This window comes from Streptomyces sp. NPDC038135, from assembly GCF_055601245.1.
Map to the genome: position 1 here is coordinate 574,123 of NZ_JBVJXS010000005.1, position 57,671 is coordinate 631,793.

The window sequence follows — 57,671 nt, forward strand, 5'->3', positions numbered from 1 at the left end:
CGGGCAGGGGAAGGGGGGCTCCGGCGAGCCGCTGGGTGAGCCGGTCAGCGGGGACAGTACGTCCGCGCTCCGTCCAGGCCGAGTCGGCCGCCAGTAGAGAGGGGGCCACGGCCCACCAGTACAGCGGGAACGAGCCGCGCGACTCCGGTGAGTACAGCGGGCCTTCTGCCTCGGTCAGCCCTTCCCGGCTCTTCGGGGCCGGGTGCAGGGGGTGTCCGAGGAGGAGGGACTGCTCGGCGCTGAGGAAGAGATCGGGGCCGTCGTCCGGGTGTGCGCGCCGGTCGCTGATGAACGTCGCGATGCGACGCAGCGAGTCGGCCACCCTGGCGACCAGGTCGCCGCCGTCACCGGCGGCCCCTGGCTGCTCCGGGCCACTGGGGGTGCCTTGGTTTCCTTGGACGTTCCGGATGCTGTGGATGCCGTCGGGTGTCTCCCTCGCCAGGAGTGCCGCGAGGGTGATCGCGTCGACGGGCGGAGCCGTCTCGGCGCCGGCGAGGTGGACCGGCCCGAAGCGGTGCCAGCCCGCCGGGGACCAGTACCGGACCTGGACGATCAACGCGGTCCCGCTGCGGAGGAGCGGGATGCGAAGAATGCCGGTGGCTGGGGCGGCGACGCCTGTCTCCCGTACCCAGCAGCGCAGGAGGTTCTCCACGGCGGCGGCCTGGGCGACATTGCCGGGATCGGGATCCTCCAGCGGGTCGGCTCCGGGTGCCACCGCGCTCGTGCTGTCCGGCGCTCGTCGCTTCTGCTGGGGGAACGACTCGGCGAGCGGCACATGGGAGGGCTGGGTCCCGGAGTCGCCCTGTTCGTCGGGGCTGCCGGAACGGCCGTCGGGTGCGGGAGTGGCGTTCAAGACGGCTCCTCGGAGGGTTGGGCTGGAGTAAGCAGGCGAGGGGGTGAAAGTGGTCGCGGCGTGTCTGAGCGGTGGTGCCGTTGTGCGGTCGTCGCGGGCCGGGGTGGCCGGGGGTGGCAGCCACCTCGGGCGCGTCGTACGCGGGCAACGGAGGTCCGGAGGGGAGGAAGGGGATGGGGTGTGGGTGGCTTCTCGGGCCCCCCTGGCGGAGCCGTCGTTCCCGCGGGCCGCTAGCCGTTGCCAGGGTCGGGGTCGGCGTGGTGGCGGTGTCTGCGGCCGTGGTTCTGATGCCGGCGGGCCGCCGCTGCCACCGCGTCGGCCAGGCGGTCCATGACGGCTGCCGCCTGCTCGTCGGAGATGGTCAGCGGTGGAAGGAGCCGTACGACGCCGGCGTGGCGTCCGCCGAGTTCCACGATGAGTCCCCGGTCGAGGCACTCCCGTTGGACGGCCGCCGCGAGTTCGGGGGCGGCGCGGTGCGGGGTGCGGGTGGGCCGGAGGCCTTCGACGCCGGTCCGGTGGTCGCCGGTGAAGGTGGCCTCGTCCGGTCCGGTCGCCTCGCTGTCCGGGTCCACCATCTCGATGCCGATCATCAGCCCGCGGCCCCGGACGTCACCCACGCACGGAAACGCGTCTTGAAGCCGGCTGAGTTGGGACAGCATCCGCGAGCCGAGGGCGGCGGCCCGCTCGGCGAGTGCGTTCTCCCGTACGTAGGCCAGGGTGGCGGTGCCCGCTGCCATGGCCAGTTGGTTGCCGCGGAAGGTGCCCGCGTGGGCGCCGGGCTGCCAGGCGTCGAGGTCGTCGCGGTAGACGACCACGGCCAGCGGGAGGCTGCCGCCGATGGCCTTGGACAGGACCATGACGTCGGGCGTGACACCGCTGTGCTCCACGGCCCAGAATGCGCCCGTGCGGCCTACGCCGGTCTGGATCTCGTCGGCGATCAGCGGGATGGACCGGTCGGCGGTGATCTGCCGCATGCGGCGCAGCCAGTCGTCCGGCGCCGGGATCACGCCGCCCTCGCCCTGGACGGGTTCGACGATCATCCCCGCGGGGAGGGGTACGCCGGACTTCGGGTCGTCGAGGAGGGACTCGGCCCAGCGGGCGGCGAGTTCTGCCCCGCGCGGGCCGCCGACGCCGAAGGGGCAGCGGTAGTCCTGCGGGTACGGCAGCCGTGCGACGCGTACGTCGGGGGCCCCGCCGGAGGCGGCCATGGCCCCGGCCGTCATGCCGTGGTAGGCGCCGGTGAAGGCGAGCATGCCGGTGCGTCCGGTCGCGGTGCGGACCAGTTTGAGGGCCGCTTCGACGGCGTCGGTACCGGCCGGGCCGCAGAACTGCACCCGGGCGCGATCGGCGAGCCCCGGCGGCAGGGTACGGAACAGCTCGGTGATGAAGGCGTCCTTCACCGGTGTGGCGAGGTCGAGGACGGAGAGCGGTGCGCCGGAGTCGAGGACCCGGCGGATGGCCTCCAGGACGACCGGGTGGTTGTGGCCGAGGGCCAGGGTTCCGGCTCCGGAGAGGCAGTCCAGGTAGCGGCGGCCGTCGGCGCCCTCGATGGTCAGCCCCCGCGCCCGCACGGGCACGATGGGCAGGGCTCGCGCGTAGGTGCGTGCCGCGGACTCACGCGCCGACTGGCGCCTGAGGATCCCCTCGTGCACCGCGCTCTTCTCCCCGTACGCACCTTCAGCCACCGACTCGGTCACGGCCACGACTCGCTGTCCTCCCCGCTGTCCAGAGGCGAGTTGATCCGCGGGGACCGGGCACAGGCAGCCGACCCCCCACCCCTACAACCGCGTACCGGCCCACGGGTTACGGGTTGCCCGGCGATCCCTGTGATCTCCGGACGGCCCCTGAGATCTCGGGACGGCGGCCGAACCGCCCGTGGCTCCAGCCCTCGCGACGCCGCGCCGGGGCGCTCCCGCGGTCCTGCCCGGCGCCTGATCGCCCCCAGCGCCCCACTCGCTCGCCGCTCACGGGGCCGCGGCTCGTGTGCGTCCAGGTCAGACCGCTTGTGGCCGAACCGTTGCCGGACCGTCGGAACTCCCCCACAGCGAGCGCATAGTGTGTGAGGCCGTTCCCGGCGGACCGGTGGACCGGCGTCAACTCCCCATGAGTGCGGTGCCGGTGCCGGGGCCGAAGCGCCGAGTACCTTCACATCAGGGGGAGTCAACAGCATGCGATCCATACGGCCGTCGTTCACCGTTCGCCGAGGGAGGGGCGCGCCGCGCAGGACCTCCCCCGTGCTGGCGACGGTCGCCCTCGTCTCGGCGCTGGCGCTGACCGCCACGGCCTGCAACGGCGACGGCAACGACAACGCCGATGACAGGCCGACCGCCGTCGCGACCCAGAGCGGCACCGGCGACGGCAAGATCAAGATCCCGGACGACATCCGTCAGAAGCTCAAGGAGCACGGGATCGACGTCGACAAGTGGAAGGGCGGCGCCTGGAAGAACTGGAACCGGGACGACTGGCTGCGCGAGGCCAACGACTTCATCAATCCCATCATCAAGGGCCTGTGGGACCCGGACCGGATGCGGGACGCCGACGACCCAGCCAAGCGCGTCGACGACAACGACCTCTCCGGTGACCAGGGCGTGACGGACCCGACCCCGGCGCCGGTGACGGCACAGGCGGTCCGGCCGCCCTACCACACCAGCGCGGCCGCTTCGGGCAAGGTCTTCTTCGACTCCCCCGAGGGCACGATGGTCTGCTCGGCGACGGTCGTGCAGGACCCGGCGCACCCGGGCAAGTCGAACCTCATCTGGACGGCCGGCCACTGTGTGCACGCCGGCAAGAGCGGCGGCTGGTACCGCAACATCGCCTTCGTGCCGTCGTACAACAACCAGGGCAGGTCGAACGCCCAGCTGCAGAACGCGAGCCGGGCCGAGGTCGCGCCGTACGGCGTCTGGTGGGCCGACGCGGCGAAGACCTCGCAGCAGTGGATCGACCAGGGCGGCCGCACCGGCGGCAACGGCGCCTCGTACGACTTCGCGGTCATTCATGTGACGCCGGAGCAGGGCAGCACGGGCAAGTCGCTGGAGGAGACGGTCGGCGGAGCGCTTCCGGTGAACTTCGGCGCCCCGGCCGTGCCGAAGGTGCAGAGCATCACGGCGACGGGCTACCCCGCCGCGGCTCCCTACGACGGCCAGCTCGCCTACCAGTGCCAGGACAAGCCGGGCCGGCTGTCCCTCGCCAAGTCGGACCCGACGATGTACCGCATCGGCTGCACGATGACCGGCGGCTCCTCCGGCGGCGGCTGGGTGGAGACCGGCTCGGACGGCAAGCCGGCCCTGGTGTCGAACACCTCGATCGGCCCGGTGCGCGCGGGCTGGCTGGCCGGTCCCCGTCTGGGTGACGTGGCCAAGGGCGTGTACGACTCGGTCAGCCGGAAGTTCGCCGGCCGGTGAGATCCACCGCTCCCCACCGGTCCGGACGGACCTGAGCCGCGCGTACGGCGGACGGTGACGAGTCCGGTGTGAGCCCATGACGAGAGGCCCGCCACCCGTAACGGGTGGTGGGCCTCTCGTCGATGCCGTGTCGTCCTGGCGTCAGGCCGCGGGCGCCGGCGTGTAGGGCGCCAGGTCCGCGGCCAGCTCCTCGTGCACCCGGACCTTGAGCAGGGTGCCCTCCGCGGTGTGCTCCTCGGAGAGCACCTCGCCCTCGGTGTGGGCGCGGGCGACGAGCTTGCCGTGGGTGTACGGGACGAGTGCCTCGACCTCGACCGAGGGGCGGGGCAGCTCGTTGTCGATCAGGGCGAGCAGTTCCTCGATGCCCTGGCCGGTGCGGGCCGAGACGGCGATGGAGCGCTTCTCCACCCGCAGCAGCCGCTGGAGCACCAGCGGGTCGGCCGCGTCCGCCTTGTTGATCACGACGATCTCGGGCACGTCGGTGGCGCCGACGTCCCGGATCACCTCGCGCACGGCGGCCAGCTGCTCCTCCGGGACCGGGTGCGAGCCGTCCACCACGTGCAGGATCAGGTCGGAGTCGCCGACCTCCTCCATGGTGGAGCGGAACGCCTCGACCAGGTGGTGCGGCAGGTGTCGCACGAAGCCGACGGTGTCGGCCAGCGTGTACAGCCGCCCGCTGGGGGTCTCGGCCCGGCGCACGGTCGGGTCGAGGGTCGCGAACAGCGCGTTCTCGACCAGGACGCCCGCGCCCGTCAGGCGGTTGAGCAGGGAGGACTTTCCGGCGTTGGTGTAGCCCGCGATGGCGACGGACGGCACCTTGTTGCGCCGGCGCTCCTGGCGCTTGATCTCGCGGCCGGTCTTCATGTCCGCGATCTCCCGGCGCATCTTCGCCATCTTCTCGCGGATCCGGCGCCGGTCCGTTTCGATCTTGGTCTCACCGGGACCACGGGTGGCCAGGCCGCCGCGACCGCCACCCATCTGGCGGGACAGCGACTGACCCCAGCCTCGCAGCCTGGGGAGCATGTACTGCATCTGCGCCAGGGCGACCTGCGCCTTGCCCTCTCGGGACTTGGCGTGCTGCGCGAAGATGTCGAGGATCAGGGCCGTACGGTCGATGACCTTGACCTTGACGACGTCCTCGAGCTGGATGAGCTGGCCGGGGCTCAGCTCACCGTCGCAGATGACGGTGTCCGCGCCCGTATCGATGACGATGTCACGCAGTTCCAGGGCCTTGCCGGAGCCGATGTAGGTGGCCGCGTCGGGCTTGTCCCGGCGCTGGATGACGCCGTCGAGCACGAGCGCGCCGGCGGTCTCCGCGAGGGCGGCCAGCTCCGCGAGGGAGTTGTCCGCGTCCTGGATGGTGCCGGTGGTCCACACCCCGACGAGCACGACCCGCTCCAGACGGAGCTGTCGGTACTCGACCTCGGTGACGTCCTCCAGCTCGGTGGAGAGGCCCGCGACGCGGCGCAGTGCCGCGCGCTCGGAGCGGTCGAACTGGTCGCCGTCCCGCTCGCCGTCGATCTCGTGGCTCCAGGCGACGTCCTCTTCCATCAGGGCATCGGCCCGAAGACCTTCGGGATAGTCGTGCGCGAGGCGCTTGGTGTCCTGGGAAGGGGAAGAAGAGGAGGTCATTGGATCCTTACGTCGGTGGAAATGCCGAGTCGGCGTTCATCAGGGACAACGCACGGGTACCCCGGGAGATTCCCGTGTCCCGTGCCGCGCCGACCCGAAGATGTTCGCACGGCGCGGCAGGGCTCGTCACCGTCTTATTCCCGGCCCCCGCCCTTCTTACCGCGCTTGTCCCGCTTGGGTTCCTTGGCGGACTTGCCGCTCTTCCAGTCCGGGTGTCCGGGCATCGGCGGGGTCTTCTCGCCGTACAACCAGGGCTGGAAGAAACCGGTCAGGTCGCGGCCGGCGATCGCCGAGGCCTGGCGGACGAAGTCGGCGGTGGTGGCGGTCGAGTCGCGGTGGTCCCGGACCCAGGCCCGCTCCAGGCGGTCGAAGGCCCGCGTGCCGATCTCCTGGCGCAGGGCGTAGAGCACCAGCGCCGCGCCGTCGTAGATGTTCGGCCGGAAGATGCTGATCTTCTGGCCGGGCGCGGGGGCCTTGGGCCGGGCCGGGGGGCCGCCGTCGGCCCGCCAGCGGTCGGATGCGCCGTAGGCGGCCTTCATGCGGTCCTCTATGGACCGCTTCGACTTCTCCTGCGCGTAGAGGGACTCGTACCAGGTGGCGTGCCCCTCGTTCAGCCACACGTCGGACCAGGTGCGGGGGCTGACGCTGTCGCCGAACCACTGGTGGCTCAGCTCGTGCACCATGATCGAGTCGACGTACCAGGCCGGGTAGGCGGGTTTCGTGAAGAGGTCCTTCTCGAAGAGCGAGAGGGTCTGCGTCTCGAGTTCGAAGCCGGTGGAGGCCTGCGCCATGAGCAGCCCGTACGTCTCGAACGGGTAGGAGCCGACCTTGCTCTCCAGCCATGCGATCTGGCCGGGCGTCTTCGCGAGCCAGGGTTCGAGGGCCTTGCGGTCGGCGCTGGGTACGACGTCGCGGACCGGCAGCCCGTGCGGTCCCTTGCGGCGCACCACTGCGGAGCGGCCGATCGACACCTGGGCGAGCTCGGTGGCCATGGGGTGCTGGGTGCGGTAGGTCCAGGTGGTGGCCCGGCCGACGCGCTCGGTGCCGGTGGGCAGGCCGTTCGCCACGACGGTGTAGTCGTTCGGGGCGGTGACCCGGACGGTGAACATCGCCTTGTCCGACGGGTGGTCGTTGCACGGGAAGACCAGGTGGGCGGCGTCGGCCTGGTTGGCCATCGCCAGGCCGTCGGTGGTGCGCACCCAGCCGCCGTCCTGGCCCTTGGCGCTGACGGGGTCGCTGGTGTGCTTCACGGTGATCCGGGTCCAGCTTCCCCGGGGCAGCCGGTGGTCGGGCGTGACCACCAGGTCCTCGCCCGCGCCGGCGAAGGCCGCGGGGCGGCCATCCACCTCGACGGACTCGACGGTGCCGTGCGCGAAGTCGAGGTTGAGCCGGTCGAGGCCGGTGGTCGTCCACGCGTCGATGGTCGTGACGGCCCGCAGCGGCTTGTCGTTCTTCCCGGAATAGGTGAAGGACAGGTCGTACGACGCCACGTCGTATCCCGGGTTGCCCAGGGTCGGGAAGAGCCGGTCGCCGACGCCCAGGGGCTCGGCCGGGGCGGCGGCGGCGAGCAGGCAGACGGAGACGGCGGAGGCGAGCAGGGCGGCCTTCCGGCGGCGGAAGGGGCGGGTGTTCCGGCCCCAGCGGAGGGTGAGCGGCATGGACCACCGCTACCAGCGCGCGCGTGCGGCACGACGGCGACGCGCGCCGGGCCCACCCGATCGGGTTCGTCCGCAGAGCCTTCTTCAGGAACCCGGTCGGCGGCGTCCCCTCAGGAGGCGGGCGCCTGGTGCTGGGCCCGGGCCACGTCGAACACCCCTGGTACGTCGCGCATCGCCCGCATGAGGGTCGGGAGGCGGGCCGCGTCCGGGAGCTGAAGTGTGTAGGTGTGCCGGACGCGCTGCTGGCTCGGGGGTTCCACGGTCGCGGAGACGATGTCGACGCCGGCCAGGGCGATCGCCTCGGTCAGGTCGGCCAGCAGATGCGGGCGGCCGAACGATTCGGCGACCAGGGTGACCCGGCACTCGGCGGTGTCCCCCCAGCGCACGTCGATCTCGGTGCGCCCCCGGTTCTTCATCTCCGCCACCGCGGCGCACTCCACGCGGTGCACGGTCACCACTCCCCCGCGCACCGCGAAGCCGGTGATCCCGTCGGGCGGCACGGGCGTACAGCAACCCGCGAGACGGACGGTGGCACCGGGCCGGTCCAGGAGCACGTCGGCGCCGCGTGGGCCGGTGGCGCCGGTGCTCCCGGCCTCGGCGGGCCGGGGGGCGGCCTCGCCGGCCGCGCTCCCGGCGGCACGTTCCTCCTCTGCCCGCGCTTCGGCCTGCGCCTCGCCGCTGCCGCCCGGGTGCGCGGCCAGCCACCGCTGGATGGCGATCCGCGCCGCGGCGGTGTGGGCGTGCTCCAGCCATTCGCGGGAGGGCTCGGAGGCCGGGTCCTGGCCCATGAGGAGCTGGACCGTGTCGCCGTCCCGCAGCACGGTGCTGAGAGTGGCCAGGCGGCCGTTGACGCGGGCGCCGATGCAGGCGTGGGCGTCCTCGCCGTACTGGGCGTAGGCGGCGTCCACGCAGCTTGCGCCCTCGGGCAGACCGAGGGCGCCGCCGTCGGGCCGGTACACGGTGATCTCGCGGTCCTGGGCGAGGTCCTCGCGCAGGGTGGACCAGAAGGTGTCGGGGTCGGGCGCGGCCTCCTGCCAGTCGAGGAGGCGGGAGAGCCAGCCGGGGCGGGTGGGGTCGGCGCGCTCGCCGTCGGCGGGGTCGTCGGCCCCGGGGGCGTAGGGGTTGCCGAGCGCGACGACGCCGGCCTCGGCGACCCGGTGCATCTGGTGGGTGCGGATGAGAACCTCGACGACCTGGCCGTCGGGGCGGGCGACGGCGGTGTGCAGCGACTGGTAGAGGTTGAACTTGGGTACGGCGATGAAGTCCTTGAACTCGGAGACGACCGGTGTCATGCACGTGTGCAGCTCGCCCAGGACGCCATAGCAGTCCGCGTCCTCCGCCACGAGCACCAGCAGCCGTCCGAAGTCGGCGCCGCGCAACTGCCCCCGTTTGCGGGCCACCCGGTGGACGGAGACGAAGTGCCGGGGGCGGATGAGGACTTCGGCGGCGATGTCGGCGTCGCGCAGCACCGCGCGTACCGACTCGGCTGTCTCCGCGAGGATGTCGTCGGGGTGGGCCGCGTTCCCGGCGATCAGCTCCCGGGTGTGCTCGTACTCCTCGGGGTGGAGGATGGCGAAGACCAGGTCCTCCAGTTCGGTCTTCAGCGCCTGCACGCCGAGGCGTTCGGCGAGCGGGATGAGGACGTCCCGGGTGACCTTGGCGATCCGCGCCTGTTTCTCGGGGCGCATCACGCCGAGGGTGCGCATGTTGTGCAGGCGGTCGGCGAGTTTGATCGACATCACCCGCACGTCGCTGCCCGTGGCGACGAGCATCTTGCGGAAGGTCTCGGGCTCGGCGGCGGCCCCGTAGTCGACCTTCTCCAGTTTGGTGACGCCGTCGACGAGATAGCGCACTTCCTCGCCGAACTCTTCCCGCACCTGGTCCAGCGTCACGTCGGTGTCCTCGACGGTGTCGTGGAGCAGGGAAGCCGTCAAGGTCGTCGTCTCGGCGCCGAGTTCGGCGAGGATCAGGGTCACGGCCAGGGGGTGCGTGATGTACGGCTCGCCGCTCTTGCGCATCTGGCCGCGGTGCGAGGACTCGGCCAGGACGTAGGCGCGGCGCAGTGGTTCGAGGTCCGCGTCGGGGTGGTGGGCGCGGTGCGCGTCGACGACGTGGCTGATGGCGTCGGGCAGCTTGTCGCGCGCGGCGGGGCCGAGCAGCGCGGCCCGGCCGAGCCGGCGCAGGTCGATCCGGGCCCGGGACTTCCGGCGGACCGCGGCGGGCGCCGCCGCGGGCGCGGCCGGGCCGGGGTTCGCAGGGTTCGTGGCCTCCGCACTCATGGGCACCTCCGGCTCGTGGACCGGCGGACGGAGCCCGGGGCGTGCGCGGCTCAGGGATGGCGACGTTCCCCCGTCCGTGCCGGTGCTTGATGCTACCGAGCCCATCACGTGCGGCTGACCGCCTCTCGCCGAGCGTGAAACGGATCACCCAATCGAGCGACGGCGTGGAGGTTTAGAGTATGCGCCACCTGCACTGGGCTCGGCCGGGGTTTCGAACGGCGCCCCGCCGCCGGAAGTCGCTGGTCCGGCGCGCGGGAGCCATCACGGCAGTGGTCTCACCAGGTCAGCGAAGCGCGCTTTCCAGCCACTCGGCGTCGATCTCGCCCTCGGCGACGATCACGGCGGGTCCGGTCATCTCGATCTCGCCGTCGGGCCGCTCGGTGATGACCAGACGGCCGCCGGGCACGTCCACGGTGTACGTCGCCGGGGCTCCGGTGCGGGCGGGGTCGGCGCCGTCACGGCGGGCGGCGGCGACGGCGACGGCACACGCGCCGGTGCCGCACGAGCGGGTCTCGCCGGAGCCGCGCTCGTGCACCCGCATCGCCACGTGCCGCGGGCCGCGGTCGACGACGAACTCGACGTTGACGCCCTCCGGGTAGGCGGTGGCGGGGGCGAACGGCGGCGGGGAGAGCAGGTCACCGGCGTGCCCGAGGTCGTCCACGAAGGCGACGGCGTGCGGGTTGCCCATGTTCACGTTGCGCGCGGGCCAGGTGCGCTCGCCCACGCTCACCGTGACCTCTCCGTCGGGCAGGCGTGCGCTGCCCATACCGACGGTGACGTCTCCGTCCTTAGCGATGTGGACGCTCTTCACGCCCGCGCGCGTGGCGATCGCGATGTCACCTTCGGCCACATGGCCGGCGTGCTGGAGGTAGCGGGCGAACACACGGGTGCCGTTGCCGCACATCTCCGCGATCGAGCCGTCGCCGTTGCGGTAGTCCATGAACCACTCCGCCTCGGCGGCCATGCCGCGGGCCTCCGGGTGCGCGGCGGACCGCACGACGTGCAGCACCCCGTCGCCGCCGATGCCGGCCCGGCGGTCGCACAGGGCGGCGACCTCGGCCGGGGTCAGGTCGAGGGTGTTCTCCGGGTCCGGGAGGATCACGAAGTCGTTCTCGGTGCCGTGGCCCTTGAGGAAGGCGATCCGCGTGCTCATTCCTCGATCGTACGGGGTCGGTACGACAACGGCGGCGCCGCCCGGGAGGCGGGCGGGGCTAGGTCGTGTCCGCAAAGTCGCGTCTGCGTCACGACACCCGGCACGCACTCTCGCCGCACCGGCCGAAAGCCCGAGTACACCCAGTACGAGGGCGTCCGGCCGGCACTCCCCCAGCCTTCGGCCGGGGGGACCCCCAGAGCACGCACCGGACGCCGCGACGCCCGCCCTGCGGGCGAACGACGCGACTTTGCGGACACGACCTAGCGCAGCCGGGCCACGCGCCACACGGCGAGGACGGCCACCAGGGCCACCAGGAGCACGTAGGCGAGGACGACCCGCCAGTCGGGGCGGCGCCCGGAGCCGCGCGCCGGCAGCCCCGGCCAGGTGTGGCCCACCCGGCGGGCGGCCATCATGCCCCAGCCCGCGGCGCAGGAGCAGATCAGCAGGCCCAGCATGGCGATGACCGCGCCGCTGTCGCCGAAGTCGAAGGCGAGCGGGAAGGCGAACATCAGGGAGCCGCCTGCGGCCAGGGCCACGATCGGCGCGAGCTGCCAGATGCGCAGCCGCCGCTGCGGACGCAGCTCGACCTCGACCTCCGGGCCGCTCGCGTACATCTCCTCGGGCGCGGGGCCGTCGGCGGTGACGCCGCCCTCGGTGTCGTCCGGGCCGTCGTCGGCGAGATGCCCCGCGTCGTCGGTCAGCCGGTCCTCGCCCTGTTCCGGTTCGGCGGGGTCGGTCGTGATCTGCTCGGCACTTCGTGCGGTGTCGCGAGGGCCGGCCTCCATCGCCACGCGCCCTCCCAACTAGGACTCCACTTGGTCGATCGAAGCTCGATGATGGCACGGCGCCGGAGGCCGCGTTGACCGGCGGCGCATCCCGATGCCATCACGTGATCAGGCTGTGACCGGTCGTTCGACCACGGCCAGAGCCAGTCGCGGGAGTTCCCCCCGGTCCGCCGCCGCACCGCTCAGCCAGTGCACCCGCGGATCGCGCCGGAACCAGGAGTCCTGACGGCGCGCGAAGCGTTTGGTGGCGCGCACGGTCTCGGCGCGCGCCTCCGCTTCGGTGCACTCCCCGGCGAGGGCGGCGAGCACCTGCTGGTAGCCCAGCGCGCGCGAGGCCGTCCGGCCCTCCCGCAGCCCCAGCGCCTCCAGCGCGCGCACCTCGTCCACCAGCCCCGCCTCCCACATCCGGTCGACGCGCAGCGCGATGCGCTCGTCGAGCTCGGGGCGGGCGACGTCCACACCGATCTGCACGGTGTCGTAGACGGAGTCGTGGCCGGGGAGGTTGGCGGTGAAGGGCTGCCCGGTGAGCTCGATCACCTCCAGGGCGCGGACGATGCGGCGGCCGTTGCCGGGCAGGATGGCGCGGGCGGCTTCGGGGTCGGCGGCGGCCAGGCGGGCGTGCAGCGCGCCGGAGCCGCGCAGCGCCAGCTCCTCCTCCAGACGGGCCCGGATCACGGGGTCGGTGCCGGGGAACTCGAGGTTGTCCACGGCTCCGCGTACGTACAGCCCGGAGCCGCCGACCAGGATCGGCCAGCGGCCCTCGGCGAGCAGCGCGTCGATCCGCGCGCGGGCGAGTTTCTGGTACTCGGCGACCGAGGCGGCGGCCGTCACCTCCCAGATGTCCAGCAGGTGGTGCGGGACACCCGCCCGCTCCTCGGGCGTCAGTTTGGCGGTACCGATGTCCATCCCTCGGTACAGCTGCATGGAGTCGGCGTTGACGACCTCCCCGCCGAGTCGCTGGGCCAGGAACACGCCGAGATCGGACTTTCCGGCCGCTGTGGGGCCGACGACGGCGATGACGCGGGGGGCGGGGGCTGCGCTGCTCACCGCACCAGTCTCGCAAACCTCCCAGCCGCGCCTCGAACGAGTTACGTGACGGCGCGCATCCCGGTTCGTTGCACCGGGGTACCGCCCGCTCGGTCTTTGGAGGCGGTGGCCCGGGTGGCGCGGACGGACGCACCGCTTGACGCGGGATTTCACCCGCACGAGTAACGTATGGAGTGGTTATGGGCGTTTTTGCACGGCTTCTCGGCAGGTCGAAGGCGAAGCAGGAGGCGTCGGCCGCCGAAGGGCCGGCCGGCGACGCGCCGGAGGAGACCGCGGCGCCCGAGACGGTCGAGAGCGCCGAGACGGCTGGGGCGACGGGCGTGTCCGAGGAGGCGCACGAGGAAGAGACGGCCGCCGCGGACGCCCCGGAGTCCCGCGCGGCCGACGACGCCGACGCTGCCGAGGGCCCGGAGATCCCCAAGCAGCAGTCCGCGGACGAGGCCGCCGACAGCGAGGCCGGTGAGGGCGCCCGCAGGTGACCGTCCCCGTCAGGGAAGGTGGAGCATGGGTCTCTTCGAGAACATGAAGGCCAGGCTGGGTCCGGCCAGGGACAAGGTGTCGGATCTGGCGAACAGGCACGGGGACAAGGTGCAGCACGGCATCGACAAGGCCGCGCGGGCCGTGGACGAGCGGACCAAGGGCAAGTACACCGACAAGATCCACGCCGGTACGGGCAAGGCGAAGGATGCGATGGACCGCCTCGCGCACAAGGACGAGCCGCACGTCGGCGGTGCGAATCCGCCGGCCCGGCCGGAAGGGCCGCCGCCCACCTCCTGAACGGCACACGGCACACGGCTCGTCGGACGGTCGCGGGGCACCACGCCTCCCGGCCGTCCGCCGTTTCGTGCCCGTGGCCCGCGGGCGCCCTCCGCGCGGCCTACGACCAGGTGGCGACGAGGTATCCGACGCCGTAGGGCGCGTCGTCGTACAGCAGCGCGCCTTCGAGGCCCGCGCCCTCCGCGGCGCCCGCCAGGACCTGCCAGGGAGCGCGTCCGGAGGCCTTCAGCTCGTACGCGAGGCCCGGATCCAGGGACTGGAGCGCCGCGACGTCCGCCGCGCCCAGGGCGCGTGCCACCGCGGCGTCGAACGGCGCCGCCCGCTCGTCGAGGTAGCCCGGCGCCTTCACGGTGCGGCAGGCGCTGGCGTCCCCCATCACCAGCAGCGCTACCCGCCCGGCCCGGGCACCCAGCTCCCTGCCGGTCTCCACGCACCGCTCGGGTTCGAGCGGTTCCCCGACCCCGAGCCCCTCGATCGGGGCGTCCGCCCACCCGGTGCGCTCCAGCAGCCACGCCGCGACGGCCAGCGACGGCGGCAGCTCGCGCTCGGCGGCGGCGCCCGTGGCGGGGCCGAGCCGCACGGCCATGTCGACACCGAATCCCCGGAAGGACCCGGGAGCGCCCTGCGGGTGCCGTCCGCGCCCGTCGCGCTCGGCCGGCCCGACCACCACGAGGATGTCGGGCCGGGCGGCGGCGAGCACGCCGAGCGCGTCGGCGCAGGCCGCGCGCGCGGGGTCCAGTTCCGGTGCGGCGCCCGCGGCCACCTCGGGCACGAGCAGCGGCGGGCAGGGGCAGACGGCGGCGGCGACAAGCATGACCGGCAGGGTAACGCCGTCCGGAGACGGAGCGTTACCCCAGGCCGAGCGCCACACCGAGCCCCGGACCGGTCACCGGACCGGGGCCCTGGGCGGTGCGCACGCCGGCCGGCTTCCGTGCCGCTCAGTCGCAGCCGCAGCCGCTCGCCACGGCGGGCAGCGGCGCGGGTACGCCGACCTTCGGCAGACCGAGCAGCACGCCCGCCGGCTTGGCGGCCTCGGCGGCGTTGCGCTTCTCCCAGGCGTCGCCCGCGCGCGTGCGGCGCACGTCGAGGACGGGGCCCTCGGCGAGGAGGTGGTGCGGGGCGGCGTAGGTGATCTCGACGGTGACGACGTCACCGGGGCGCACCTCCTGCTCCGGCTTGGTGAAGTGGACCAGACGGTTGTCCGGGGCCCGGCCGGACAGCCGGTGGGTGGCGCCGTCCTTGCGGCCCTCGCCCTCGGCCACCATCAGCTCCAGCGTGCGGCCGACCTGCTTCTTGTTCTCCTCCCAGGAGATCTCCTCCTGGAGGGCGACCAGACGCTCGTAGCGGGCCTGGACGACCTCCTTGGGGATCTGGTGCTCCATGGTCGCGGCCGGGGTGCCGGGCCGCTTGGAGTACTGGAAGGTGAACGCCTGCGCGAAGCGGGCCTCCCGCACGACGTGCAGGGTCTGCTCGAAGTCCTCCTCGGTCTCGCCGGGAAAACCCACGATGATGTCGGTGGTGATCGCCGCGTGCGGGATGGCGGCGCGCACCTTCTCGATGATCCCGAGGTAGCGCTCCTGCCGGTACGAGCGGCGCATCGCCTTCAGGACCGTGTCCGAGCCGGACTGCAGCGGCATGTGCAACTGCGGCATGACGTTCGGCGTCTCGGCCATGGCGGCGATGACGTCGTCGGTGAAGTCGCGCGGGTGCGGGGAGGTGAACCGCACGCGCTCCAGGCCCTCGATGTTCCCGCAGGCGCGCAGCAGCTTGCTGAAGGCCTCGCGGTCGCCGATGTCCGAGCCGTAGGCGTTGACGTTCTGGCCCAGCAGCGTGATCTCGGAGACGCCCTCGCCGACCAGGGCCTCGATCTCGGCGAGGATGTCGCCGGTGCGGCGGTCCTTCTCCTTGCCGCGCAGCGCCGGGACGATGCAGAAGGTGCAGGTGTTGTTGCAGCCGACGGAGATCGACACCCAGGCCGCGTACGCGCTCTCGCGCCGCGTGGGCAGCGTGGAGGGGAAGGCCTCGAGGGACTCGGCGATCTCGACCTGCGCCTCCTCCTGGACGCGGGCGCGCTCCAGCAGGACGGGCAGCTTGCCGATGTTGTGCGTACCGAAGACGACGTCCACCCAGGGCGCCTTCTTCACGATGGTGTCCTGGTCCTTCTGCGCCAGGCAGCCGCCGACCGCGATCTGCATGCCGGGCCGCGAGGCCTTCTTCGGCGCCAGCCGGCCGAGGTTGCCGTACAGCCGGTTGTCGGCGTTCTCCCGCACCGCGCACGTGTTGAACACGACGACGTCGGCGTCGCCGTCCGATCCCTCGGGGGCGCGCACGTAGCCGGCCTCCTCGAGCAGCCCGGACAACCGCTCGGAGTCGTGGACGTTCATCTGGCACCCGTAGGTGCGCACTTCGTAGGTCTTCGGTCCCTGGACGTCCACTGCGAGGCTCCGGTCGCTGCTGCTGGTCATGGGTCAAGGGTAGGTGCTCGCCGAAGGGCCCCTTCACTCGTCCGCCACACGCACGACGGCCAGCGTGATGTTGTCCGGGCCGCCCGCCGCGACGGCGGCCTTCCACAGTTCGAACGCCGCCCGGCCGTCGTCGTGCTCCCGCATCACCTCGTCGAGCACGTCGTCGGGCAGCGGATCGGTCAGGCCGTCGGTGCACAGCAGGCAGCGGTCTGCGGGCGTCAGGGACCGCTCGGTCACATGGGCGCGCACTGGGCGGTACGCGCGGCTGCCGCCCAGGCACTGGGTGACGAGGTGGCTGGCGCCCCACGCGGAATCCGGCGGGGGACGGTCGTCGACGCTGAGCAGCCGCAGTCCGTCCCGGCCGGCCGCGTAGACCCGGCTGTCGCCCACGTTGAACACCAGCAGCGAGCCGGGCCGCAGCACGACGCCGGCCACGGTCGTGCCCATGGTCGCGAACTCACCCCCCGAGTCGCCGCCGGCGGCTGCCTGGACGGCGCGGTTGCAGTCGTCCACGGCGTCACGGACCGCCTGCTCGCCATCCAGTCCGGGAGCGACGGCCGCGATCCGGCGGGCCACCAGGGCGCTGGCCACATGGCCGCCGGGATGTCCGCCGAGCCCGTCGGCCACGGCGACGACGAGAGGTGTGCCGAGCGGGAAAACCAGGGTCTGCGGGTTCTCGGTGACCGTCGCGCACAGGGTCCACGGCCCGGCGACGAGGCTGTCCTCGTTGCGTTCGCGGACCAGCCCGGGATGGCTCAGCGCACTCACCACCGCGTACGGCATGGCAGGTCACCGCCTTCGCACAGGGGACCGGTCCCCCGCCCGTACGCCGGCTCGCCGGCGGGACCGGGCGCGGCAGATCCTCGCTCCCAAGCCTAGGCGTTCCCCCCGGCCACCGACCGTCCCGGCGGGCTGGGGGGCGGTGGAGCGGCGAGCGGCGTGGCGGCCGGCTCAGGCGGCGGGTGTCAGGCCGCGCCGTCCGCTCTCCAGCCCTGGCGGCGCAGCACGGCGGACACGTCCGGCGCCCGGTAGTGCTCCCCCTTGAGGACCTTGCCGTCGGCGCGCCGGGCGACCTGGCCGTCGGGGCCCAGCTTGCTCATGTTGGCGCGGTGGATCTCGGCGATCACCTCGTCGAGGTCGATGCCGTGGACCAGCGCGGTGCCGTACGCCACGTACACCACGTCGGCCAGCTCGTGCGCGAGCCGGTCCAGCGGGCCCTCGACCGACACCTCGGCGACCTCCGCGGCCTCCTCGGCGAGCAGTTCCCCGCGATGCGCGGCCAGCGCGGGAGCCACTTCGGTGGGCGTGCTGTGCGCGTCGAGGCCGAAGGCGAGGTGGAATTCGCGGACGAGACGGGCGGGCGAAGTGCTCATGCGGCGACTGTAACGGCCGCCACCGACAGCCCGGCCGCGCCGCCGTCGCGGCCCGCGGTGACCCCGGCCCTGGTCAGCCCCGCGGGTGGCTGGCAGGATCGCCCGCATGTCCAAGGTGTTCCCCCGTGTCAGCAGGCGCCGGGCGCTGCAGAGCGCGGCCGTCGGTGCCGTGGCCCTCGGGCTGCTGCTGTGGTGGCTGCTGCCCCTGGGCGAGAAGCCGCCGAGCGGGACGATCGTCTTCAGTACGGGCACGTCCCGCGGGGTCTACGAGGAGTACGGCGAGCGGCTGCGCACCGAGATGGCGAAGGACATGCCCGGCCTGAAGGTGAAGCTGCTGAACAGCGCCGGTTCGCAGCAGAACGTCCAGCGGGTGGCGACCGGCCACGCCGACTTCACGATCGCGGCGGCCGACGCGGTGGCGACGTACGAGCAGCGGCACCCCGGCTCGGCGGGCCGGATGCGCGGAGTGGCCCGGCTGTACGACGACTACGTGCAGCTCATCGTGCCGCGTGACTCGGCGGTCGAGAGTGTCGAGGATCTGCGGCACAAGCGGGTGGCCACCGGTCTGCCCGACTCCGGGGTGCGGCTGATCGCCGACCGGGTGCTCAGGGCCGCCGGCATCGACCCGCACAAGGACGTCACTCCGGTGTCGGACGGCATAGACACCGGACCCGCCCGCCTCGCGCAGGGCAAGCTCGACGCGTTCTTCTGGTCGGGCGGGCTGCCCACGAAGGGGCTGGAGGGACTGGCGAGGAAGGGCGCCTTCAAGTTCGTGCCGATCGACGGCGATCTGGCCGCCAAGCTGCACGCGGGCGACGAGACCGGGCGGTACTACCGTGCCACCAACATCCCGGAGTCGGCGTACGCGCGCGTGCAGCACGGCTCGACGGTGGCGACGATCGCGGTCTCCAACGTGCTGATGACCCGCTCGGACATGGATCCCCGGCTGACCGAGTGGGTGACCCGCACGGTGATCAAGAGCCGGGACGACATCGGCGCCCATGTCCACTCCGCGCAACTGGTGGATCTGCGCACCGCCATCTACACCGACCCGCTGCCCCTGCACCAGGGGGCCCGGCGCTACTACCGGTCGGTCAAGCCGTAGCGGGCCGCTTCGCGCGGGGCCCGGCAGTCCGGGCGCGTGTCTAGCGTGGCTCGGCGTGCCGCGGCACCGTCACCGTGACCGTCAGTCCCCGTGGCTCGTGGTGCGCGCAGTCGAGTGAGCCGCCGCCCGCGGCGAGCAGGGCGCGGGTGATGGACAGGCCGAGTCCGGAGCCCTTGACGTTCTGGTGGCGGCCGCTGCGCCAGAAACGGTCGCCCACGCGCGTGAGTTCCTCGTCGGTGAGTCCGGGTCCGGTGTCGTCGACACGGACGGTCGTGCTGTCGCCGTTGGAGGCCACCGTGACCTCGACCGTGCCGTCCTCGGGGGTGAACTTCACGGCGTTGTCGATCACCGCGTCCAGCGCGCTGGACAGGGTGATCGGGTCGGCCCAGCCGGTCGTCGGCGGGCAGTCGCCCGTGAGCCGGACGCCCTTGGCGGCGGCGGCCGGCGCCCAGGCCGCCACCCGCTCCCCGGCCAGCGCGCCGATGTCGGTCAGCCGGAGGTCGGCCTCCGCGTGCTCGGCCAGCGCCAGGTCGAGCAGGTCGTCCAGGACCTGCGCGAGACGCTTGCCCTCGGTGCGGACCGAGGCGATCTCCGCGTTGTCCTCGGGGAGTTCCAGGGCGAGCAGCTCGATGCGCAGCAGCAGCGCCGACAGCGGGTTGCGCAACTGGTGCGAGGCGTCGGCGACGAAGGCGCGCTGCTGTTCCAGGACGTCCTCGACGTTGTCCGCCATCTCGTTGAACGACCGGGCCAGACGTCTGAGTTCCGGCGGCCCGCCGCCGACCGCGACCCGGGACTTCAGGCGCCCGGTGGCGATGTCGTGCGTGGTCGCGTCCAGGACGCGCACCGGTCTGAGCACCCAGCCGGTCAGCCGCAGCGCGGCGCCGACGGCGAGCAGCATCGCGGCGACCTCGCCGGCCGCGATGACCAGCCACCCGCGCAGGATGTTCGAGCGCAGCTGCCCGGTCGGCGAGTCGGTGACCACGACGGCCACCACGTCCCCGTCCCGGATCACCGGTGAGGCGACGACCAGCCGGCCGTGCTGCCAGGGCCACACCTGCCGCGGGTCGTGGCTGCGTCGGCTGAGCAGCGCCTCGTCGAAGGCCTCCCGCACCTCACCCGTCCGCGGCAGCAGCCAGTCGCCGGGGGCGTTGGCCATGGCGGCGTCGTTGCTGTAGAAGACACCCGCGCGGATGCCGTAGACGCCGTGGTAGCTGTCGAGTTCGCGGCGCAGGATCTGCCGGCGCTCGTCCGTGGTGGACGGCCGGGACGCGGTGGGGACGTCGGTGACGAACTGGGCGAGCGCGGCGAAACGCGCGGTGTCGTCGATCCGGTCGACCACGACCGTCTGCTGCTGGGAGGCGGCCAGGCTGACGGCGAGCGGCACGCCCAGGGCGAGGAGCACGGCCGCCATCAGAACGATGAGCAGCGGCAGCAGCCGGGTGCGCACCCGTCCCCGCTAGGCGGCCGGGGCGACGAGCCGGTAGCCGACGCCTCGTACGGTCTCGATCAGCGCGGGCATGCGCAGCTTGGCGCGCAGGGACGCGACGTGCACCTCCAGCGTGCGACCGGTCCCCTCCCAGCTGGTGCGCCACACCTCGCTGATGATCTGCTCCCGCCGGAAGACCACGCCGGGCCGTTGCGCGAGCAGCGCGAGCAGGTCGAACTCCTTGCGTGTGAGCTGGATCACCGAACCGTCCACGCTGACCTGACGGGTGGGCAGCTCGATGTGCACCGAGCCGAGCCGCAGCGCGCTCCCCGCGTCCGGCGCGGGGTCCTCGTGCACACTGCGCCGGCTGACGGCGTGGATCCGGGCGAGCAGTTCCCCGGTGTCGTACGGCTTCACCACGTAGTCGTCGGCGCCCAGGTTGAGCCCGTGGATGCGGGAGCGGACGTCGGAGCGGGCGGTGACCATGATCACCGGGGTGCTGGTGCGCTTGCGGATCTTGCCGCAGACCTCGTAGCCGTCCTGGTCGGGCAGGCCCAGGTCGAGCAGGACCACGCCGAATCCCGCGCCCTCGGGAACGAGCGCCTGGAGGGCCTCCTCGCCGCTGCGCGCGTGGGTGACGTCGAAGCCGTGCCGCGCGAGGACCGCGGACAGGGCCGCGGCGACGTGGTTGTCGTCCTCGACGAGCAGCAGTCTCATCGCCGCCCCCTCCGGTTCAGTGGTCATACGGTCGTCGTTCTCGTTCGGCTTGTATCTCACGTGCACACGCGCGTGCACGATGGAAGTCACGCCGATGGACAAGGACGGCGTCAAGAGGGTTCCGGTTGCCTGCCGCTTCCGTTATGCGCCCGATACGTGGCACATAACGCAAGTGCTACGACACGTGTCCGATTGCTATCGGATCGTGATGCTCAGATTCCCCTCAGATGTGATGACGCTGGTCACGGGGTCTCACTACTGTCCACGGAAACCGAGGAGGACGGAGCCCGAGAGCGATGACCGAAGTATCGGTGGCCAAGGAAGACGTGGCCGCGACCGACGAACTGGTCGTCCTGAAGAGCGTCAACAAGCACTTCGGCGCGTTGCATGTGCTCCAGGACATCGACCTGACGATCGCCCGCGGCGAGGTCGTCGTGGTCATCGGGCCCTCCGGGTCCGGGAAGTCGACGCTGTGCCGCACCATCAACCGGCTGGAGACCATCGACTCCGGCACCATCACGATCGACGGGAAGCCGCTGCCCCATGAGGGCAGGGAGCTGGCCCGGCTGCGCGCCGACGTCGGCATGGTCTTCCAGTCCTTCAACCTCTTCGCGCACAAGACCGTGCTCGAGAACGTGATGCTGGGCCAGATCAAGGTCCGCAAGGCGGACAAGAAGCAGGCCGAGGAGAAGGCCCGCGCGCTCCTCGACCGGGTCGGTGTGGGCACCCAGGCCGACAAGTACCCCGCACAGCTCTCCGGTGGCCAGCAGCAGCGCGTCGCGATCGCCCGGGCGCTGGCGATGGGCCCGAAGGTCATGCTCTTCGACGAGCCGACCTCGGCCCTCGACCCCGAGATGATCAACGAGGTCCTCGAGGTCATGCAGCAGCTCGCCCGCGAGGGCATGACGATGATCGTGGTCACCCACGAGATGGGCTTCGCACGGTCGGCCGCGAACCGGGTGGTCTTCATGGCGGACGGCCGCATCGTCGAGCAGGCCGCGCCCGACCAGTTCTTCAGCGCGCCGCGCAGCGACCGGGCCAAGGACTTCCTGTCGAAGATCCTGCACCACTGACCGCGCGGAGCCCGCGCGCCCTGACGTTCCGGGGTCGCCCCTCCCTCACCGGCCTCGTTCTTCCACCACGCAAAGGATGTTCACCATGAAGCTCCGCAAGGTCACCGCCGCCTCGGCCGCCGTACTCGCCCTCGCCGTGGGCGCCACCGCTTGTGGCGGCGGCAAGAAGGACGACAACGGCTCTTCCGGTGGTGGCAAGAAGATCGCGATCGGCATCAAGTTCGACCAGCCCGGCATCGGCCAGAAGACCCCTCAGGGCTACTCGGGCTTCGATGTGGACGTGGCCACCTATGTCGCCAAGAAGCTCGGCTACGGCGCGGACAAGATCGAGTGGAAGGAGTCGAAGAGCGCCGACCGCGAGACCATGCTGCAGCGCGGCGACGTCGACTTCATCGCCGCCTCCTACTCGATCACCCCTGAGCGCCAGCAGAAGGTCGACTTCGCCGGCCCGTACCTGCTGGCCCACCAGGACGTGCTGATTCGCGCGGACGACAACACCATCAAGTCGCCGGCGGACCTCAACAAGAAGAGGCTGTGTTCGGTGACCGGCTCGACGTCGGCGCAGAACGTCAAGGACAAGCTGGCGCCGAAGGCGCAGCTCCAGCAGTACCCGACGTACTCGGCCTGCCTGACCGGTCTGCAGAGCAAGGCGATCGACGCCCTGACCACGGACGACTCGATCCTCGCCGGTTATGCCTCCCAGTCCCAGTTCAAGGGCAAGTTCAAGCTGGGCGGTTTCAAGATGACCAACGAGAACTACGGCATCGGCGTCAAGAAGGGCAGCGACCTCAAGGCCAAGATCAACAAGGCCCTGGAGGAGATGGTCTCCGACGGTTCGTGGCAGAAGGCCGTGGACAAGAACTTCGGTCCGGCCGACTACAAGAACGAGCAGGCTCCGAAGATCGGCGAGATCAAGAGCTGAGGCAACGCCCGCAGGGTGCGCCGCTCCTGACTGCGGCGCACCCGGGCATCCCTACACGCGGAAGCGCGGGAGATCGTGTTCGACTTTCTTGACAAGTACGACGTGCTGGGCGCCTTCTGGACGACGGTGCAGCTCACACTGCTGTCCGCCGTGGGCTCCCTGATCTGGGGCACGGTGCTGGCCGGCATGCGGGTGGGGCCGGTGCCGCTGATGCGCGGCTTCGCCACCACCTACGTGAACATCGTGCGGAACATCCCGCTCACGGTGATCATCCTGTTCGCCTCCCTCGGCCTGAGGGACACGCTGAGCATCACGCTGGGCTCGGACGTGGTCGACACGAGCAACTTCCGGCTGGCTGTGCTCGGACTGATCGTCTACACGTCCTGCTTCGTCTGCGAGGCGATCCGCGCCGGCATCAACACGGTTCCCGTCGGCCAGGCGGAGGCGGCCCGGGCCATCGGCCTGAGCTTCACGCAGGTGCTCGGCCTGATCGTGCTGCCCCAGGCTTTCCGCGCGGCCGTCGGCCCGCTGGCCAACGTGCTGATCGCATTGACGAAGAACACGACGCTTGCAGCCGCGATCGGCGTGGCGGAGGCGGCGCTCTTGATGAAGGAGATGGTGGAGAACGAGGCACAGTTGCTGCTGATCTCCGCCGTCATCGCCTTCGGGTTCTGCTGCCTGACGCTGCCGACCGGTCTGATCCTCGGCTGGGTGGGCAAGAAGGTGGCGGTGAAGCGATGAGTTCGGTCCTGTACGACGCCCAGGGACCCCGCGCCAAGCGGCGCAACGTCCTGTACACGGCGGGTTTCCTGGTCGTCCTCGCGGCCGTCGTGTGGTGGGTGTACAAGGCTCTGGACGACAAGGGCCAGCTGAACTGGGTGCTGTGGAAGCCGTTCTTCACCGGCTCGGAAGCGTACTCGACGTACATCTGGCCGGGTCTGCAGAACACACTGGAGGCGGCGGCGCTCGCGATGGTCATCGCGCTGCCGCTGGGCGCCGTACTGGGCATCGCCCGCCTCTCGGACCACGCCTGGATACGCGTCCCGGTGGGGGCCGTCGTGGAGTTCTTCCGCGCGATCCCGGTGCTGGTCCTGATGATCTTCGGGCTGGCTCTGTTCGCCCAGTACACCAACATCAGTTCGGACGACCGGCCGCTCTACGCGGTCGTGACCGGTCTCGTGCTCTACAACGCGTCGGTGCTCGCGGAGATCGTGCGGGCCGGCATCCTCGCCCTGCCCAAGGGCCAGTCGGAGGCGGCCTTCGCGATCGGCCTGCGCAAGACCCAGACGATGCGGCTCATCCTGCTGCCCCAGTCGGTCACCGCGATGCTGCCCGCGATCGTCAGCCAGCTGGTCGTGATCGTGAAGGACACGGCGATCGGCGGCGCGGTCCTCACCTTCCCCGAACTGCTCTCCTCGGCCAACACGATGAGCGGTTACTACGGTGCCAACATCATCGCCTCTCTCACCGTCGTGGCCGTGATCTACGTTGTCATCAACTACTCGCTGACCTCCTTCGCGAGCTGGCTCGAGGGCCGACTGCGGCGAGGCAAGAAGTCCACCGGTGCGGTTCTCGGGGCCCAGGACGTCGCGGACACGCCGGGTACGACGGCGGGCGGGGACGGTGTCGGCGCAGGCGCCGGCCCCGGCGGCCTCGTCTGACGGAGCATCACGTCACCCGTACGGCCCCCGGAGGCAGTGGCATGATCGCCACTGCCTCCGGTCGCTTGACGCAAACTCTGCCAATGGGTTGCATACATTCTGTGATCGTGCACCCTGCTCCAACCTCCTGTTCACACTCATCCCCGAGGGCACCGCTGCGGGCAGGGGGCGCCGCGCCGTGGACCCGGTGATCATCGTCGGAGCGGGGCCCGTCGGGCTCACGCTCGCCCTGGCGCTGGCGCGTCAGGACGTTCCCTCGGTCGTCCTGGACGAGGGCCCGGGCAAGGACGAACCGCGCCCGGCACGCACCGTCGTCCTGCGCGAGGACACGGCCGCCCTGGTGGAACGGCTGACCGGGAGCGCGCTCGGTGACCAGGGGATGAGATGGACCGGATTCCGGTCGGTGCGGCGCAAGCAGGTGACGGGCGAGATCACCTTCGACGTGGCGGACCCCGCCCCACTGCACATCGCCCAGCATCTGCTCACCGGCGCCCTGCGCGCGGCCATCGCGGACGAGCCGCTGGTCGAGGTCGCCACGGACAGCAGGCTCGACTCGATGGAGCAGGAACGCTCCGGCGTCACCGCGCACACCCGCGGTCCCAGCGGCACCTGGTGGCGCGGCAGTTATCTGGTGGGCTGCGACGGTCCCCGCTCGACGGTGCGCAAACTGCAGGACATCCGCTTCCCGGGCCGTACCGCGGTGGAGCGGCACGCGGTCGCCGCGCTGCGTACGGAACTTCCGTGGGAGGGTCGGGCGTTGCTCCATCGGACGCCGCCGTGGCGGCAGTCCGGGCCCTCGGCCTCGGAGGTGACCGCCCGCCCCCTCCCGCACGGCGTGTGGCGCCTGGACTGGCTGCTGCCGCCGGGCAAGGACCTGGTCACGCCCGAGCTGCTGGTGGCCCGGATCCGCGAGACCCTCGCGGGCTGGACGGACGGCTCCACTCCTCCGTACGACCTGCTCGACACCGGGGTCCACACGGTCCATCACCGGCTGGCCCGGCGCTGGCGGGCCGGCCGGGTCTTCCTCGCCGGCGACGCGGCCCACCTGCTCGGCGCGCTCGGCACCCAGGGGCTCGACGAGGGACTCCGGGACGCCGACAACCTGGCCTGGAAGCTGGCCCCGGCCTGGCACCACGGGCACCACGAGGCCCTGCTCGACAGCTACCAGACCGAACGCCGCGCGGTGGTCGCCGCCCGGCTGCGCGCCGCCGACCAGGTGCTGCCGGTGCTGCGCGGGGGTGGCGGGCTGCGTCACATCGTCCCCGGCGCGGCCCGCGGCCACGATGCGCTGCTCACGGACGGTCATCTGGGGCGCGGCCCGCTGGGTGCGCCGGGGGCGTACACCGACTCACCGCTCGCGCCGGGGCCTCTGGAGGGCGAGATCCCGGTCGGCACCGCGTCGGGCGCACCGGTGACGGACGTCCGCGTCACGGCGGAGGATGGTTCCTTCGTACGGCTGCGCGACCGGCTGGGTCGCGGCGCCCTGCTCGTCGTCCTGATCGCACCCGGTACGGGGGTGTGGGACCGCAAGCACTGGGTGTCCGCCGGCGTCATGCCCCGGCTCGCCGCCGCGGTGACCGCGCTTCCGCATCCGGCGGAACTGCTGGTCGCCGAGGAGTACCCGGGCGCGCCGGCGCACAGCGTGCTGCTCGTGCGCCCCGACGGCCATCTGGTCACCACACTGAGCGGGGTACGCCCGGCCGACCTGTACGCGGCAGCACAGGCGGCCGTGGGCGGTGCGGTGAAACAGGAGTCGGGGGCGCGCTCCGGCGTGCGCTGACCAGGACTCCGTCACCGGCTGTCCGCATGGTGACGGTGAGTTGACCGGCGTCCGGCAGCGTGCTGTACTCCGGATCGTGACCGACACCTGTGTGCGCCTGTGGCGGAGGGTCCATATGGACCTCGTCCGCTATGCGGGCTGCGTGTGTCGCCCATCCTGCTGAATTTCGCTCCCCTTTTCTCGCGGGCGCCTCGGTGCGCCCGTTTCGGCGAACCTTCCTCAGGACGGTGTACGTGTCTGTCTCCCCTGCTGCCTCCGCATCCCTCTCCACGGCCGGTTCCGCCTCCGGCTCCCCCTTGCCCCCTGCCGGTGCCGCCGGCCATGCGCCGACTCAGGCGGACCTCCTCGACTTCGCACGGCGTACGGCCGCCGACGGCGAGCTGATCGCCTCGCTGCCGCTCGACCCGGAGGGCCGCACCTGGGTGCGCCTCGAAGGTCCCGGCGGCAGCGAGGCCTGGCTGATCGGCTGGCCGCCCGGCAGCGGCACCGGCTGGCACGACCACGCAGACTCGGTCGGCGCCTTCGTCACCGCTTCGGGGGAACTCAAGGAGTTCTCGCTGGCCGCCCGGCTGCCCACCGACGGCTGGAAGACCCTGGAACTCGCCGAGGACGTGGACCGCGAACGCCGGCTGCCCGCCGGGCAGGGCCGCGCCTTCGGCCACCACCACGTCCACGAGGTCATCAACGAGTCCCGGGACCGACATGCGATCTCGGTCCACGCCTACTTTCCGCCCCTGCCGCGGATCCGTCGCTACAGTCGCACGGGCCAGGTGCTGCGCCTGGAGCAGGTCGAGCGTCCGGAGGACTGGCAGTGAGCGAGGACACGACGGTGTGGCCGGCCGGCATCGACGAGCTGCTGGAGCGGGTCCGTGCGGGCTACCGGCGCATCGAGGCGCGAGCGGCGCACGAGGCGGCGCTCAGCGGTGACGCCCTGCTGGTCGACATCCGGTACGCGGCCCTGCGCGAGCGGGACGGTCTGATCCCCGGCGCCCTGGTCATCGAACGCAACGAACTGGAGTGGCGGCTCGACCCCCAAGGCAGCCACCGAGTGCCCGAGGCGACCGGCCATGATCTGCGGGTCGTCGTCATCTGCAACGAGGGCTACGCCTCCAGCCTGGCGGCTGCCTCCCTGCACCAACTGGGCCTGCACCGGGCGACGGACCTGGTGGGCGGCTTCCAGGCGTGGCGGGCTGAGGGACTACCCGTGGAGCCGACCGCAGCCTGACCCGGCCACCACAGCCGGCGAGGCGTCGGCGGGCGGCGGCTCGTGGCCGCCCGCCGACGCCTACTCCTTCGCGGTGGCCACCGTCACCGCCCTGACGCGGAGCGCCACCCGCCCGGGAAGGGAACTCGCGGTGAGCGCCAGGAGCGCGGCCACCGCGACGACGGCGACGTACAGCAGGGGCATGACCGTGGGGGCGGCCCGGCCCGTCATGCCGAGACTGAACGCGGTGAGCACGGCCAGGGCGATGCCGCTGCCGAGCGCGGTGGCGAGGAGCAGCACCGACAGCGCCTCGGTGCGGAGCATGCGCAGCACCTGGCGGCGGGTCGCCCCGGCGAGGCGGAGCAGGGCGAACTCCCTGACACGCTCCGCGACCGACATGGCGAGAGTGTTGACGACCGCAATGGCGGTGAACGCCAGGACCAGTCCCATGGCCAGGTAGTTGACCTCGGCGTTCGCCTGCTGCCGTTCGGCCTGGAGCGAGTCGGCGGCGGCCGGCGAAAGAATTTCCAGACCCGGGAACTTACGGAGAGTAGTCGCGAGTTCTGTCTTTGTACGGGTCGTACCGACGAGGACGGAGGAGGCGAGCGGATTGTCCATGTGGCGGGCCAGAAGGTCGTGGGCGAAGGTGAGGTCTCCGAAGCCGAGACCGCGGTCGTAGACGGCGACGACGGTGAGCGTGGCGGGGGTGCCGTCGCCGAGCGTCAGTTTCAAGCTGCTTCCCGGCCTCAAGTGATGCTGGTCCGCCGCCAGTCGGCTGACGGCGACGGTGCCGGGGGCGAGATCCGCGAGGGAGCCGGCGGTGACCCGCGGGTCCCAGGTACGGGTGAGACCGGCCGGGGTGACGCCCTGGGCGGAGTACTTGTCGAGGCCGACGCGGACGGTGGTGTGCACCACCTCGGTGACGGTGTCGTGCCGGGCCCGAAGCAGTCGCGCGGCCTCACCCGGAACGCCGGGGCCCTTCGCCGCGACGACCCAGTCGGCGGTGACGCCCTCGCGCGCCTGGGCCCGGGCCGCGCCGCCGAGGGTCGACTGGACGAACAGGACGGTGCAGGTCATGCCGATGAGCAGGGTGAGAGGAGTGACGACGGAGGCCATCCGGGTGGCGTTGCCTCGCAGGTTGGCGGTGGCGAGCCGCCCGCCGTGGCCGGTGAGCCGCAGCGGTACGGCGAGCAGCAGCACGGCCGCCTTGACCAGGAGGGGACCGAGCAGGGCGACGGAGGTGGACAGCACGACGACGGCGAGGAAGGTGACGGGAGTCGAGGCGGGCTCGGTGCGCAGCGCGGTGAGGACGGCGACGAGGACGATGCCACCGGCGAGGAACAGCAGACCGGCGGCGATACGCCCCCAGGCGGGCCGGTCGCGCTCGGCTTTCGCCTCGGCCAGTGCTTCCGCCGGACGGATCCGGGCGACCCTGCGGGAGGCGATCCGGGCCGCCGCCCAGGCGCCGAGCAGGGTCGCGGCGAGGCCGGCGAACGGCGGGAAGACGCTGGTGGTGTGCTGAAGCGTGTCGGGTACGGCGCCCAGGGCGACGAACCGGGAGTGCAGCAGCCCGCCCAGCGGCAGACCGAGGAGCGCCCCGGCGGTGCCCGCCGCCGCGCCGACGATCAGCGCCTCCCGGCCCAGCAGCCTGCGGACCTGTCCGGGCGTGGCGGCGATGGCTCGGAGCAGGGCGAGTTCGCGGTGGCGCTGCTGGACGGTGAGTGCGAAAGTGCCGACGACCGCGAGCACCGCGACCAGCAGCGAGGTGCCGCCCATCGCGCCGCCCATGCTGATGAGCCGGGTGCGGGCGGCGGCCGCGTCCAGGAACTCGACGGGCCCGCGGGCGTCTCCGGTGCTGACCTGGGCGGTGGTGCCGTGCAGTGCCCGTGCCACGGCCTGGCGCACCGCCTCGGGGTCGGCTCCCCTGGCCGGGAGGACGCCGAAGGCGCTGACCTGCCCGGGGTGTGCGGCCAGCCGGCGGGCCTCGGCGGTGGAGAAGAACAGCGAGGTCTGGTGGCGCACGGGCGTGGCCGGACTGGCGATACCGGTGATCCGGTAGGCGCGCGGCGAGCGTGTCGACTGCACGGTGAGGCGGTCCCCGGGGCGGAGATGAGCGCGCGCGGCGAGGTCGTGGTCGACGACGAGATCGCCCGTGGCCCTGGGCGCGGTGCCGGCGGTGAGCCGGTAGGGGGTCAGCGCGGCGGATTCCCAGGCGTGCCCGTAGGCGGTGCGTCCACCGGTGCCGGCGGGGGTCAACGGCTGGGCGACGAAGGTCAGTTCGGGCACGACACGGGCGACGCCGGGGGTGCGGGCGAGGGCCGTGCTCAAGTCAGCGGACAGCCAGGCGCGTTCGGCGACGGGTTTCGCCTTGTGCTTGACCTTGGTCTTGCCCTTCTTGTGCTTCACGGTGGTGCGGTGGACGTACTGGTCGGCGGAGACCACGACCGGAGCGGCGGCATAGCGCTCGGTGCGGATCGAGCCGCGCAGGCCGGTGTCGAGGAGGGTGCCGCAGGCGGTGATCAGAGCGGCCGCGCACATGAGGGCGAGGAAGGCGCCGAGGAAGCCCGCCTTGCGGGCGCGGACGGTCTTGAGGGCGTAACGCAGCATCATCGGGGCGGGCTCTTTTCTGTTGTGCGTCCCGGTTGTCCGTGTGCCGACGGGCCCAAGCGTGAGCCGGGGTCCGGGGCGTGCGTACACCCTCGCCCGCGCGGGGCATCCGGGGCACTGCGGTGACCCGGCGTCCTGGGCGGGGGTTAGCCCCACCCCGGCACGCGGCCGGCTGCGCTCGGCGGCCGGGCCCCCGCTGTCAGAAGCCCTCGCCCTCGAGGAACTCCGTTTCCTCGCCCTCTTCCTCCAGGGCCTGGCGGACGACGCGGAGGGCCATGCCCTCGGAGTAGCCCTTGCGGGCGAGCATGCCGGCCAGCCGCCGGAGCCGCTTGTCGCGGTCGAGGCCGCGGGTGGCCCGCAGCTTCCGGGCGACGAGTTCCCGTGCGGTCTCCTCCTCCTGCTCGGAGTCGAGTTGGGCGACGGCCTCGTCGATCAGCGTGGAGTCGACGCCCTTGGTGCGCAGTTCGCGGGCGAGCGCGCGGCGGGCGAGTCCCCGGCCGTGGTGCCGGGACTCCACCCAGGCTTCCGCGAACGCCCCGTCGTCGATGAGCCCGACCTCCTCGAACCGCGAGAGCACCTCTTCGGCCGCCTCCTCGGGGATGTCCCGCTTGCGCAGGGCGTCCGCGAGTTGCTTGCGGGTGCGCGGGGTCCCGGTGAGCAGGCGCAGACAGATCGCCCGCGCCCGCTCGACCGGGTCCCCCGAAGACTCCCCCCGCTCGGCCCTCGACGAGGTGGGGGCGCCTTGGTCCTCACCGGGAGACTCCCCGAAGCCTCCCCGCCGGCGGCCTCGGCCGCGCCCACGGCCGCCACGTGACCCGGTCGGCCTCCCCGGGCCGTCGGTCCCGCCCGTGCCGTCCCCGTAGGCCTCGCCGCCGGGGTGCCTGCCGCCGCTCCCGTACCCGCCGGGTCCCCCGTTGCCTTCTCGGCCGTCCCCGTACCCGTCGTCGCCGGCCGTGGCGGAGCCCGTGTCACCGCCGGTGCCCCTCCCCCGCGGGGCACCGGGGTCGGCGTACTCGTACTCGGCCCAGTCGGTTCGTCGCGTCACGGGTCAGCTCTTGGCTGCGGCGGCCTTGGGCTTGGTGGCCTTGGCGGCCGCAGGCGCCGTCTTGGCGGTGTCGTCGGCAGGGGCGGCGACCGCCGCGTCCGGACCCGGCTCGGCGGCGGGCTTCTCCGGCCGGACGCCGACGCCCAGCTTCTCCTTGATCTTCTTCTCGATCTCGTTGGCCAGGTCGGGGTTGTCCTTCAGGAAGTTGCGCGCGTTCTCCTTGCCCTGGCCGAGCTGGTCGCCCTCGTACGTGTACCAGGCGCCGGCCTTGCGGACGAAGCCGTGCTCCACGCCCATGTCGATCAGGCCGCCCTCACGGCTGATGCCCTGGCCGTAGAGGATGTCGAACTCGGCCTGCTTGAAGGGCGGCGCGACCTTGTTCTTGACGACCTTGCAGCGGGTGCGGTTGCCGACCGCCTCCGTGCCGTCCTTCAGGGTCTCGATGCGGCGGATGTCGATGCGCACCGAGGCGTAGAACTTCAGCGCCCGGCCACCGGTCGTGGTCTCCGGGGAGCCGAACATCACGCCGATCTTCTCGCGGAGCTGGTTGATGAAGATCGCGGTCGTCTTGGACTGGTTGAGCGCGCTGGTGATCTTCCGCAGCGCCTGGCTCATCAGACGGGCCTGCAGACCGACGTGGCTGTCGCCCATCTCGCCCTCGATCTCCGCGCGCGGCACCAGCGCCGCCACGGAGTCGATGACGATGAGGTCGAGCGCGCCGGAGCGGACCAGCATGTCCACGATCTCCAGGGCCTGCTCGCCGTTGTCGGGCTGGGAGAGGATCAGGTTGTCGATGTCGACGCCGAGCTTCTTCGCGTACTCGGGGTCGAGGGCGTGCTCCGCGTCCACGAACGCGACCTGGCCGCCGGCCTTCTGCGCGTTGGCCACGGCGTGCAGGGTCAGCGTGGTCTTACCGGACGACTCCGGTCCGTAGATCTCCACCACACGGCCGCGCGGCAGGCCACCGACGCCAAGAGCGACGTCGAGCGCGGTCGACCCGGTCGGGATGACCTCGATGGGCTCCATCGACCGCTCGCCCATGCGCATGACAGCGCCCTTGCCGAATTGCCGTTCAATCTGTGCGAGCGCGGCGTCGAGCGCCTTCTCGCGGTCGGTTCCTGCCATGGGTTCCACCCGGTTTGCTTGAGTCGATCGCTTCACGTCAAAGACGCTAACGCCTGCCACTGACAATGCGCCCCGACGCAGGCCCGGCCTGTGGATAACCCGGGAACATACCCTATTCAAAGGGGACAAAATCCCCGTCCGGGGCCTCGCCTGAGCTTCCATAAGAATGGATGTTCGATTTTGGTGTCAAGCGCACCACGCGGGGCCGCGGAGGGCGGTCGGCGATGCCCGTCGCTACGAGGACTCCTGCGAGTCGGGCCGCCGTTCCCACAGCAGCCTGAGGCGCGTGAACGCGCCCGGGCGGCCGGGATCCCGCCGGCGGTGGCCGTGCACCCGCGGGTCGTCCGTGACGGTGTACCGCTTCACGTACGCCCCCAGGAAGGCCTGCAGCGTGGCGACCGCGGGGATGGCGATCAGCGCGCCGACCGCGCCGAGCAGCGCGGTGCCCGCGATCACCGAGCCGAAGGCTACGGCCGGGTGGATGTCGACGGTCCTGGAGGTCAGCTTGGGCTGCAGCATGTAGTTCTCGAACTGCTGGTAGACCACGACGAAGATCAGCACCCAGACCGCGTACCAAGGGTCCACGGTGAACGCGATCAGCATCGGCAGCGCGCCCGCGAGGTAGGTGCCGATGGTGGGGATGAACTGCGAGACCAGCCCCACCCAGACGCCGAGCACCGGCGCGTACGGCACGCCCAGCGCCTCGAGCAGGATGTAGTGCGCGATCCCGGAGATGAGCGCCATGAGGCCGCGCGAGTAGAGGTAGCCGCCCGTCTTGTCGACGGCGATCTCCCAGGCGCGCAGCACCTCGGCCTGGCGCGCGGGCGGCAGGACGGAGCAGAGGGCCCGGCGCAGCCGGGGGCCGTCGGCCGCGAAGTAGAACGAGAACAGCCCGACCGTCAGCATCTGGAAGAGGCCGCCGAGCACCTGGGCGGACACGTCGAGCACGCCGGCCGCGCTGTTCTGGGCGTACTTGCGCAGCCAGTCGGAGTGCAGCAGGCCCTCCTGGACGTCCACGCGTCTGAGCTCCATGTGGAACTTCTGGTTGATCCAGTTGATCACCGAGTCCAGATAGTCGGGGAAACCCTCGACCATCTTGATGATCTGCCCCGCCAGCATGGATCCGAGCAGCGTGACGAAGCCCGCGGCCACGATCGTCAGGCCGAGGAAGACCAGGAACGTCGCGAGCCCCCGGCGCAGGCCGTGTGCGGCCATCCAGCTCACCGCGGGCTCTATCGCGAGCGCGAGGAAGAACGCGATCAGGATGTTGATCAGCAGTCCGGTCAGCTGGTGGAAAGCCCAGCTGCCGAGCTGGAACGAGGCGATGAGCGCGAGCGCGAGCACCATGGCGCGCGGGAGCCAGCGCGGCATGCGACGGCCGGGCGGCTCGGCGACGCCGTCGTCGGCCGGACGCCTCGCGTGCGGCGGCGAAGCGGTCGGGGAGGCTGCGTGCCGGGCGGCCGGCTCATTGTCGTCAGTGGGTGCCACGCACCCAGTCTCGCCCACGCCGGCGGCAGCTCACGGCCCGCCCGGAGTCCTCGTGTCGCTCAGTGCCGCTCCCCGGGCACGTTCATGACCGAGCAGACCACGCGCCATACGTCCTTGGCGTCCCAGCCGGCGTCCAGTGCCTCGTGCACCGTGCGCCCGCCCAGCTCCGTCATCACGTGATCGCGCGCGAAGGTGTCGGCGTACCCCGGACCGAAGTGTTCCGCCATCCGCTGCCAGAAGACCGTCAACCGCATGCCTCCAGTATCCCGCCCCTGGGGGTGGGGCCCGCCGGGAGCCGCCTGCCGAGACCGCTTTCCGTCCTACGGTCTGTCGCATGGCCGAATCAGGAGCTTCCCCCCTCCCCTCAGAGCCCCCGGCGCGCTCCCCGCTCTTCCGCGCCGAACAGTTCGTCTGGCTCACCGCGCGCGTGCTGGAGCAGCGGCTCTTCGCCTACCACTTCCTGAACGGCGCCGCCGAGCCGGTGGAGGCCGCGCTGAACGCCTACCGCAACGAGGACGGCGGTTACGGTCACGCGCTGGAGCCGGATCTGCGCGGACCCGTGAGCCAGCCCCTGCACGCCGCCCGCGCCCTGGGCGTCCTGGACGCCATCGGGCGCTGCGGCGGGCAGCGGGCGGAGCGGGTGTGCCGTCATCTGACCGCGGTCTCGACCGCGGACGGCGCGCTGCCCGCGGTCGATCCCGGCCAGCGCGGCTATCCGGCGGCGCCGTTCGTCCCGGTCGTGGACGACCCGCCCAGCGAGCTGCTCGCCACCGGCCCCGTGGTGGGACTGCTGCACCGCAACGAGGTGTGGCACGCCTGGCTGTTCCGGGCCACCGACTTCTGCTGGCACGCGGTGGACTCCCTGCGGACGTCCCACCCCTACGAGGTGCACGCCGCGGTGGCCTTCCTGGACTCGGTCCCGGACCGCTCGCGCGCGGAGGCGGCTGCCGACCGGCTCGGCCGCCTGGTGCGCGAACAGCGGCTCGCGGCGCTGGACCCCGACCGGCTCGACGCGTACCCGGTCGCGCCCGGGTACGCCCCCGGCGAGCACCACTTCCCGCACGACTTCGCGAGGAGTCCGCGGTCGCTCGCGCGCGCGTGGTTCACGGACGAGGAGATGAAGCGCTCCCTCGACCACCTCGCCGGATCCCAGCAGGAGGACGGCGGCTGGCCCGTCCGCTGGCGACAGTGGGCGCCGGCCCCGACGCTCGAGGCGCGGCCCGTGGTGACGATCGACGCGCTGCGCACGCTCAGGGCGTACGGCCGCTTCGTGGGCTGAGCCGCGCTCAGCCGCCGATCGCCCGCACCCCAGCGGTCACCACCACCGCGGCGGCGACGACCAGCAGGAAGGGCGCGCGCAGCACCAGTGCCAGTGCGGCCGCGCCGAGTCCCGCCGCCCTGGCGTCCAGGACCAGGGCGTGCCCGTCGGCGAACGTCTGCTGGGCCGTGAGCGCGGCCAGCAGGGCGACGGGCAGCAGGGCGGCGAGCCGCCGGACGAGCGGCCGCTCCATGGCGCCCGCGGGCACGAGCAGTCCGGCGAGCTTGACCGCGTAGCAGCCGAGGACGGTCAGTCCGATCGCGATCCAGGTGTTCACCGGTCCTCCTCCGCCGCGTCCGGTGCGGTCCGCCGGGTGCGGCCGATGCGCCGGCCCTCGGCGAAGAGCGCGACCGGCGCCGCCAGCGCGGCCACGAGGACCGGCACGCCGGCCGGCAGGACCGGGAGCAGGCCGAGGCCCAGCAGCACCGCGAGGCCGGCGACGGCACGCTCGGTGCGCGTCTTCAGCATGGGGGCGAGCAGGGCCAGGAAGACGGCGGGCCCGGCCGCGTCCAGCCCCCAGGCGTCGGTGTCCCCGATGGCCTTCGCGCCCAGTGCGCCGAGCAGCGTGGTGAGGTTCCACAGCAGGTAGAGGCTGAGCCCGGTCACGGTGAAGCCGATCCGCGCGGCGCGCCGGGTCGGCTGGGCCAGGGTCACGGCCGTGGTCTCGTCGATCACCCACTGGGCGGCGAACGGCCGCACCGCGCGCGGGACGGCCAGCACCTGCGACAGGCGCAGCCCGTAGAAGGCGTTGCGCACGCCCAGGAAGAAGGCGCCTGCGGCGGCCGTGAACGGGCTGCCGCCCGCGGCGAGCGCGCCCACCAGGGCGAACTGCGAGGCGCCGGTGAAGACCAGGAGGCTGAGCGCGCAGGTCTGGAGGAGTCCGAGGCCGCTGCCGGCCGAGGTCACGCCGAAGGCGAACCCGGAGAGCCCGACCGCGACGCCGACGCCCAGGGCGTCCCGTACGACGGCGGAATCGGGCTTGGCGGCGTCTTCGGCGGACGTGTCCGCGAGTGCTGTCTGTTGTGCCACGCCTCGGACGGTACGTCCGGACCTCAGTGCGGGTCTTGTACGTTCTTGCGCTCGCGCTGGTAGGCGCCCGGAGGCACCCCGACGATGCGAGCGAAGTGCCGGTTCAGGTGGGGCTGGTCGGTGAAGCCGACGGCGACGGCCACCTCGGCGGGCGCGGTTCCCGCGTCGAGCAGCAGCCGCGCGCGGCGTACGCGCGCGTCGGTCAGCCAGGTGTGCGGCGGCATCCCATAGGCGTCACGGAACGCCCGCAGCAGGGCGAACGGGCTGGTCCCGAGGTCGGCGGCCAGGCGTTCCAGGGTCGGCGGCGCGGCCATCTCGTCCTCCAGCACGCCGCGCGCGCGTGCCGCGATCCGGGCGCCGGCCGTCCGGCGCGGCCGCTGCGGCAGCGAGCCGCCGTTCAGCCGCAGCAGCCTGGTCACGGCGACCCGCAGCAGGGTGTCGGCGGCCAGCGCGTTGCCCTCGTCGGCGGCGCGCAGCACCTGGTGGACCAGGCGGACGGTGTAGGGATCATCGAGGACGGGGCTGACGAAGCCCGGGGTACCGCGGATCGTGGTGGTCTCGGCCGCGATCGCGGCCACCACCTCGGGCGAGGGGTAGACCGCGCCGTAGCGCCAGCCCTCGGGCACCCCGGCCCGGCCCGTGTGCGGGGTGTCCGGGTTGACCAGCGCGAGGGCGCCCGCGCCCACTGACACGTCGGAGCCGCGGTGCTGGAAGACCTCGACGCCGTCGGCGATGGCCGCGATCACGAAGTTCTCGTGGGTGTGCCGGACGAAGGTCTTGTGGACGTACCGGGCACGCAGCAGGTCGACACCGGGCAGCCGCTCGTACCGCCAGTGCCGTGCCCGCTCCGCCGAACCCGCCATGCCTCCATTCTCCGCCAGTCCGGCGGGCCCCGGTCCGCGGGCGGTCCACACCGGGGCCCGCCCCTGTCGCCCGCGTCAGCCCGATTGTCAGTGGCCGGGTGCAGGATGGAGGGCATGGTCAGCTCCGCACACCGAGCCCTCGACGGCTTCTCGCCCGCGACCCGCGGCTGGTTCACGGGGGCGTTCTCCGCGCCCACCGCGGCCCAGGCGGGCGCCTGGCAGGCCATCGGCGCGGGTTCGGACGTGCTGGTGGTGGCCCCCACCGGCTCGGGCAAGACGCTGGCCGCGTTCCTCGCCGCGCTGGACCAGCTGGCCTCGACACCTCCTCCGGCCGACCCGAAGAAGCGTTGCCGGGTGCTGTACGTGTCCCCGCTGAAGGCCCTCGCGGTCGACGTCGAGCGGAACCTGCGCAGCCCGCTGACCGGCATCCGCCAGGAGTCCGTGCGCCTCGGCCTGCCCGAGCCCGAGGTGAAGGTCGGCATCCGTTCCGGCGACACCCCGCCCGCCGAGCGCCGCGCCCTGTCCACGCGCCCTCCGGACATCCTGATCACGACCCCCGAGTCGCTGTTCCTGATGCTGACCTCGGCCACCCGCGACGCGCTGACGGGCATCGAGACGGTGATCCTGGACGAGGTGCACGCGGTCGCCGGCACCAAGCGCGGCGCGCACCTCGCGCTCTCCCTGGAGCGGCTGGACGAGCTGCTGCCGAAGCCCGCCCGCCGCATCGGGCTGTCGGCGACGGTGCGTCCGGTGGACGAGGTGGCCCGCTATCTCTCCCCCCGCCGCAAGGTGGAGATCGTCCAGCCGGAGTCCGGCAAGGAATTCGACCTGTCCGTGGTCGTGCCGGTGGAGGACATGGGCGAGCTGGGCGGCTCCCCGGCGGCGGACAGCGGTGAGGGGGCCGAGCGGCCCTCGATCTGGCCGCACGTCGAGGAGCGGATCACCGATCTGGTGCAGGCGCACCGGTCCACGATCGTGTTCGCGAACTCGCGGCGCCTGGCCGAGCGGCTGTGCAACCGGCTCAACGAGATCGCCTACGAGCGCGCGACCGGCGAGTCCCTGGACGAGCACCACTCGCCGGCCGAGCTGATGGGCGGCTCGGGGGCGGCCCACGGCGCGCCCGCGGTGATCGCCCGCGCGCACCACGGCTCGGTCTCCAAGGAGCAGCGCGCCCTGGTCGAGGAGGACCTGAAGGCGGGCCGGCTGCCCGCCGTGGTCGCCACCTCCAGTCTGGAGCTGGGCATCGACATGGGCGCGGTCGACCTCGTCGTCCAGGTGGAGTCCCCGCCCTCGGTGGCCTCGGGGCTCCAGCGTGTCGGCCGCGCCGGCCACCAGGTGGGCGCCGTCTCCACCGGCGTGGTCTTCCCCAAGTACCGGGGCGACCTGGTCCAGTCCGCGGTGGTCACCGAGCGGATGCGCACCGGCGCCATCGAGTCCCTGCGCGTCCCCGCCAACCCGCTGGACGTGCTCGCCCAGCAGCTCGTCGCCATGACGGCGCTGGACACCTGGCAGTTCGACGACCTGCTGACCGTGATCCGCCGCGCGGCCCCCTTCGCCTCGCTCCCCGAGTCGGCGTTCACCGCGACGCTGGACATGCTCGCGGGCCGCTACCCGTCCGACGCGTTCGCGGAGCTGCGCCCGCGCGTGGTGTGGGACCGCGTGGCCGGCACGATCACCGGCCGCCCCGGCGCCCAGCGGCTCGCGGTCACCTCCGGCGGCACCATCCCCGACCGGGGGCTCTTCGGGGTCTTCCTCGCCGGTTCCGACCCCAAGAAGGGCGGCGGCCGGGTCGGCGAGCTCGACGAGGAGATGGTGTACGAGTCCCGGGTCGGGGACGTCTTCACCCTGGGCACCAGTTCGTGGCGCATCGAGGACATCACGCGCGACCGCGTCCTGGTCTCCCCCGCGCCGGGCGTGCCGGGCCGGCTGCCCTTCTGGAAGGGCGACCAGCTGGGCCGTCCGCTCGAACTGGGCCGCGCGGTGGGCGCGTTCCTGCGCGAGGTGGGCTCGCTGCCGAAGGAGGACGCCCGGCGGCGCCTGTTCGACGCGGGCCTCGACGCCTGGGCGGTGGACAACGTCCTGTCCTACCTGAACGAACAGCGCGAGGCCTGCGGACACGTCCCGGACGACCGCACGATCGTGGTGGAGCGCTTCCGCGACGAGCTGGGCGACTGGCGGGTCGTCGTCCACTCCCCCTTCGGCGCCCAGGTGCACGCCCCGTGGGCCCTCGCCCTGGGCGCCCGCCTGTCCGAGCGGTACGGCATGGACGCGCAGGTCATGCACGCCGACGACGGCATCGTGCTGCGCCTGCCGGACGCCGACCTGATGGGCCTGGACCTGCTCGACCAGGAGCCGGTGAAGGCCGGCGCCGAGTACGACAGCGAGCAGGCCCCGATCGGCGCCGCGGACGTCGCCTTCGACAAGGGCGAGGTCGACCAGGTCGTCACCGACCAGGTCGGCAGCTCCGCGCTGTTCGCCTCCCGGTTCCGCGAATGCGCCGCCCGCGCGCTGCTCCTGCCGCGGCGCAACCCGGGCAAGCGCACCCCGTTGTGGCAACAGCGCCAGCGGGCCGCCCAGCTGCTTCAGGTGGCGAGCGAGTTCGGCTCGTTCCCGATCGTCCTCGAGGCGATCCGCGAGTGCCTCCAGGACGTCTTCGACGTCCCCGGGCTCGTCGAGCTGATGGGCGACATCGAGTCCCGCAAGGTCCGCCTGGTCGAGGTCACCACCCCCGAGCCGTCCCCGTTCGCCCGCTCCCTCCTCTTCGGCTACGTCGCCCAGTTCCTCTACGAGGGCGACTCGCCGCTCGCCGAGCGCCGTGCGGCCGCGCTCTCCCTGGACTCCCGGCTGCTGGCCGAGCTGCTGGGGCAGGCCGAGCTGCGCGAACTGCTCGACGCCGACGTGCTGACCGAGCTGGAGCGCGAGTTGCAGTGGCTGACGGAGGACCGACGGGTCAAGGACCTCGAGGGGGTCGCCGACCTCCTGCGGCTGCTCGGCCCGCTGACCGACGCCGAACTGGCCGAGCGGGGCGCCGAGGCCCAGTGGGCGCGGGACCTGGCCGCCGCCCGCCGGGCCATCCGGGTGCGCATCGCGGGCACCGACCACTGGGCGGCCGTGGAGGACGCGGGCCGGCTGCGCGACGCCCTCGGCACGGCACTGCCCGTGGGCGTCCCCGAGGCCTTCACCGAACCGGTCAAGGACCCGCTCGGCGACCTCCTCGCGCGGTACGCGCGCACCCACGGCCCGTTCACGTCGGCCACGGCGGCGGCCCGCTTCGGTCTGGGCGTCGCGGTCACCGAGGGCGCCCTGCAGCGGCTGGCCGCGGCCGGCCGCGTCGTCCAGGGCGAGTTCCACCCGGCGGGCATCGGCCAGGAGTGGTGCGACGCGGCCGTACTGCGCCGGCTGCGCCGCCGTTCCCTGGCGGCCCTGCGTCATGAGCTGGAGCCCGTGCCGCCCGCCGCGCTCGCCCAGTTCCTGCCCCAGTGGCAGCACATCGGCAAGGGGCACGAGCTGCGCGGCATCGACGGACTGGTGCGTGCCATCGAGCAGTTGCAGGGCGCCTCCGTGCCCGCCTCCGCACTGGAGAAACTGGTCCTGCCCTCACGCGTCGCCGGTTACACGCCCTCGATGCTCGACGAACTCACCGCGGCCGGCGAGGTCGTGTGGGCCGGGGCGGGCGCCCTGCCCGGCAAGGACGGCTGGGTCTCCCTGTACATGGCGGACGCGGCACCACTGCTGCTGCCGCAGCCGCACCCCCTCGAGCTGACGGCGCTGCACCAGTCGGTGCTCGACACCCTGTCCGGGGGCTACGGCCTGTTCTTCCGTCAGATCGCCGACCAGGTGCGCGCCACCACGCACCCTGAGGCCGGCGACCCCCAACTGGCCGACGCCCTGTGGGACCTGGCCTGGTCGGGACGGCTCACCAACGACACGCTCACCCCGATGCGCGCCCTGCTGGGCTCCGGCCGTACCGCCGGCTCCACGGCCCACCGCGCCAAGCGCACCGTCCCGCGCGGCCGTTACGGCTCCCTGACCGCCGCGGCGCGCGCCACCTCGCGCACCGGCCCGCCGACGGTGGCCGGCCGCTGGTCCCTCCTGCCCGCGGCCGAGCCGGACGCCACGGTGCGCGCGCACGCGCTGGCCCGCACCCTGCTCGACCGGCACGGCGTGGTCACCCGCGGAGCGGTGGCCGCCGAGGGCGTCGAGGGCGGCTTCTCCGCGGTGTACCGCGTGCTGTCCGCCTTCGAGGACAGCGGACAGGCCAGACGGGGTTACGTGGTCGAGGGGCTGGGCGCGGCCCAGTTCGCGATGGACGGCGCGGTCGACCGTCTCCGCGCGGTCTCCAACGCCCGCGACCGGGGCCAGGGCCTGCCCAACGGCTTCGGCGGCGGCCACGGGACCGGGCCCTTCGCCGCGGACGGCCAGACCCTCCCGGACCGGAACGCCTCCGGTCACACCACTCCCGGCGGCTTCGAGCAGGCCGACGGCGGACTGGCCCATCCCGGCCTCGACGGCGACTTCACCTGGCCGCCGGACGAAGCGGTACGGCCGGGCGACGGCGGCTTCACCTGGCCGCCGGAGAACACCGTCCCGGCCCGGGACGAGTACGTCTCCCCGCGCGACCGCTCACCGGCGGACCCCTTCGCCGCCCCCGGCTACGGCGGCCCGAGAGGCGGTGGTTCCGCTCACGGCCCGTACGGGAACCGCGACTTCGGCGACCGCCGAGGCCGGGCGTCCTCCTCGCCCGACCCGCGTGCCGCGGTCCTCGCCGCGGCCGACCCCGCCAGTGCCTACGGCGCCGCCCTCCCCTGGCCCGAGCCGCCGGCCGGGGCGGGACACAAGCCGGGCCGCAAGGCCGGTTCGCTCGTGGTGCTGGTGGAGGGCGAGCTGACGCTGTACATGGAACGCGGCGGCAAGACCCTGCTGGCCTGGCCCGCCGACCCGGAGGCGGACGCGGACGCCGGCGACGATCCGCGCCTGCGCACCGCCGCCGAGGCCCTGGCCTCGGCCGCCCGGGCGGGCTCCCTCGGCACGGTCACGGTCGAGCGGATCAACGGCGCCCAGGCGCTGACCTCGCCGCTGGGCGCCCTGCTGGAAGGAGCCGGCTTCATAGCGACCCCGCGTGGCCTGCGCCTGCGCGCCTGACACACCGCGGCCGCCACGCGCCGCGCGCACCCCACATCACCCGTCCGTGGCACCCTTGACGCATGCCCGAAGGTGACACGGTGTGGCAGGCCGCGAAACGGCTGCACGAGGCCCTCGCGGGCAAAGTGCTGACCCGCAGTGACTTCCGGGTGCCGCAGTACGCGACGGTCGATCTCACCGGCCGTGCGGTGCTGAGCACGATCGCCCGCGGCAAGCACCTGCTCACCCGCTTCGAGGGCGGCCTGACCCTGCACACGCACCTGCGCATGGAGGGCGCCTGGAAGGTGTTCGGCACCGGCGAGCGCTGGCGCGGCGGCCCCGCCCACCAGATCCGGGTGATCCTCGGCACCCCGGACCGCTCGGCCGTGGGGTACCGCCTTCCGGTGCTGGAGCTCCTGCACACCGGCGAGGAGGAGCAGGCCGTCGGCCACCTCGGCCCCGACCTGCTCGGACCGGACTGGGATCCCGCGCTCGCCCTCACCAACCTGCTCGCCGACCCCGGCCGTCCGCTCGGTGAGGCCCTGCTCGACCAGCGCAATCTGGCCGGCATCGGCAACGTCTACAAGTGCGAGCTCTGCTTCCTGGTGGGCGCGACCCCCTGGCTGCCGGTCGGCGCCCTGCCGGCGGACCGTGCCACAAGGCTGATCGCGCTCGCCAAGAAGCTGCTGGAGAGCAACCGCGACCGCCCTGTCCGGCAGACCACCGGCCTGCACCGGCAGGACCTCTTCGTGTACGGCCGCGCCCCACGACCGTGCCTGCGCTGCCGCACCTCGATCCGGGTCGCCGACCAGGCCGACGGCTACCAGGAACGCCCCACCTACTGGTGCCCGAACTGCCAGACGGGCCCGGCGCCGGCACGGGGCACGGCACAGGCCTGGCGTGAGCGCTATCCCCGCCGGTCCCCGTCCGCCTGACGTCTCCGTTCGGCCGGCGTCTCCGTTCGGCCGGCGTCTTCGCCCGGCCGGCGTCTTTGCCCGGCCGGCGTCTTCGCCCGACCTGGCCGACGCCGCGTCAGGGCCGCCCGTCACCGAGGCCGGCCGGCGCGGTCTCCGGTTCGGCGTCGTCGCGCCGGTCAGGATCCGCACCGGCGGCACCGGGGTCCGGCACCGCCGTGACGACCTGCCCGGCCCGCCAGGCGCTCCTCCACCGTCCCGCCGCCACGGCGCCCGCCGCCCGCGTCCTCGGCACGCAGTGCACCGGCAGCACGCTGAGCCCCCAGCCACCGATCGCGACGGCTCCTTCGAGCACACCCGCGCCCTGTCCGAGGGCGATCCGGAGTACGGCCCACCACCACACGGCGCCCAGCCCGAGAGCGGTTCCCCAGCGCAGCACCCGTCTCACCATGGCCGTCACCTCCAGCCGGACGCCGGAACACCGCCCGACCCTCGCGGGAGGCGCACCGAGGGCTCACCGACGCAAGGACACCGGGCACTCGATCCGGCGGCGCGAGGTGACCGTCCCGGGGCGGATCCTCACGCGTTCTCCGCCTGGAACATCCAGTGGTGCTTCTCCAGGTCGGCGGTGATCCCGATGAAGATGTCCTGGGACACCGGATCGGGCTCGCCGGTCGACGCCACCCGCCCCCGCATCCGTGTGATCACCGCGCCGAGCGCGTCGACCATCGCCCGGATCGCGTCGGCGTCCTTGATCCAGCCGGCCGGCGTGGTCCCGATGCCGCTACCGGACGCCACCGTGGACGCGCGGCCGTCCGGTGGTACGCCGAGGGCGGAGGCCCGCTCGGCCACCGTGTCGGAGTGGGTGCGCGCCGAGGCGACGACCTCGTCCAGCTGGAGATGGATGGACCGGAAGCGGGGTCCGACGACGTTCCAGTGGATCTGTTTGGCGACCAGCGAGAGGTCGACCAGGTCCACCAGGGCGCCCTGCAAGGCCTCGGACACGGTCTTCAGTGCCTCGTCGGGCAGCGGGCTCTTCACGACGTACATCCGCTTCCTCCGGTGGGTTCGGCGCCGGTCAGGTCACCTCCACGATGACCGGCGCGCCGGGTACCGGCAAACGGACCAGCCGCGGGCGCGGATCTCACGCGCATGACGAAAGCCCCGGCCGGGCTCCCCAGGGTCTGCCTGGGAGCCCGGCCGGGGCTTCACGCGTATCGGGTGGTCAGGCCGCGCACGCGGAGGTCACGCGGCAACCACGTCCACCGCTTCGGCGGGCGCCTTGATGGTCACCCGTTCCGGTGGCACACCGGTCACCGACACGGAACCCAGCATCGGACGGACCGGCGTGGGCACGGGCTCGGTGGCCGCGGCGGACTGGGCCAGCTCGGCGAGCGCCAGCTCGTCGCTCACTTCCCGCATGAGTTCCGACATCCGTACGTCCAGCGCGTCGCAGATGGCGGAGAGCAGCTCGGAGGAAGCCTCCTTCTGCCCCCGCTCCACCTCGGAGAGATAGCCGAGTGAGACTCGGGCGGACGAGGAGACTTCGCGCAGAGTACGGCCCTGGCGTTGGCGCTGCCGACGCAGCACGTCACCCAGCAGGCGACGGAGCAGAATCATCGGTGGCTCCCTCCTCGGACCGCGTAGCCGCATCCTTCTCGCCCCACCGTACCGCCTTGCGCCGCGGCCGTGCGGGGAGCGATGTCGTGTTCACTCAGGGCTGCAAACATCAAAACCCCCCGTTCCGTTCCGTATCCTGTGCCCGCTCATTCCCGGTCTGTTCGCCTGCAAGCTCGTTCAGAAGCAGTGCGAGTACGCTCCGTACACTCTCCATACGAATTTCCGCACGGTCGCCGTTCAACCGCAGCGCCTCCACTTTTCCGCCACCGGCAGAACCCCGGTGGGCGGTCAGCGGCCCGTCGACGGCGACGAACACCGTCCCGACGGGTTGGCCGTCCTGCGGGTCGGGTCCGGCCACTCCGGTCGTCGCGAGACCCCAGTCCGCGCCGAGGGCCCGGCGCACACCGGCCGCCATCTCCGCCGCCACCTGCGGATCCACCGCGCCGCGCTCCGCCAGCAGGGTGGCGTCGACGCCCAGCAGCCGCCGCTTCAGTTCGGTGGCGTAGGCGGTGACCGAGCCGCGGAAGACGTTGGACGCGCCGGGGACGGCCGTGATCTCCGCCGCCACCAGTCCACCGGTGAGCGACTCCGCGACGGCGAGGCTCTCGCCCCTCACGGTCAGTAGTCGCACCAGTTCGGTGGCAGGTGAATTCACGCTTCCTTCTCCTCCAACGCCGCCGCGCGTTCGGCGATTCCCCGCCGGCGCAGCACAATGGCCTGTCTCACGTAGTCGAGCCCGGTCACCACGGTGAGCACGACCGCCGCGGCCATCACCCAGAACCTCATGCTGGCCAGCCAACCCGTCAGGGCCAGGACGTACATCCCGACGGCGACGCCCTGCGTGAGCGTCTTGAGCTTGCCGCCCCGGCTCGCGGGGATCACCCCGTACCGGATGACGAGGAAACGCAGCAGCGTGATCCCTAGTTCCCGGCCCAGGATCACGATGGTGACCCACCACGGCAGATCGCCGAGGGACGACAGACAGATGAGCGCCGCACCCATGATCGCCTTGTCGGCGATGGGGTCGGCGATCTTCCCGAAGTCGGTGACCAGGTTGTAGGTGCGCGCCAGATGCCCGTCGAACAGGTCGGTGATCATGGCGACGGCGAAGGCGGCCCAGGCGAGGGAGCGCCACGCCGGGTCGTAGCCGCCGTCCGCCAGCATCAGCGCCACGAAGCCGGGCACGAGGAGCAGCCGGAGCATCGTCAGCAGATTGGCGACGTTCCACACGCTCGCCTGGTTGACGGCCGCCGCCGTCAGTTTCCCGCCGCGCGCGGGACGCGCACCGCCGTCCGGGCCGGGGGCCGGGGTGGAAGAACGGGCGACGGAGCCGGAGACCTCGGAAGCAGCGCCGTCGGCGGCGGTCGCACCCCGGGCGCCCTGCGCACCGGTGGAACCGCCCGCGGCGGAAGCCGGGACTCCGGTCATCTGCCCGCCTCCTCACTGCCCGACGGCGAGCCAGCCAGCGGCTCGGCGACCAGGTCGACGCCTTCCGTGCCGACCACCTTCGCCTCGACCATACGTCCCGCGCTCAGACCCTCGCCGCTCGTGAGCAGCACCTGGCCGTCCGTCTCCGGCGCCTGGTGCGCGGCCCGGCCGTACACGCCGTCCTCGCCGTCGACCGACTCCACGAGGACGTGCACGGTCTCCCCGAGGCGCTCCTCGGCGCGCTGGGAGACGAGTTCCTCGGCGAGCCGAGAGACCCGGGCCAGGCGCTCGGCGACGACGTCCTCGTCGAGCTTGCCGTCGTACGTGGCGGCCTCCGTGCCCTCCTCGTCGGAGTAGCCGAAGACGCCGATGGCGTCCAGCCGGGCGCCGTTCAGGAAGCGCTCCAGCTCGGCGAGGTCGGCCTCGGTCTCGCCGGGGAAGCCGACGATGAAGTTGGAGCGCACGCCGGCCTGCGGGGCCTTGCCGCGGATGGTGTCCAGCAGCTCCAGGAAGCGGTCGGTGTCGCCGAAGCGGCGCATGGCACGCAGCACGCCGGGCGCGGAGTGCTGGAAGGAGAGGTCGAAGTAGGGGGCGACCTTCGGGGTGGAGGTGAGGACGTCGATGAGGCCCGGGCGCATCTCGGCCGGCTGCAGGTAGCTGACGCGCACCCGCTCGAGGCCGTCGACCTCCGCCAGCTCGGGCAGCAGGGACTCCAGCAGGCGGATGTCGCCCAGGTCCTTGCCGTAGGAGGTGTTGTTCTCGGAGACCAGCATGATCTCCTTCACCCCCTGCTCGGCCAGCCAGCGGGTCTCGTTCAGCACGTCGCTCGGGCGGCGGGAGATGAAGGAGCCGCGGAAGGAGGGGATGGCGCAGAAGGAGCAGCGCCGGTCGCAGCCGGAGGCGAGCTTGACCGAGGCGACCGGAGAGCCGTCCAGACGGCGGCGCAGGGGCGCGCGCGGACCGGAGGCGGGCGCGACGCCCTCCGGGAGGTCGGTCGGGCCGTGACCGGGCAGCGCCACGGCAGCGGCGGAGTCCTGCCGCTCGGCGGGGCTGATCGGCAGCAGCTTGCGGCGGTCGCGCGGGGTGTGCGCCGCGTGGATGCCGCCGGAGAGGATGGTCTGCAGGCGGTCGGAGATGTCGGCGTAGTCGTCGAAGCCGAGCACGCCGTCGGCCTCGGGCAGCGCCGCGGCCAGCTCGTTGCCGTACCGCTCGGCCATGCAGCCCACCGCCACCACGGCCTGGGTTCTGCCATGGTCCTTGAGGTCGTTGGCCTCCAGAAGGGCGTCGACGGAGTCCTTCTTGGCGGCCTCGACGAAACCACAGGTGTTGACCACGGCGACATCGGCGTCCGCGGCGTCCTCGACGAGCTGCCAGCCGTCCGCCTCCAAACGGCCTGCGAGCTCCTCCGAGTCCACCTCGTTACGGGCGCAGCCAAGAGTGACGAGTGCGACGGTACGGCGTTCAGGCATGGGCTCAAGACTACTTTGTCTGGCTGACACCCCACGTCGACGGGGTTGGCCGATCTTGGCCAACCCCGTCACATCCGTGTCCCGCCCCCGCTCATCCGGCCTCGGGGTCGCCCTTCGTGTACGTCAGACGCTCCACGGCGCCCGGCCGGAAGTCGTCCTGGATCTTCTTGCCGTTCACGTACAGCTCGATCGCGCCGGCGTCGCCGAGGATCAGATTGATCTTGGCGCTGTCCTGGAAGGTCTTGGACTCGCCCTTGTTGAGCAGCCCGTCGAAGAGCATGTGGCCGTTGTGGTCCTTGGCCGAGATCCAGCTGCGCCCGTTCGGCGCGCTGACCCGGACGGTGACCTTGTCCTGGGGCGCGGCGGCGATCGCGCTGTCGGACGGCTCGGACGACGGCGCGGCGGGCTTGTCCTTCTTGGTCGTGGGCGCGGACGACTTGCTGGGCTTGGCCGAGGCCCCCTCGGCGACCTGCGACTTGGCGTCGTTGCCGCTGTCGCCGCCCTTGAAGGCGGTGAACCCGACGAATCCGACGACGGCGACGATCGCGGCGACCATGGCCGCGGTCCAGTTGGGCCCCCGGCGCTCGGGACGGATGCGTTCCGCCTCGAACATCGGCGCGGCCGGGGTGGGCGCGGGCCGTCCGCCGTGCTCGGCGTCGTACTGGGCGATCAGCGGGGCGGGGTCGAGACGCACGGCCCTGGCCAGCGTGCGGATGTGCCCGCGCGCGTAGACGTCACCGCCGCAGGGGGCGTAGTCGTCCGCCTCGATGGCGTGCACGATGGCGATACGGACACGGGTGGCGCTGCTGACGTCGTCGACCGTGAGGCCGGCCGCGATGCGCGCCTGCCGCAGGGCACGGCCGACGGAGGGACGGGCTTCCTCGGACACGTCGTGGAACGGACGCTCGTCTTCAGGGGAGTTGCCGATGGACACGGGGGCGCCTTTCGAGCGTGTGAGCCACCTGTGCTGGAGGTTCAGTCTAGGCGGGTACGAAAGGGTGGGGCGACCGGGCGGGAGGTGTTTGTACGCCATCGGTATGGCCCGACAACCCGATGGTGGGACAGACACATACCCCAGGACGGGATCCGTACCGGTCCTTTCGCTCAACTTGACGTACGACGAGGGGAAACGGTTGCCCGCCGCTCCCTAACGGGTGGATCACGGCGCTGCCGCCACCCGGCGTAACACCGACACGCCGGGCGGCCCGCCGTCCTAACCGTCCGACTCCCCACGGATCAGCGCGAGTACGCCGTCCAGCTCGTCGGGTTTCACGAGAACGTCACGCGCCTTCGAACCCTCGCTCGGTCCCACGATGTTGCGGGACTCCATCAGGTCCATGAGCCGTCCCGCCTTGGCGAAGCCGACCCGGAGCTTGCGCTGCAGCATGGACGTCGACCCGAACTGGGTGGAGACGACCAGCTCGGCGGCCTGGCACAGCAGGTCGAGGTCGTCGCCGATGTCCTCGTCGATCTCCTTCTTCTGCTTGGTGCCCACGGTGACGTCGTCGCGGAAGACGGGCGCCATCTGGTCCTTGCAGTGCTGCACGACGAGCGCGACCTCGGCCTCGGTCACGAACGCGCCCTGCATACGCGTCGGCTTGTTCGCGCCCATCGGCAGGAAGAGGCCGTCGCCCTTGCCGATCAGCTTCTCGGCGCCGGGCTGGTCGAGGATGACCCGGGAGTCGGCGAGCGAGGAGGTGGCGAACGCCAGCCGGGAGGGCACGTTCGCCTTGATGAGGCCGGTGACCACGTCGACCGACGGGCGCTGGGTGGCGAGCACCAGGTGGATGCCGGCCGCGCGCGCGAGCTGGGTGATGCGCACGATGGCGTCCTCGACGTCCCGCGGGGCGACCATCATCAGGTCGGCCAGCTCGTCCACGATCACCAGCAGGTACGGGTACGGCTGGAGCTCGCGCTCGCTGCCCTCCGGCGGCTTGACCTTGCCCTCGCGGACGGCGCGGTTGAAGTCGTCGATGTGCCGGTAGCCGTAGGCGGCGAGGTCGTCGTAGCGCAGGTCCATCTCGCGCACCACCCACTGCAGGGCCTCGGCGGCCCGCTTGGGGTTGGTGATGATCGGCGTGATCAGGTGCGGGATGCCCTCGTAGGCCGTCAGTTCCACGCGCTTGGGGTCGACGAGGATCATCCGGACGTCCTCCGGGGTCGCCCGCATCATGATCGAGGTGATCAGGCAGTTGATGCAGGACGACTTGCCGGAGCCGGTGGCGCCCGCCACCAGCATGTGCGGCATCTTCGCCAGCGAGTGCATCACGTACCCGCCCTCGACGTCCTTGCCGAAGGCGACCAGCATCGGGTCGTCGTCCTCGGCGGACTCCGCCAGGCGCAGCACGTCGCCGAGGTTGACCATCTCCCGGTCGGTGTTCGGGATCTCGATGCCGACCGCCGACTTGCCGGGGATGGGGCTGATGATCCGCACGTCGGGGCTGGCGACGGCGTACGCGATGTTCTTCGTCAGCGCGGTGATCCGCTCGACCTTCACGGCGGGACCGAGCTCGACCTCGTAGCGGGTGACCGTCGGACCGCGGGTGAAGCCGGTGACGGCCGCGTCGACCTTGAACTCGGTGAAGACCTGGGTGAGCGAGGCGACGACCGCGTCGTTGGCCGCGCTGCGCGCCTTGCCGGGGCCGCCCCGGGTGAGCAGGTCCAGCGACGGGAGCGCGTAGGTGATGTCGCCGGAGAGCTGGAGCTGCTCAGCGCGCGCGGGCAGGTCGCGGGGCTCCTCGGGGGCCTTCTTGGTCAGGTCGGGGACGCCGCCGGAGGACAGCCTCTCCTGCTTCGGTCGGGCGGACGGGACCGGCGTCGGGGCGGGCGCCGGATCCGGCGTGGGCACCGGGGTGGTGTCCTCGCGCTCGCCCACGCTGACGCCCTGGGTGAGGTCGGCGACGACCGGGGACGGCGGCATGCCGTGCATGACGGCGCCGTCGAGCGCGGCCGCGGCGGCCGACGCGACGTCCACGGCGTCCATCCGGCGGCGCGGATCGGGCTGCGGCACCGCGGAGCGCCGCGGGCGGCCGCGGCGCTGCGAGAGCGCGTCCTCCTCGGCTCCCTCGGGGTCGTACGCCCGCGGGGCGCTCCGGCGTCCGCGGGGGCGCGCGGGCAGCGCCTCACGCCACTGTTCGTCGTAGCGCTCGTCGTCCCCGGCGACCTCGAACTCCTGCGGGTCGGACAGCAGGCCCAGGCGCACGCCCAGCGCGCGCAGGCGCTGCGGAATGGCGTTGACCGGTGTCGCGGTCACCACGAGCAGCCCGAAGACCGTCAGCAGCACCAGCAGCGGTACGGCGAGCACCGCGGTCATGGTGTACGTCAGCGGGGTCGCCGCCGCCCAGCCGATGAGGCCGCCGGCGTCCCTTATGGCCTCCATGCCGGAGCTGCGGGCGGGCGCGCCGCACGCGATGTGCACCTGCCCGAGGATGCCGATGACCAGGGCGGACAGGCCGATCACGATCCGGCCGTTGGCCTCCGGCTGCTCCGGGTGCCGCATGAAGCGGACGGCGATCACCGCGAGCAGTATCGGCACCAGCAGATCGAGCCGCCCGAAGGCGCCGGTGACCAGGATCTCCACCAGGTCCCCGACGGGGCCGCGCAGGTCGGCCCAGGTACCGGCGGCGACGATCAGCGCGAGAGCGAAGAGCAGCAGCGCGACCCCGTCCTTGCGGTGGGCCGGGTCGAGGTTCTTCGCGCCCTGTCCTATGCCGCGGAAGACGGCGCCGACGGCGTGCGCGAGGCCGAGCCAGAGGGCGCGCACGAGTCGGTACACGCCCCCCGTGGGGCTCGGAGCCGGCCTGGGCGGCGCGGCCTTCTTGACCGGAGGCCTTCTGGCGGGCGCCTTCTTGGCCGGGGCCTTCTTGGCGGCGGCCTTACGTGCCGCAGCCTTCGCTGGAGCGGCCGCCTTCTTGGCGGGCGGCTTCTTGGCTGCGGAGGGACGTGAGGCCATGGGTGTGAGATTACCGGGGGAGACGACAGCGGACACGTGTGCCCACTGCTTCACCCGTTCGTGTCGCCCTTTCCGAGGCGCGGAACTGACGCACGCTCATGGGCAACTGCCTTCCCGGCGGTGGTCAGTTCTGCGTCGGCACCGACTGGCTGCCGCTGCCCGCGCCCGGCTCCAGGGCGTCCAGCGCCCGCCGCAGCCCCGTCAGTTTCCGCTCCAGATGGGCGGCCGTGGCCACCGCGGCGGCGTCCGCCGACTCGTCGTCAAGCTGCTTCGACAGCGCCTCGGCCTGCTCCTCGACGGCCGCCAGACGCGCCGAGAGTTCGGCGAGCAGCCCCGCGGACTCCTTGCCGCCGACCGCGCTCTTGCCGCCGCCCTCCAACTGCAGCCGCAGCAGCGCCGCCTGCTCGCGCAGCTGGCAGTTCTTCATGTACAGCTCGACGAACACCGAGACCTTCGCCCGCAGCACCCATGGATCGAACGGCTTGGAGATGTAGTCCACCGCGCCGGCCGCGTAGCCGCGGAAGGTGTGGTGCGGGCCGTGGTTGATCGCGGTGAGGAAGATGATCGGGATGTCCCGGGTCCGCTCGCGCCGCTTGATGTGCGCGGCGGTCTCGAATCCGTCCATGCCCGGCATCTGGACATCCAGCAGGATGACCGCGAAATCGTCCGTGAGCAGTGCCTTGAGCGCTTCCTCCCCGGACGATGCCCGCACCAGCGTCTGATCGAGCGCAGAGAGGATGGCCTCCAGCGCCAGCAGATTCTCCGGCCGGTCATCGACCAGGAGGATCTTGGCCTTCTGCACCATGGCCCGCCCTCCTCGCCCCGGCGGTACACCGGGCGCCGCCCCAGGGGACGACTCCCTTTCGCCGCCCGTCCTTGTGCCGGTCATCGTAGCCGCACCCTGCCCGTCGCCACACCCTGTCACCGCGATGTCACTGTGCACACAACGGAAACGCCGTGAGCGACCTGAAGGTTCCCGGAATCCGGGATTCCCACACGGCCCGGCGCCCCGCACTCCGACAACTCCCCGTGCACACCCAAGGTTCCCGCTCCGTTCACATGCACTCCCGAGGATCCGTCACCGACGCCCCATGTACTGCCGCATGACCTCCAGCAGATGGTCCGGATCGACCGGCTTCGTCACGTAGTCGGAGGCGCCCGACTCGATCGCCTTCTCCCGGTCGCCCTTCATCGCCTTCGCGGTCAGCGCGATGATCGGCAGCCCGGCGAACTGCGGCATCCTGCGGATCGCCGTGGTCGTCGCGTACCCGTCCATCTCCGGCATCATGATGTCCATCAGCACCACCGCCACGTCGTCGTGCTGCTCCAGCACCTCGATGCCCTCACGGCCGTTCTCCGCGTACAGCACCGACAGCCCGTGCTGCTCCAGCACGCTGGTGAGCGCGAACACGTTGCGGATGTCGTCGTCGACGATCAGCACCTTCTCGCCACCGAACCGTACCGCGCGGGCCGGCAGCGGCGTGGTCTCCTGCTCGGCGACCGTGGTCCACTGCTCCGGCCGGTTCTCCGGCGGCGGCAGGCTCCGGCGGCGGCGCCTGAAGAGCGCGGCCGCCCCGTTCTGCGTCTCCCGGTACGACTTCACCTCCGCCGGCGTCTCGATCTCCGCCGCCGACAGGTCACCGTCCGGCCGGCCCTCGGAGGCGAGCAGTTCTCCGGCCTCCAGCGCCTGCACGGACTGCTGGTAGCCCTGCGGCGGCAACTCGCTCGGGTGCACCGGCAGGTACAGCGTGAACGTCGAACCGCGGCCCGGCTCGCTCTGTGCGTAGATCTCACCGCCGAGCAGCTGCGCGATCTCCCGCGAGATCGACAGACCGAGACCCGTGCCGCCGTACTTGCGGCTGGTCGTGCCGTCCGCCTGCTTGAACGCCTCGAAGATCACCCGCATCTTGCTGGCCGCGATGCCGATCCCGGTGTCGGTCACCGAGAACGCGATCAGGCCGGCGTCCGGGTCGGTCAGCGAACCGGCCTCCAGCATCTGCTCCCGGATGATCTGCGGGACGTCGGCGCCGGCCGGCCGGATCACCAGTTCCACCGAACCGGAGTCGGTGAACTTCACCGCGTTGGACAGCAGGTTGCGCAGCACCTGCAGCAGCCGCTGCTCGTCGGTGTGCAGGGTGGCCGGCAGCTCCGGGGAGACCCGCACGGACAGGTCCAGGCCCTTCTCCGCGGTCAGCGGCCGGAAGGTCGCCTCCACGTAGTCCACGAGCTGGACGAGCGCGATGCGCGTCGGGGAGACGTCCATCTTGCCCGCCTCGACCTTCGACAGGTCCAGGATGTCGTTGATCAGCTGCAGCAGGTCGGAACCGGCGCCGTGGATCGTCTCCGCGAACTCGACCTGCTTCGGGGAGAGGTTGCCCTCGGCGTTGTCGGCGAGCAGCTTGGCCAGAATCAGCAGGGAGTTGAGCGGCGTACGCAGCTCGTGCGACATGTTGGCGAGGAACTCGCTCTTGTAGCGCATCGACACCGCGAGCTGCTCGGCACGCTCCTCCAGGACCTGCCGCGCCTCCTCGATCTCGGTGTTCTTCACCTCGATGTCCCGGTTCTGCCGGGCGAGCAGCTCGGCCTTCTCCTCCAGTTCGGCGTTGGACGCCTGCAGCGCCTTCTGCCGGTTCTCCAGCTCGGCCGACCGCTCCCGCAGCTGCTCGGTCAGCTCCTGCGACTGCTTCAGCAGCAGCTCGGTCTTGGTGTTCACCGAGATGGTGTTGACGCTGGTCGCGATCATCTCGGCGATCTGGTTGAGGAAGTCCTTCTGGATCTGCGTGAACGGCGTGAACGACGCCAGCTCGATCACGCCGAGCACCTTGCCCTCGAACAGCACCGGCAGCACGATCACCTGCGCCGGCGGGGCCTCGCCGAGCCCCGAGGAGATCTTCAGATAGCCGCTGGGCGCGTTCTCCACCAGGATCGTGCGCTTCTCCTGGGCGGCCGTGCCGATCAGCCCCTCACCCGGCCGGAACGACGCCGGCATGGAGCCCATCGAGTAGCCGTACGAGCCGAGCATCCGCAGCTCGTAGTTGTCCTCGGCGTCGGCGCCGAGGTCCTGGCCCTCCATGAGCGGCATCGTCAGGAAGAACACGCCGTGCTGCGCGGACACCACCGGCGTCAGCTCGCTCATGATCAGCGAGGCCACGTCCGCCAGGTCCCGGCGGCCCTGCATCAGCGCGGAGATACGGGCCAGATTGCCCTTCAGCCAGTCCTGCTCCTTGTTGGCGATCGTGGTGTCGCGCAGGTTGGCGATCATCTTGTTGATGTAGTCCTGCAGCTCCTGGATCTCGCCGGAGGCGTCGACGTCGATCTTCAGGTTCAGGTCGCCGCGGGTCACCGCGGTCGCCACGCGCGCGATGGCGCGCACCTGCCGGGTCAGGTTCCCGGCCATCTCGTTCACCGACTCCGTCAGGTCCCGCCAGGTGCCGTCGACGTCACGCACGCGTGCCTGACCGCCGAGCTGCCCCTCCGTACCCACCTCGCGGGCCACCCGGGTGACCTCCTCGGCGAAGCTGGAGAGCTGGTCCACCATCGTGTTGATCGTCGTCTTCAGCTCGAGGATCTCGCCGCGGGCGTCGATGTCGATCTTCTTGGTCAGGTCGCCCTTGGCGATGGCCGTGGTGACCATGGCGATGTTCCGCACCTGGCCGGTCAGGTTCGACGCCATCTGGTTCACGGACTCGGTGAGGTCCTTCCAGGTGCCGGCCACACCGGGCACGTGCGCCTGGCCGCCCAGGATGCCGTCCGTGCCCACCTCACGGGCCACCTTGGTGACCTGGTCGGCGAACGAACTCAGCGTCCGCACCATGGTGTTGAAGGTGTCGGCGAGCTGCGCGACCTCACCGCTCGCCTCGATGGTCACCTGCCGCGTCAGGTCACCGTTGGCGACCGCGGCCGCCACCTGGGAGATGTTCCGCACCTGCATGGTCAGGTTGTTGGCCATCAGGTTGACGTTGTTGCTCAGGTCCTTCCAGATGCCCGTGACACCCGGAACGTGCGCCTGCCCGCCCAGGATGCCCTCGGTGCCCACCTCGCGGGCCACCCGGGTCACCTGCTCGGCGAAGCTGGAGAGCTGGTCCACCATCGTGTTGACCGTCGTGACGAGTTCGAGGATCTCGCCCTTCGCGTCGACGGTGATCTTCTTCGACAGATCGCCCTTGGCGACGGCCGTCGTGACCTCGGCGATGTTGCGCACCTGGATGGTCAGGTTGTTCGCCATGAAGTTCACGGACTGCGTGAGGTCCTTCCAGGTGCCCGAGACACCCTGGACCTCCGCCTGACCGCCCAGCATGCCCTCGGTGCCCACCTCACGGGCCACACGCGTGACCTCCTGGGCGAACGACGACAGCTGGTCCACCATCGTGTTCAGGGTGTTCTTCAGCTCCAGGATCTCCCCGCGCGCGTCCACGGTGATCTTCTGGGAGAGGTCACCGCGCGCCACCGCCGTGGCCACCTGGGCGATGTTGCGCACCTGGGCGGTGAGGTTGCCGGCCATGCCGTTCACCGAGTCCGTCAGGTCCCGCCACACCCCGGCCACGCCCGGCACCTGCGCCTGACCGCCGAGGCGGCCCTCGGTGCCCACGTCCCGGGCCACCCGGGTCACCTGGTCGGCGAAGGCGGAGAGCTGGTCGACCATCGTGTTGATGGTGTTCTTCAGCTCCAGGATCTCCCCGCGCGCGTCGACGTCGATCTTCTGCGAGAGGTCACCGCGCGCCACGGCCGTCGTCACCTGCGCGATGTTGCGCACCTGACCCGTCAGATTGGACGCCATCGAGTTGACGGAGTCGGTGAGCTCCTTCCAGGTGCCCGACACCCCGTCCACCCGGGCCTGGCCGCCGAGCCGGCCCTCGGTGCCCACGTCCCGGGCCATCCGCGTCACCTGGTCGGCGAAGCTCGACAGCTGGTCCACCATCGTGTTCACGGTGTTCTTCAGCTGGAGCATCTCACCGGAGACGTCCACCGTGACCTTCTGCGACAGGTCGCCGTTGGCCACCGCCGTCGTCACCTGGGCGATGTTGCGCACCTGGCCGGTCAGGTTGCGGAACGCCGTGTTGACGGAGTCCGTCAGGTCCTTCCAGGTGCCGGCCGCGCCCGGCACCTGCGCCTGACCGCCCAGCTCGCCCTCGACGCCGACCTCCCGGGCGACCCGGGTCACCTCGGCGCCGAACGCGGAGAGCTGGTCCACCATCGTGTTGACGGTGTTCTTCAGCTCCAGCATCTCGCCGGCCACGTCAACCGTGACCTTCTGCGACAGGTCGCCGCTGGCCACCGCCGTCGTCACCGCGGCGATGTCCCGCACCTGCGTCGTCAGGTTCCGGAACACCGTGTTGACGGAGTCCGTCAGGTCCTTCCAGGTACCGGCGACACCCGGCACCGTCGCCTGCCCGCCCAGCCGGCCCTCGGCGCCGACCTCGTTGGCCACGCGCGTGACCTCGTCCGCGAAGATCCGCAGCGTCTCGGTCATCTGGTTGATCGTCTCGGCGAGCTGCGCGACCTCGCCCCGCGCCGGGACCGTCACCTTCTGCGACAGATCACCGTTGGCCACGGCCGTGGTCACCTGGGCGATCCCGCGCACCTGGGCCGTCAGATTGCCGGCCATCAGGTTCACCGAATCGGTGAGTTCCTTCCACGTACCGTCCACACCCGGCACGTGCGCCTGACCACCGAGGATGCCGTCGGTGCCGACCTCCCGCGCGACCCGCGTCACCTCCGAGGAGAACGCGGAGAGCTGGTCCACCATCGTGTTGACGGTGTTCTTCAGCTCCAGCATCTCGCCGGCCACGTGAACGGTGACCTTCCGCGACAGATCGCCCTTGGCGACCGCGGTCGTCACCAGGGCGATGTCCCGCACCTGGGCCGTCAGCCGGGACGCCATCGTGTTGACGGAGTCCGTGAGGTCCTTCCAGGAACCGGACAGCCCGCGCACCCGGGCCTGGCCGCCGAGCTTGCCCTCGGTGCCGACCTCGCTGGCCACGCGCGTGACCTCGTCGGTGAACGTCGAGAGCTGGTCGACCAGGTTGTTGACGGTGCGGCCGACCTTCAGGAACTCGCCCCGCAGGGGATGCCCGGTGCCGTCCGGCGCCTGCGTGCGCAGATCCATCCGCGGCGACAGGTCGCCCTCCGCGACCCCGGTCAGGACCCGGCTGACCTCCGAGACGGGCCACACCAGGTCGTCGACCAGCGCGTTGGAGTTGTCGACGGCGGTCGCCCACGATCCCTCGCAGGCCCCCGTCTCCAGCCGTTCCGTGAGTTTTCCCTCACGCCCCACCATGCGCCGCACCCGCGACAGCTCACCGGTCAGGTGCAGGTTGCGGTCGGCCACCTCGTTGAAGACGGCGGCGATCTCCGACATCACGCCGTCCCCGGACACCGTGA

At 72.0% G+C, this 57,671-nt stretch carries 47 protein-coding genes (2 of these 47 only partly in view); 15 read left to right on the forward strand and 32 right to left on the reverse strand.

Annotated features, from left to right (window positions below; translation table 11 throughout):
- Positions 1–853 carry the start of an IucA/IucC family protein gene (locus ACZ7JA_RS17255; protein ID WP_470808947.1) on the reverse strand. Its footprint begins 1,124 nt before the window's first position, so only the first 853 of its 1,977 coding nucleotides appear in the window; it begins with the start codon at positions 851–853; the stop codon falls past the left edge of the window.
- Between the two features lie 230 nt (positions 854–1,083).
- Positions 1,084–2,556, reverse strand: coding sequence for a diaminobutyrate--2-oxoglutarate transaminase family protein (locus ACZ7JA_RS17260; protein ID WP_389305861.1), 1,473 nt, complete (start codon positions 2,554–2,556; stop codon positions 1,084–1,086).
- 465 nt (positions 2,557–3,021) lie between these two features.
- Between ACZ7JA_RS17260 and ACZ7JA_RS17265 the strand changes: the two genes are divergently transcribed.
- On the forward strand, positions 3,022–4,254 hold the full coding sequence (locus ACZ7JA_RS17265) for a trypsin-like serine peptidase (RefSeq protein ID WP_351669623.1): 1,233 nt from the start codon (positions 3,022–3,024) through the stop codon (positions 4,252–4,254).
- A 141-nt stretch (positions 4,255–4,395) separates the two neighbouring features.
- Here the strand turns inward: ACZ7JA_RS17265 and hflX are convergent, their stop codons facing one another.
- From hflX to miaA, 6 genes are all read right to left on the reverse strand, one after another.
- Positions 4,396–5,886: a GTPase HflX gene (gene hflX, locus ACZ7JA_RS17270; protein ID WP_351669625.1), complete on the reverse strand. Its 1,491-nt coding sequence runs from the start codon at positions 5,884–5,886 to the stop codon at positions 4,396–4,398.
- Between the two features lie 134 nt (positions 5,887–6,020).
- The gene (locus ACZ7JA_RS17275; protein WP_470808950.1) at positions 6,021–7,544 is read right to left on the reverse strand and encodes a M1 family metallopeptidase; all 1,524 of its coding nucleotides are present in this window, start codon (positions 7,542–7,544) and stop codon (positions 6,021–6,023) included.
- Between the two features lie 110 nt (positions 7,545–7,654).
- Positions 7,655–9,823 carry a RelA/SpoT family protein gene (locus ACZ7JA_RS17280; protein WP_351669629.1) on the reverse strand — a complete coding sequence of 723 codons (2,169 nt, stop codon included), beginning with the start codon at positions 9,821–9,823 and terminating at the stop codon, positions 7,655–7,657.
- Positions 9,824–10,106: 283 nt separating this feature from the next.
- A complete protein-coding gene (gene dapF / locus ACZ7JA_RS17285; protein ID WP_351669631.1) occupies positions 10,107–10,976 on the reverse strand; it encodes a diaminopimelate epimerase in 870 nt (289 codons plus the stop codon).
- Positions 10,977–11,236: 260 nt separating this feature from the next.
- Positions 11,237–11,761: a hypothetical protein gene (locus tag ACZ7JA_RS17290; RefSeq protein ID WP_351669716.1), complete on the reverse strand. Its 525-nt coding sequence runs from the start codon at positions 11,759–11,761 to the stop codon at positions 11,237–11,239.
- Positions 11,762–11,869: 108 nt separating this feature from the next.
- Positions 11,870–12,808 (reverse strand): tRNA (adenosine(37)-N6)-dimethylallyltransferase MiaA, encoded by a 939-nt coding sequence (gene miaA, locus ACZ7JA_RS17295; protein WP_470808952.1) that lies wholly within the window; start codon positions 12,806–12,808, stop codon positions 11,870–11,872.
- Positions 12,809–12,987: 179 nt separating this feature from the next.
- Between miaA and ACZ7JA_RS17300 the strand changes: the two genes are divergently transcribed.
- Together ACZ7JA_RS17300 and ACZ7JA_RS17305 are read left to right on the forward strand one after the other, a co-directional pair.
- Complete coding sequence (locus tag ACZ7JA_RS17300) at positions 12,988–13,287, forward strand: hypothetical protein (protein WP_470808954.1); 300 nt, start codon at positions 12,988–12,990, stop codon at positions 13,285–13,287.
- A gap of 25 nt (positions 13,288–13,312) precedes the next feature.
- A complete protein-coding gene (locus ACZ7JA_RS17305) occupies positions 13,313–13,585 on the forward strand; it encodes an antitoxin (RefSeq protein WP_351669637.1) in 273 nt (90 codons plus the stop codon).
- A 100-nt stretch (positions 13,586–13,685) separates the two neighbouring features.
- On the opposite strand, the gene ACZ7JA_RS17310 is transcribed toward ACZ7JA_RS17305, so the two are convergent.
- The 4 genes from ACZ7JA_RS17310 to ACZ7JA_RS17325 all read right to left on the reverse strand — a co-directional run bounded on the left by ACZ7JA_RS17310 (position 13,686) and on the right by ACZ7JA_RS17325 (position 17,423).
- The gene (locus ACZ7JA_RS17310) at positions 13,686–14,399 is read right to left on the reverse strand and encodes a class III extradiol dioxygenase subunit B-like domain-containing protein (RefSeq protein ID WP_470808956.1); all 714 of its coding nucleotides are present in this window, start codon (positions 14,397–14,399) and stop codon (positions 13,686–13,688) included.
- Positions 14,400–14,523: 124 nt separating this feature from the next.
- Positions 14,524–16,050: a tRNA (N6-isopentenyl adenosine(37)-C2)-methylthiotransferase MiaB gene (miaB, locus tag ACZ7JA_RS17315; RefSeq protein WP_351669641.1), complete on the reverse strand. Its 1,527-nt coding sequence runs from the start codon at positions 16,048–16,050 to the stop codon at positions 14,524–14,526.
- Between the two features lie 33 nt (positions 16,051–16,083).
- Positions 16,084–16,833, reverse strand: a complete 750-nt coding sequence (locus tag ACZ7JA_RS17320) for a PP2C family protein-serine/threonine phosphatase (RefSeq protein ID WP_470808959.1) — start codon at positions 16,831–16,833, stop codon at positions 16,084–16,086.
- Between the two features lie 182 nt (positions 16,834–17,015).
- A complete protein-coding gene (locus ACZ7JA_RS17325; protein WP_389306440.1) occupies positions 17,016–17,423 on the reverse strand; it encodes a pyrophosphohydrolase domain-containing protein in 408 nt (135 codons plus the stop codon).
- Positions 17,424–17,529: 106 nt separating this feature from the next.
- Between ACZ7JA_RS17325 and ACZ7JA_RS17330 the strand changes: the two genes are divergently transcribed.
- The gene (locus tag ACZ7JA_RS17330; RefSeq protein ID WP_389306442.1) at positions 17,530–18,528 is read left to right on the forward strand and encodes a TAXI family TRAP transporter solute-binding subunit; all 999 of its coding nucleotides are present in this window, start codon (positions 17,530–17,532) and stop codon (positions 18,526–18,528) included.
- Between the two features lie 40 nt (positions 18,529–18,568).
- On the opposite strand, the gene ACZ7JA_RS17335 is transcribed toward ACZ7JA_RS17330, so the two are convergent.
- The gene (locus tag ACZ7JA_RS17335; RefSeq protein WP_470808961.1) at positions 18,569–19,975 is read right to left on the reverse strand and encodes a sensor histidine kinase; all 1,407 of its coding nucleotides are present in this window, start codon (positions 19,973–19,975) and stop codon (positions 18,569–18,571) included.
- 9 nt (positions 19,976–19,984) lie between these two features.
- Complete coding sequence (locus ACZ7JA_RS17340; protein WP_351669719.1) at positions 19,985–20,671, reverse strand: response regulator transcription factor; 687 nt, start codon at positions 20,669–20,671, stop codon at positions 19,985–19,987.
- Between the two features lie 296 nt (positions 20,672–20,967).
- Here ACZ7JA_RS17340 and ACZ7JA_RS17345 point away from each other — a divergent pair, with 296 nt between their 5' ends.
- The 8 genes from ACZ7JA_RS17345 (at position 20,968) to ACZ7JA_RS17380 (ending at position 27,332) form a co-directional block, all read left to right on the forward strand.
- Complete coding sequence (locus ACZ7JA_RS17345) at positions 20,968–21,744, forward strand: amino acid ABC transporter ATP-binding protein (protein WP_389306445.1); 777 nt, start codon at positions 20,968–20,970, stop codon at positions 21,742–21,744.
- A gap of 85 nt (positions 21,745–21,829) precedes the next feature.
- Positions 21,830–22,666 carry a glutamate ABC transporter substrate-binding protein gene (locus tag ACZ7JA_RS17350; RefSeq protein WP_470808964.1) on the forward strand — a complete coding sequence of 279 codons (837 nt, stop codon included), beginning with the start codon at positions 21,830–21,832 and terminating at the stop codon, positions 22,664–22,666.
- A gap of 75 nt (positions 22,667–22,741) precedes the next feature.
- The gene (locus tag ACZ7JA_RS17355; protein ID WP_389306449.1) at positions 22,742–23,407 is read left to right on the forward strand and encodes an amino acid ABC transporter permease; all 666 of its coding nucleotides are present in this window, start codon (positions 22,742–22,744) and stop codon (positions 23,405–23,407) included.
- Positions 23,404–24,327, forward strand: a complete 924-nt coding sequence (locus tag ACZ7JA_RS17360) for an amino acid ABC transporter permease (RefSeq protein WP_470808966.1) — start codon at positions 23,404–23,406, stop codon at positions 24,325–24,327. Before ACZ7JA_RS17355 ends, ACZ7JA_RS17360 begins: the two co-directional genes overlap by 4 nt.
- Positions 24,328–24,505: 178 nt before the next feature.
- Positions 24,506–26,107, forward strand: coding sequence for an FAD-dependent monooxygenase (locus tag ACZ7JA_RS17365; protein WP_470808968.1), 1,602 nt, complete (start codon positions 24,506–24,508; stop codon positions 26,105–26,107).
- Positions 26,108–26,198: 91 nt separating this feature from the next.
- On the forward strand, positions 26,199–26,270 hold the full coding sequence (locus tag ACZ7JA_RS17370) for a putative leader peptide (RefSeq protein WP_309544753.1): 72 nt from the start codon (positions 26,199–26,201) through the stop codon (positions 26,268–26,270).
- A 70-nt stretch (positions 26,271–26,340) separates the two neighbouring features.
- Complete coding sequence (locus ACZ7JA_RS17375) at positions 26,341–26,922, forward strand: cupin domain-containing protein (RefSeq protein WP_470808970.1); 582 nt, start codon at positions 26,341–26,343, stop codon at positions 26,920–26,922.
- Complete coding sequence (locus ACZ7JA_RS17380; protein WP_470808972.1) at positions 26,919–27,332, forward strand: rhodanese-like domain-containing protein; 414 nt, start codon at positions 26,919–26,921, stop codon at positions 27,330–27,332. Before ACZ7JA_RS17375 ends, ACZ7JA_RS17380 begins: the two co-directional genes overlap by 4 nt.
- A 60-nt stretch (positions 27,333–27,392) precedes the next feature.
- Here the strand turns inward: ACZ7JA_RS17380 and ACZ7JA_RS17385 are convergent, their stop codons facing one another.
- From ACZ7JA_RS17385 to ACZ7JA_RS17405, 5 genes are all read right to left on the reverse strand, one after another.
- Positions 27,393–29,921, reverse strand: a complete 2,529-nt coding sequence (locus tag ACZ7JA_RS17385; RefSeq protein ID WP_470808974.1) for an FtsX-like permease family protein — start codon at positions 29,919–29,921, stop codon at positions 27,393–27,395.
- 196 nt (positions 29,922–30,117) lie between these two features.
- Positions 30,118–30,963 carry a recombination regulator RecX gene (gene recX / locus ACZ7JA_RS17390; RefSeq protein WP_470808976.1) on the reverse strand — a complete coding sequence of 282 codons (846 nt, stop codon included), beginning with the start codon at positions 30,961–30,963 and terminating at the stop codon, positions 30,118–30,120.
- Positions 30,964–30,966: 3 nt separating this feature from the next.
- Positions 30,967–32,088 (reverse strand): recombinase RecA, encoded by a 1,122-nt coding sequence (gene recA / locus ACZ7JA_RS17395; protein WP_351669667.1) that lies wholly within the window; start codon positions 32,086–32,088, stop codon positions 30,967–30,969.
- Between the two features lie 234 nt (positions 32,089–32,322).
- A complete protein-coding gene (locus tag ACZ7JA_RS17400; protein WP_351669669.1) occupies positions 32,323–33,576 on the reverse strand; it encodes an AI-2E family transporter in 1,254 nt (417 codons plus the stop codon).
- Between the two features lie 59 nt (positions 33,577–33,635).
- On the reverse strand, positions 33,636–33,830 hold the full coding sequence (locus ACZ7JA_RS17405) for a DUF3046 domain-containing protein (protein WP_351669671.1): 195 nt from the start codon (positions 33,828–33,830) through the stop codon (positions 33,636–33,638).
- A gap of 80 nt (positions 33,831–33,910) precedes the next feature.
- Here ACZ7JA_RS17405 and ACZ7JA_RS17410 point away from each other — a divergent pair, with 80 nt between their 5' ends.
- Positions 33,911–34,855 carry a hypothetical protein gene (locus ACZ7JA_RS17410; protein ID WP_470808979.1) on the forward strand — a complete coding sequence of 315 codons (945 nt, stop codon included), beginning with the start codon at positions 33,911–33,913 and terminating at the stop codon, positions 34,853–34,855.
- Between the two features lie 7 nt (positions 34,856–34,862).
- Here the strand turns inward: ACZ7JA_RS17410 and ACZ7JA_RS17415 are convergent, their stop codons facing one another.
- Genes ACZ7JA_RS17415 through ACZ7JA_RS17425 form a run of 3 tightly spaced genes read right to left on the reverse strand, consistent with a single transcriptional unit; the run spans position 34,863 to position 36,786 of the window.
- Positions 34,863–35,171, reverse strand: a complete 309-nt coding sequence (locus tag ACZ7JA_RS17415; protein WP_351669675.1) for an AzlD domain-containing protein — start codon at positions 35,169–35,171, stop codon at positions 34,863–34,865.
- Positions 35,168–35,923 (reverse strand): AzlC family ABC transporter permease, encoded by a 756-nt coding sequence (locus ACZ7JA_RS17420; RefSeq protein ID WP_351669677.1) that lies wholly within the window; start codon positions 35,921–35,923, stop codon positions 35,168–35,170. Before ACZ7JA_RS17420 ends, ACZ7JA_RS17415 begins: the two co-directional genes overlap by 4 nt.
- Before the next feature lie 23 nt (positions 35,924–35,946).
- Complete coding sequence (locus ACZ7JA_RS17425) at positions 35,947–36,786, reverse strand: AraC family transcriptional regulator (protein ID WP_389306465.1); 840 nt, start codon at positions 36,784–36,786, stop codon at positions 35,947–35,949.
- A gap of 114 nt (positions 36,787–36,900) precedes the next feature.
- Here ACZ7JA_RS17425 and ACZ7JA_RS17430 point away from each other — a divergent pair, with 114 nt between their 5' ends.
- Together ACZ7JA_RS17430 and ACZ7JA_RS17435 are read left to right on the forward strand one after the other, a co-directional pair.
- Positions 36,901–41,928, forward strand: a complete 5,028-nt coding sequence (locus tag ACZ7JA_RS17430; protein ID WP_470808982.1) for an ATP-dependent helicase — start codon at positions 36,901–36,903, stop codon at positions 41,926–41,928.
- Positions 41,929–41,990: 62 nt separating this feature from the next.
- Positions 41,991–42,842 (forward strand): Fpg/Nei family DNA glycosylase, encoded by an 852-nt coding sequence (locus ACZ7JA_RS17435; RefSeq protein WP_470808984.1) that lies wholly within the window; start codon positions 41,991–41,993, stop codon positions 42,840–42,842.
- Positions 42,843–42,939: 97 nt separating this feature from the next.
- Here the strand turns inward: ACZ7JA_RS17435 and ACZ7JA_RS17440 are convergent, their stop codons facing one another.
- The 10 genes from ACZ7JA_RS17440 to ACZ7JA_RS17485 all read right to left on the reverse strand — a co-directional run.
- Entirely contained in the window at positions 42,940–43,272 is a 333-nt protein-coding gene (locus ACZ7JA_RS17440; RefSeq protein WP_470808986.1) for a hypothetical protein, read from the reverse strand.
- A 128-nt stretch (positions 43,273–43,400) separates the two neighbouring features.
- Entirely contained in the window at positions 43,401–43,871 is a 471-nt protein-coding gene (locus tag ACZ7JA_RS17445) for a Dps family protein (protein ID WP_351669685.1), read from the reverse strand.
- Positions 43,872–44,066: 195 nt separating this feature from the next.
- On the reverse strand, positions 44,067–44,441 hold the full coding sequence (locus ACZ7JA_RS17450; protein ID WP_030178264.1) for a helix-turn-helix domain-containing protein: 375 nt from the start codon (positions 44,439–44,441) through the stop codon (positions 44,067–44,069).
- A 109-nt stretch (positions 44,442–44,550) separates the two neighbouring features.
- Positions 44,551–45,096 carry a CinA family protein gene (locus tag ACZ7JA_RS17455; RefSeq protein ID WP_450742955.1) on the reverse strand — a complete coding sequence of 182 codons (546 nt, stop codon included), beginning with the start codon at positions 45,094–45,096 and terminating at the stop codon, positions 44,551–44,553.
- Positions 45,093–45,869, reverse strand: coding sequence for a CDP-diacylglycerol--glycerol-3-phosphate 3-phosphatidyltransferase (gene pgsA / locus ACZ7JA_RS17460; RefSeq protein ID WP_351669690.1), 777 nt, complete (start codon positions 45,867–45,869; stop codon positions 45,093–45,095). Before pgsA ends, ACZ7JA_RS17455 begins: the two co-directional genes overlap by 4 nt.
- Positions 45,866–47,338: a 30S ribosomal protein S12 methylthiotransferase RimO gene (gene rimO / locus ACZ7JA_RS17465; protein WP_470808990.1), complete on the reverse strand. Its 1,473-nt coding sequence runs from the start codon at positions 47,336–47,338 to the stop codon at positions 45,866–45,868. The genes pgsA and rimO overlap by 4 nt, the downstream gene beginning before the upstream one ends.
- Positions 47,339–47,429: 91 nt before the next feature.
- Positions 47,430–48,272 (reverse strand): helix-turn-helix domain-containing protein, encoded by an 843-nt coding sequence (locus ACZ7JA_RS17470; protein ID WP_351669696.1) that lies wholly within the window; start codon positions 48,270–48,272, stop codon positions 47,430–47,432.
- Between the two features lie 279 nt (positions 48,273–48,551).
- Positions 48,552–51,290, reverse strand: a complete 2,739-nt coding sequence (locus ACZ7JA_RS17475; RefSeq protein ID WP_450742957.1) for a DNA translocase FtsK — start codon at positions 51,288–51,290, stop codon at positions 48,552–48,554.
- Positions 51,291–51,414: 124 nt separating this feature from the next.
- Positions 51,415–52,095 carry a response regulator gene (locus tag ACZ7JA_RS17480; protein ID WP_351669702.1) on the reverse strand — a complete coding sequence of 227 codons (681 nt, stop codon included), beginning with the start codon at positions 52,093–52,095 and terminating at the stop codon, positions 51,415–51,417.
- Positions 52,096–52,368: 273 nt separating this feature from the next.
- A protein-coding gene (locus ACZ7JA_RS17485; RefSeq protein ID WP_351669705.1) for a HAMP domain-containing protein crosses the window boundary here: on the reverse strand, positions 52,369–57,671 show its 3' portion. It continues 157 nt past the right edge of the window; only the last 5,303 of its 5,460 coding nucleotides appear in the window; the start codon falls outside the window, past its right edge; the stop codon is at positions 52,369–52,371.

Bases quoted from the DNA above. Each gene is read 5' to 3' on its own strand.
- ACZ7JA_RS17475 (WP_450742957.1), bottom strand. From the start codon at position 51,290: ATGGCCTCACGTCCCTCCGCAGCCAAGAAGCCGCCCGCCAAGAAGGCG.
- ACZ7JA_RS17325 (WP_389306440.1), bottom strand. From the start codon at position 17,423: ATGAGCACTTCGCCCGCCCGTCTCGTCCGCGAATTCCACCTCGCCTTC.
- pgsA (WP_351669690.1), bottom strand. From the start codon at position 45,869: ATGACCGGAGTCCCGGCTTCCGCCGCGGGCGGTTCCACCGGTGCGCAG.
- ACZ7JA_RS17425 (WP_389306465.1), bottom strand. From the start codon at position 36,786: ATGGCGGGTTCGGCGGAGCGGGCACGGCACTGGCGGTACGAGCGGCTG.
- hflX (WP_351669625.1), bottom strand. From the start codon at position 5,886: ATGACCTCCTCTTCTTCCCCTTCCCAGGACACCAAGCGCCTCGCGCAC.
- ACZ7JA_RS17385 (WP_470808974.1), bottom strand. From the start codon at position 29,921: ATGATGCTGCGTTACGCCCTCAAGACCGTCCGCGCCCGCAAGGCGGGC.
- ACZ7JA_RS17290 (WP_351669716.1), bottom strand. From the start codon at position 11,761: ATGGAGGCCGGCCCTCGCGACACCGCACGAAGTGCCGAGCAGATCACG.
- ACZ7JA_RS17430 (WP_470808982.1), top strand. From the start codon at position 36,901: ATGGTCAGCTCCGCACACCGAGCCCTCGACGGCTTCTCGCCCGCGACC.
- ACZ7JA_RS17350 (WP_470808964.1), top strand. From the start codon at position 21,830: ATGAAGCTCCGCAAGGTCACCGCCGCCTCGGCCGCCGTACTCGCCCTC.
- ACZ7JA_RS17300 (WP_470808954.1), top strand. From the start codon at position 12,988: ATGGGCGTTTTTGCACGGCTTCTCGGCAGGTCGAAGGCGAAGCAGGAG.
- ACZ7JA_RS17310 (WP_470808956.1), bottom strand. From the start codon at position 14,399: ATGCTTGTCGCCGCCGCCGTCTGCCCCTGCCCGCCGCTGCTCGTGCCC.
- ACZ7JA_RS17405 (WP_351669671.1), bottom strand. From the start codon at position 33,830: ATGCGGTTGACGGTCTTCTGGCAGCGGATGGCGGAACACTTCGGTCCG.
- ACZ7JA_RS17305 (WP_351669637.1), top strand. From the start codon at position 13,313: ATGGGTCTCTTCGAGAACATGAAGGCCAGGCTGGGTCCGGCCAGGGAC.
- ACZ7JA_RS17445 (WP_351669685.1), bottom strand. From the start codon at position 43,871: ATGTACGTCGTGAAGAGCCCGCTGCCCGACGAGGCACTGAAGACCGTG.
- ACZ7JA_RS17480 (WP_351669702.1), bottom strand. From the start codon at position 52,095: ATGGTGCAGAAGGCCAAGATCCTCCTGGTCGATGACCGGCCGGAGAAT.
- ACZ7JA_RS17275 (WP_470808950.1), bottom strand. From the start codon at position 7,544: ATGCCGCTCACCCTCCGCTGGGGCCGGAACACCCGCCCCTTCCGCCGC.
- rimO (WP_470808990.1), bottom strand. From the start codon at position 47,338: ATGCCTGAACGCCGTACCGTCGCACTCGTCACTCTTGGCTGCGCCCGT.
- ACZ7JA_RS17265 (WP_351669623.1), top strand. From the start codon at position 3,022: ATGCGATCCATACGGCCGTCGTTCACCGTTCGCCGAGGGAGGGGCGCG.
- recA (WP_351669667.1), bottom strand. From the start codon at position 32,088: ATGGCAGGAACCGACCGCGAGAAGGCGCTCGACGCCGCGCTCGCACAG.
- ACZ7JA_RS17280 (WP_351669629.1), bottom strand. From the start codon at position 9,823: ATGAGTGCGGAGGCCACGAACCCTGCGAACCCCGGCCCGGCCGCGCCC.
- ACZ7JA_RS17435 (WP_470808984.1), top strand. From the start codon at position 41,991: ATGCCCGAAGGTGACACGGTGTGGCAGGCCGCGAAACGGCTGCACGAG.
- miaB (WP_351669641.1), bottom strand. From the start codon at position 16,050: ATGACCAGCAGCAGCGACCGGAGCCTCGCAGTGGACGTCCAGGGACCG.
- dapF (WP_351669631.1), bottom strand. From the start codon at position 10,976: ATGAGCACGCGGATCGCCTTCCTCAAGGGCCACGGCACCGAGAACGAC.
- ACZ7JA_RS17450 (WP_030178264.1), bottom strand. From the start codon at position 44,441: ATGATTCTGCTCCGTCGCCTGCTGGGTGACGTGCTGCGTCGGCAGCGC.
- ACZ7JA_RS17320 (WP_470808959.1), bottom strand. From the start codon at position 16,833: ATGCCGTACGCGGTGGTGAGTGCGCTGAGCCATCCCGGGCTGGTCCGC.
- ACZ7JA_RS17410 (WP_470808979.1), top strand. From the start codon at position 33,911: ATGGCCGAATCAGGAGCTTCCCCCCTCCCCTCAGAGCCCCCGGCGCGC.
- ACZ7JA_RS17330 (WP_389306442.1), top strand. From the start codon at position 17,530: ATGTCCAAGGTGTTCCCCCGTGTCAGCAGGCGCCGGGCGCTGCAGAGC.
- ACZ7JA_RS17360 (WP_470808966.1), top strand. From the start codon at position 23,404: ATGAGTTCGGTCCTGTACGACGCCCAGGGACCCCGCGCCAAGCGGCGC.
- ACZ7JA_RS17340 (WP_351669719.1), bottom strand. From the start codon at position 20,671: ATGAGACTGCTGCTCGTCGAGGACGACAACCACGTCGCCGCGGCCCTG.
- ACZ7JA_RS17440 (WP_470808986.1), bottom strand. From the start codon at position 43,272: ATGGTGAGACGGGTGCTGCGCTGGGGAACCGCTCTCGGGCTGGGCGCC.
- ACZ7JA_RS17345 (WP_389306445.1), top strand. From the start codon at position 20,968: ATGACCGAAGTATCGGTGGCCAAGGAAGACGTGGCCGCGACCGACGAA.